This is a genomic window from Comamonas serinivorans (assembly GCF_002158865.1).
GTDB classification, from domain to species: Bacteria; Pseudomonadota; Gammaproteobacteria; order Burkholderiales; family Burkholderiaceae_C; genus Comamonas_E; species Comamonas_E serinivorans.
Window position 1 is genome coordinate 115,343 of sequence record NZ_CP021455.1, and the last position, 56,442, is coordinate 171,784.

Sequence of the window (56,442 nt, forward strand, 5' to 3'; positions counted from 1 at the left end):
GCCGCCCGGAGGCATTCCCGGAGGGCAATCAAAACAAGCAGTATGCAGTCATCAACGATGTTGATTCATCGACCATGAACCGATACTGGCTCATCGTGGTGCAAACCGGCCAACAGCCGGTGGCGCATGCAACGCCCGGGTGCGTGGCAATTCGTCACATTCCTTCGGGCAGCGCGCAGGGACGCTCGGCCACCAGCGTCCCGCGGCCAACACCGCCGACACGCTGACCTTCAGGCTGTCGGCCGCGGTCGGGCTGCCCTCAGAAGCGGAACCACACGATCACGCCCGACGTCAGCAGGCAGGCCGCGGCGTTGGCCAGGCTCACGCCGATCGCCTTGTCGATGCGGTGGCCGTTCTGCTCGTACAGCCAGGCCGCCATGGTGGCGTTGGCCCCGACCCAGATCAGCCAAGTCCACAGCGAATGCTGGTGGGAGTCGCGCGTCTGCAGGATGGCGAGGACCGTGGGCGCATAGGCGGCCAGGCGGGCGCCCGTCAGCAGCATGAAGGCCCAGGTCAGCACGCGCAGGTAGGTTTGCCGCCAGGTGGACGGGGGGGTGCTGGCGCAGGTGTCGGGCGCCAGGCTGTCGGCTTGAAGCGGTGTCATGGGAATCCGGCACGCGGGCCGCCGTCACATGCGCTGGGCTTGCAGCAGCCCCGCCAGGCTGACCGGCAGCTGGTCCAGGTTCCACCCCACGGGGCCTGGGCAGGGGCGCGCCGGCGGGGTGGCCGTGCGGCTGGATGGGCTGTCAGACCAGACGGTGCACCCAGTCTGGACGCGCGGCGCATGCCCGCTGGCAGACCGGCGCCTGGCCGGCGCCCAGCCCGCGCATCGACCGCCGTCCGGGCGGCCAGGGCCTCGACATGGGGAGCGGTGATGGGCGTGGTGTCGCATGACGGGTCCTCCTTGGGGCTGCAGAACCCGTCCGCGCCGACTGGGCGGCTTTCAGGCGGGTGCAGCGAAGGCCACACGATAGGCAAGCGCGTGGCTTTTTTCTTGGGCTGGCGCGAAGTGACCTGGGCTTGGGACGAAGCCTCCTCTACACTGTCGTGCATGGATCCAAAGGGGGCCAATGTGATCGAATCAGGCATCACTGCATCGGTTACTCCGATGTATGGCACAAAGTGGTTAAGAAGCCCGGTCATGACCAGCTTGCAGGACCTGCGGGCCTTTCAGGATGAGTTCACGCAATTCCTGTCAGGTGTTCAGGTGGAACCCCTGCACGGCGACACGCTGGAGACCGTGGGCGCCTTGACCGTCCTCGAAGGCATGGTCATCAGCACCGCGCAGACCACGCCCACACGCTGCTTTCACCTGGCGGCGGGCACCGGCTCGGACGACGCCGTGGTGTTCATGGGCGCGCCCGCCGGCAACCTGCAGCTGCAGGCCCAGGGGCAGGAATGGCGCCTGGGTGTGGGCGACGCCATCTTCACCGTGCCGGGGCGGCACCGCGTCGAAACCCATGTACCCACCCAGCTGTGTGGCGTGATGCTGAGCCGCTCGCTGCTGGGTTCCTTGGTCGGCGATGTGGACGCCGGCTTGTGGCGCCCGCTGCGCGCCCACCCGGCCACGGCCTTGCTGACGCAATACGCCTGCCTGCTGCGCGACCAGGACGCCGCCGCGCTGGCCCTGCCCGAGCTGCGCCGCGCCGCCGTGTTGCACATGCATGACCTGGCCGCGCTGCTGATCGGGGCCACGGGCGATGCCGCCCAACTGGCCCGGGGGCGCGGCGTAGCAGCCGCACGGCTGCTGGCCGTGCGCCAGGACATCGCCGCGCACCACGCCGACCCGGGCCTGTCGGTGGCCGACGTGGCGCGGCGCCAGGGTGTGACGCCGCGCCATGTGCAGGCGTTGCTGGAGGAGGCCGGCGAGACCTTCACGGCCCTGGTGCTCGCGCACCGCCTGGCGTCCGCCCACCACCTGCTGACCGACGCCCGCCTGGCTCGGCGCACAGTCAGCGCCATCGCCCTGGACGCGGGTTTTGGCGACCTCTCCTACTTCAACCGCAGCTTCCGGCGCCGCTATGGGATGACGCCCACCGAGGCGCGTGCAGCTGGACGCGACCCAGGTGGCGGCCATCCGCCGCGCCGATGACGGTGGAGGGCGCGGGTGCGGTGACCGTTGAGGCCATCCCGGTCGCGCCCTGTCGTGCGACCCGCGCGATGGGTTGCGGCCACAAACGGATCGGGCGATGCCGGCCGCATCAGCCAGGACCGGCCTTGCGCCGCCCGAGCGCGATGCATGGCTTGGACCGCAGCCGGCTCCGCGTGCTGGCGCGATTCGGCGTCGCCTTGGGCCTGCGGCCAACGCTGCTGCAGGCGACACCCGCAGGCCCAGCCCAGCTAGCGAGCCGGCCTGCCCCGGTGAAGACGCGATGGCGGCATGGCCCGGCCATGCCTATCATCGCTGCACGACCGCCCGTTACTTGCCGCTCATGCACCCTTTCGACACCGTGATCGTCGGCGCCGGCACCGCCGGCAGCCTCCTGGCCAAGCGCCTGAGCCATGAGCGCCAGCATCGCGTGCTGCTCATCGAGGCCGGCCAGCGCGACGATTACGCCTGGATCCACATCCCCGTAGGCTACCTCTACTGCATCGGCAACCCGCGCACCGACTGGCTCTACCAGACCGAGCCCAGTGCCGGCCTCAACGGGCGCCAGCTGCTGTACCCGCGCGGCAAGACCCTGGGCGGCTGTTCGTCCATCAACGGCATGATCTACATGCGCGGCCAGGCCCGCGACTACGACCACTGGGCCGAGCTCCTGGGCGACGAGGCCTGGCGCTGGGACCAGGTGCTGCCCGCCTTCATGGCCCACGAAGACCACTGGCTGGGCGACGCCGGCCAGTCGCCCGATGCCGAGTTCGCGCGCTACCACGGCCATGGCGGCGAATGGCGCGTCGAAAAGCAGCGCCTGCGCTGGGACATCCTCGACGCGTTCGCGCGTGCGGCCGAGCAGGCCGGCATCCCGGCCACGGCCGATTTCAACCGCGGCGACAACGAAGGCGTGGGCTACTTCCAGGTCAACCAGAAGGACGGCTGGCGCTGGAACACCGCCAAGGCCTTTTTGCGCCCGGCCTGCTATGGGCGCCCGAACTTCGAGATGTGGACCGGCGCGCAGGTCGCCAAGCTGCTGGTCGAGCGCGAGGCGGACGGCCGCCTGCGCTGCCACGGCGTGTGCGTGAAGGTCAACGACGAGCTGGTGGAGGTGCAGGCGGGCCAGGTGCTGCTGTGCGCGGGCGCCATCAATTCGCCCCAGCTGCTGCAGCTGTCGGGCATCGGCCCTGGGGCCCTGCTGCAGCGGCATGGCCTGCCCGTGCTGGCCGATCTGCCCGGCGTGGGCAGCAACCTGCAGGACCACCTGCAGATCCGCGCCGTCTACAAGATCAGGAACGCGCCCACGCTGAACGTGCTGGCCTCGTCCATGCTGGGCAAGGCCCGCATCGGGCTGGAGTACCTGTTCAAGCGCAGCGGCCCCATGAGCATGGCGCCCTCGCAGCTGGGCGCGTTCACACGCTCGTCGCCCGACCGGCCCTGGCCCAACATCCAGTACCACGTGCAGCCGCTCTCGCTCGATGCCTTCGGCCAGCCGCTGCACGCCTTCCCGGCGTTCACGGCCAGCGTCTGCAACCTCAACCCCACCAGCCGCGGCACCGTGCAGATCACCAGCGCGGACTGGCACCAGGCGCCCGCCATCCAGCCCAACTACCTGTCGACCGCGGAAGACCGCCAGGTCGCCGCCGACAGCCTGCGCGTGACCCGGCGCATCGCGGCGCAGCCGGCCCTCGCCCCCTACGCGCCCGAGGAATGGAAGCCCGGCGCGCAGCACGAATCGGACGCCGACCTGGTGCGCCTCGCGGGCGACATCGCCACCACCATCTTTCACCCCGTGGGCACGACCCGCATGGGGGGCGACGGCGACCCCATGGCCGTGCTGACGCCCCGTTTCGAGGTGCGCGACGGCCGCGGCGGCACCATCGCCGGCCTGCGCGTGGTCGATGCAGGCGCCATGCCCACCATCACCAGCGGCAACACCAACAGCCCCACGCTGATGATGGCCGAGCGCGCCGCCGGCTGGCTGCGGCAAGCGGCCCGCCGCTGACGTCAGCGACGGCCGCGCGAGGTGAGCAGGTGAGCAGGTGAGCAGGTGAGCAGGTGAGCAGGTGAGCAGGTGAGCAGGTGAGCAGGTGAGCAGGTGAGCAACAGTATCCACCACCTTCCGTTTTCCATGCAACGAGAGAGCAGCCATACTGCCTGCCTTCTCCATCACCCCTTTTGGACACATCGACCAGCCGTCCCGTCCCTGCGCATGGCACAGGCCAGGTGGCGCACAGCGCCTCGCTCAGCGCAGGCAGGCACCCCAGCTGAACGGTGCCAGCAGGCCACGGCCCGGCCCGACAGCGAGACCGCGCGCCACCCCACCAAACCCGGTCACGCGGTTTCAGGGCGAAGCCGACACAGGCGCGCCAGCCTGCCGGACCTGGGTGACGCCACAGGCCAGGCCAGCGCCTGCCGCGTACTCGACCTCGATCTGGAGGGCGTCGCCCGGCGACTCCGCCCCGCCATGCCATCATCGCCGGCATGTCCGCCCCTGCCTTCATGCCCCCGCCCGCCCCCCTGCCGCGCGTGCTGTTCGTGTGCACCGGCAACATCTGCCGCTCGCCCACGGCCCATGCGCTGCTGGCGCACAAGGCCCGCCAACGCGGCTGGCCCATGACCGTGGACAGCGCCGCCGTCTCGAACGAGGAAGCCGGTCGCCCCATGGACGCGCGCAGCGCCCGCGAGCTGACACGGCGCGGCTACCCGCCACTCACCCATCGCGCCCGCCAGGTGGTGGCGGCAGATTTTTCGCGCTTTGACCTCGTCATCGGCATGACCCAGGCCCATGTGCACGCCCTGCAGCGCCAGCGCGAGCGGGCCCGGCACAGCGCCCCCGGCGCCGAGCTGGCCACGGTGCGGCGCATGCTGGACGTGCTGCCCGGCCCCTTGCATGGCCAGGACGTGCCCGACCCCTGGTATGGCGGCGAGGCCGATTTCATCCACGCCTTCGACCTCATCGACCAGGCCGTGGAGGCCTGGCTGGCCGACTGGGCCAGGCCGACGCCCGCCGACCTGGCGGAACGGCCGCGGGCGGACGCCTGACGCCGCCGTTACCCTCGGCCCAGCCCGGCGCGCATGCGGGTGCCTGGTCAGCGCACGGCGAGCCCGCCGAACCAGCGGGGCATCGGTCGACGTCGCCTCGGGGGTGCGCCATCCACTTCAGCGCCGGACCCGGCCGTGAACCAAAGGGTTGGATCGGGGGCGTGATCGGCCGCTGGATCAACCTGGGGATCGGCAGGCGGCCAAGGCCGCGCCAGGCCCGTGCCCAGACGACCACCGAGACTGCGAACATCCGCCCGGCACCAGGCCGGCCGGCTGCCGGCATGCGCTCAGGACGCCGCGCGCACCAGCGTGCTTTTGCCGAACAGGCTTTGCAGCAGGTCCAGCACCAGCTCGGCCGTCTGGTTGCGCACGTCCAGCACGGGGTTGAGCTCCACCAGGTCCATGGAGCCCAGGCAGCCGGTGTCGGCCAGCATCTCCATGCACAACTGGGCCTCGCGGTAGGTGGGGCCGCCGCGCGCGGTGGTGCCGGTGCCCGGCGCCAGCTCGGGGTCGAGGAAGTCGACGTCGAAACTCAGGTGGAGGTGCACATCGGGCGCGTGCACGTCGCGCAGCACGCGGCGCATCACCTCGGGCATGCCCAGCTCGTCGATGGCGCGCATGTCATAGGCCTCGATGCCGAAGCGGGCGATGCGCGCTTTTTCCGCCGCGTCCACGCTGCGCAGGCCGACCTGGCGCAAGGCCGTGGCCGGCAAGGGCGGGCGCGCCAGGGCCTGCAAGGCCTGGGGCCCATGGCCGAGCAGCACCGACACCGGCATGCCGTGGATGTTGCCGCTGGGCGAGCTGCGCGCGTCGTTGCAGTCGGCATGGGCGTCCAGCCAGACCACGCGCAGGGTTTTGCCCTGGCGCGCGCAGTGCTGCGCCACGGCCGGGATGGAGCCCATGGCCAGGTGGTGGTCGCCCCCGAGCAGCAGTGGCAGGCTGCCGCCGGCCAGGGCCTGGGCCACTGCCTCGTGCACCAGGCCGCACCAGCGCACGCACGCGTCCAGGTGGTGCAGGCCACTGCGGTCGGGGCGGGGCTGGCGGTGCACGGCGCTGGCCGGGCCCCGCAGGTTGCCGCCGTCCTGCACGGCCACGCCCTGAGCGGCAAGGGCGTCAGCCAGGCCGGCGATGCGCAAGGCATCGGGCCCCAGCCGGGCGCCGGCACGGGCGGCGCCGGCGTCGCAGGGCGCGCCGATGAGGCGCACGCGTTGTGGTTGATCGATCGGGGTATGGCCATCTTCCCATTGTGAAGAAGACGATAAATGAGGCGTACTGCTGTTCATGGTGACGTGATCCTGAGGTCGACTGGGTGGCTTGGGCCCATTCTGCGCGGCGGTTCAGGCCTGCGCCAGAGGGCCCGGTCTTGCCGGCCGGCCGCCAGCGCTGCTCGGTGAGCAAGGCCTTACGGACCCGGCATCTGGCGTGCCCGCTCACCCCAACGCCGCCTGGAGCCGGCCGGCCAGGCGCAGGGCCTCGCGCTCGTCGGCGATGTTGGCAAAACCCATCAACAGCCCCTGGCGCGGCGGCGCCGCCATGTACCAGCGCGACAGCGGGTGCACCGCCAGGCCGGCGTCGCGGGCGCGCTCGGCCAGCGCCATGTCGCTGTCGCCATCGGCCAGCCGGGCCAGCAGGTGCAGGCCACCCGGCCGCAGGTCGATGCGCACCCGCTCGCCCAGCACGCGCTGAAACGCCCGCTGCGCGACGGCGCGGCGCTCGGCGTACAGCTGGCGCATCTTCTTCAGGTGGCGCGGGAAATGCCCTTGCGCCATGAAATCCGCCACGCTGGACTGCAGCAGGTAGGGGCTGCCCGCGTTCAAGTTGGACGACACCGCCTGAAACCGCCGCACCGCGCTGAGCGGCGCCACCGCATAAGCCAGCCGCAGGCCCGGAAACATCACCTTGCTGAAGGTGCCGGCGTAGATCACGCGGTCGTTCCGGTCCAGGCTCTTGAGGGCTGGCAAGGGCCGGCCCTGGTAGCGGAATTCGCTGTCGTAATCGTCCTCGATGATCCAGCTGCCGGCCTCGCTGGCCCAGTCGAGCAGCGCCATGCGGCGCTCGAGCGACAAGGTGACGCCCAGCGGGCTCTGGTTGGACGGCGTCACCATCGCGAACCGGGCGTAAGGGCTCAGCCGCCGCCCCTCGTCGACGCGCAGACCGTGCTCGTCGACCGGCACGGGCACCACCGTGACCGCCGCGTTGTGCAGAAAGGGCCGTGCCAGGATGTAGCCGGGATCTTCGAACCAAAAGGCATCGCCGGGGCTGGACAGGCTGCGCAGGCTCAGCTCCAGCGTGGTGCGCAAGCCGGTGGTGACGAAGACCTGCTCGGGCACACAGCTCACGCCGCGCGACACGCCCAGGTAGGTGGCGATGCGCTCGCGCAGCTCTTCGAAGCCCTGCGGATCGGGGTAGCCCAGCCGCATGGGTTCGCTGCCGCGCAGGCGATGCGTGACCAGCCGGTTCCACACCTTGCGTGGAAAGGCGTCGAGCGCGGGCAGGCCCAGCTGCAGCGGTTTGGGCGCCTTGCCGTCGTGGTCCACGATGGTGGCCGGGGCCACCGGGGGCAGACTGCCCTGCGGCCGGGCCACCACCGCCTGCGGCAGGCGGGGCGAGACCACCGTGCCCGCGGCCCCGCGACCCTGGAAATAGCCTTCATCCGCCAGGATGCGGTAGGCGAGGTCCACCGTGCTCCGCGCCAGGCTCAGCTCGGCCGCCAGCGCGCGGGCGGCGGGTACGCGATCGCCGGCCCGCAGGTGGCCCAACTCGATGGCCGTTTTGAAGCGCTGGCAGATCTGCAGGTACATCGGCTGGTCCAGCGTGCGATCGATGCGCAGCTGCAGCGCCGATGGCGTTTCAGCGTTGCGGAAAGAGGGGACAGACGTGTTCATGGCCTGGTCATTTTTGCATTTCTTGGCTGTTTCGACATGGCCAAGAGGCTCGCATACTTCGCTTCAACCCAGGCCTCAGCGGCCGCGGCCCTCTCCCTCTTTCAAGGACTTGGACATGCAAACCCGACTCGATTTCTACGCCGCCCATCCCGCCATCGTGAAGGCCCTCATGGGCGTGGAACAGCAGATTGCCAAAAGCCCGCTGGACACCCTGCTCAAGGAGCTGGTGCGCCTGCGCGCCTCGCAGATCAACGGCTGCGCCTTCTGCCTGGACATGCACGTGGCCGAGGCCACCCAGGCCGGCGAGTCCCCCCGCCGCCTGGCGACCGTTGCCGCCTGGCGGGAAACGCCGTTTTTCAGCGACCGCGAGCGCGCGGCGCTGGCCTGGACGGAATCGCTGACCCTCGTGTCCGACAACCACGTGCCCGATGCCGTGTGGGAGGCCGTGCGCCCGCACTTCACCGACACCGAACTGGTGGAGCTGACAGCCTTGATCACCTCGATCAACAGCTGGAACCGCCTGGCCATTGCCTTCCGCAAGATGCCGTCGTGAACCGGAGCCTCCACATGAAAATCCTCGTCATCGGCGGCAGCGGGCTGATCGGCTCCAAGGTCGTGAACAACCTGCGTCAACTGGGGTATGAAGTCACAGCCGGCTCTCCCAAAACGGGCATCAATGCATACACCGGCGAAGGCTTGACCGAAGCCCTGCGCGACACCCAGGTGGTCATCGACGTGAGCAACTCGCCCTCGTTCGAAGACCGGGCGGTCCTGGACTTCTTCGAGACCTCGGGCCGCAAGCTGCTGGCGGCAGAAGCAGCCGCCGGCGTGCAGCACCACATTGCGCTGTCGGTCGTGGGCACGGAGCGCCTGCAGGACAGCGGCTACTTCCGCGCCAAGCTGGCGCAGGAGGCCCTGATCGAGGCCGCGGGTCTGCCCTACACCATCGTGCGCTCCACCCAGTTCTTCGAATTCCTGGGCGGCATCGCCCAGTCCAGCACGACGGGCAACGCCATCCGCCTGTCGACGGCGCCGGTGCAGCCGATCTCGTCCGACGACATCGCCGCGATCGTCGCCGACACGGCGCTGGCCCCGCCGCTGAACGGCCGCTTCGACGCCGCCGGGCCTGAACGGCTTGGGCTGGCCACGTTGATGGCGCACTACCTGCAGCGGCTGGGCGACCCGCGCACCGTGGTGCCGGATCCCCAGGCGCCGTACTACGGCGCCCAGCTGGACGCGCAATCGCTGGTGCCGGCCGGCCCGCGCGACTGGGCAGCACCCGCTTCGCGGCCTGGTTCGGCAAATCGTATGGCGCATGACCCGGCCGCCGGCGGGCCCGCCCTGGACCTGCGCCACGTGGACAACGACGCCGAGCTGCAGGCCTCGTTCGCCGTCATGCAGGCGCTGCGTCCCCACTGGCAGGACGCCGCCCGCTACCGCGAACAGTTCGCGCGGCAACGCACCCAGGGCTACCGCCTGCAGCACACGCTGCTGCATGGCCGTTCGGTGGTCGTCGACGACCGGGTCGTGACGGCATCGGCGCGCGGGCTGCGCGTGGGCGAGCGCCTGGTGCAAGCGGTGCGCCAGCAGGCGCGGCAGCTGCAGGCCCACCACCTGGTGCTGGACACCGGTCTGCACATGGCGCTGGCCCAGCGCTTTGACGTTCGCCAGGGGCTGCTCGCCCGTGGTCTGCACTTTGTCGAACCCCTGTAACCCCCATGAAACGCATCCTGCTTGTGAACAGCGGCCCGCACGGCACCGACAGCCATGGCCACCAGCTGGTCACCAACCTGCTGGCCGACGCGGCCATGCCGGCCCACCGGGTGACCGTGCGCGACCTCGTGGCCTCGCCACTGCCGCCCATCGGCCGCGACTACGCGCTGGCCATCACCGCCAACGCCGCGCCCGAGGCACCCGCATTCGCCTGGTCGGAGAAGCTCATCGTCGAACTTGAGGCAGCGAGGTGCTGCTGATCGTCACGCCCATGCACAACTTCACCGTGCCGGCGACGCTCAAGCTCTGGCTGGATCACGTCATCCGCATCCACCGCAGCTTTGCCCCGTCGCCCGAGGGCAAGCTCGGCCTGGTGAAAGACCGGCCCACCTTCGTGCTGGTCAGCTCGGGCGGCTTTCACACCGGCGAGCGCGCCCGGCAGGCGGATTTCCTGACGCCTTACCTGCGCTACGCGCTCGCCTCCATCGGCATCGCCGACGTGCGCTTCATCCTGCTGCAAGGGCTGGTGTTCGGCCCCGACGCCGTGGCCAGCGCCGTGCAAGCCGCGCGTGGCCAGCTGCGCGATGCGCTGATCCAGGCCACGGCCGCCTGAGCCCGCGCCGATCCACACAGGGCGCGCTCGACGCACGTGCCGCTCCACGCGAGGGCGGCAGCGGCGCGATTTGGCGTCGGCCTGGCGACCGCGACCACCGGTCAGCCTGGCCGGGACGCGCCGGCTGCGCGTAGACTCTGGCGCATGGCGTTCTGCTTGCAGGGTTTCCCCGTCTCGCGTGGCGTGGCCATTGGCCGCGCTGTCCGCATTGCGCCCACGCACCTGGACGTGGCGCGCTACTTCATCGAACCCGATCAGGTCGATGCGGAGTGGGAGCGCCTGCGCGCCGCACGCGACGCGGTGGCGCACGAGCTGCGCCAGCTCGCGCTCAGCCTGCAGCGCGACAAGGCGGCCGAAACCTCGTCCGAGCTGCTGGCCCTGCTCGAGGTGCACCTCATGCTGCTGCACGACGAAATGCTGGCGGCCAGCGTGCGCGACATCATCACCCAGCGCCGCTACGGCGCCGAGTGGGCGCTGGTGACGCAGCTGGAGATCACCTCCAAGCAGTTCGACGAGATGGCCGACCCCTACCTGCGCGAGCGCAAGGCCGATGTGCAGCAGGTGGTCGACCGCATGCTGCGCCACCTGAAGGGCACGCCCAGCCCCACCAGCCTGTCAGCCAGTGCCACCACCCAGCTGAACGCGGGGCAGGGCGAGGCGGCCAACACGCCGCTGGTGCTGGTCGCACACGACCTGTCGCCGGCCGACATGCTGAATTTCAAGAAGACGGTGTTCGCCGGCTTCGTGACCGACGTGGGCGGCAAAACCAGCCACACGGCCATCGTGGCACGCAGCATGGACATCCCGGCCGTGGTCGGTGCCCGCTCGGCCAGCCAGCTGGTGCGCCAGGGCGACATGGTCATCATCGACGGCGACGCGGGCGTGCTCATCGTCGAGCCCTCGCCCATCCTGCTGCAGGAATACGCCTTCAAGCAACGCCAGGGCGAGATCGAGCGCGAGCGCCTGAACCGCCTCATCCACACCCCGGCCGTCACGCTCGACGGCCAGGAGATCGAGCTGCTGGCCAACATCGAGGTGCCCAGCGACGCCACGGCGGCGCGCAACGTGGGCGCCATGGGCGTGGGCCTGTTCCGCAGCGAATTCCTCTTCATGGGCCGCGGCGGCGATTTGCCCAGCGAAGACGAGCAGTACGAGTCCTACCGCCTGGCCGTGCAGAACATGAACGGCCGCCCCGTCACCATCCGCACGGTGGACGTGGGCGCCGACAAGCCGCTGGACGGCCACAAGAGCGACCAGCTGAACCCGGCGCTGGGCCTGCGCGCGATCCGCTGGAGCCTGTCCGAGCCCAGCATGTTCCTCGCCCAGCTGCGCGCCATCTTGCGCGCCGCCGCCCATGGCCCGGTGCACCTGCTGCTGCCCATGCTGGGCAGCGTGAAAGAGGCCAAGCAGGCGCTGGGCTTCATCGAACGCGCGCGCCAGGAGCTGCAGGCCCGCGATGTCGCGCACGGCGCGGTGCAGGTTGGCGCCATGATCGAGGTGCCCGGGGCCGCGCTCATGGCGCGTGAATTCGCGCAGCTGTTCGACTTCCTGTCCATCGGCACCAACGACCTCATCCAGTACACGCTGGCCATCGACCGCGCCGACGAAGCGGTGGCCCACCTCTACGACCCGCTGCACCCTGCGGTGCTGCGGTTGGTGGAAACCACCATCCGCGAAGGCCGGGCAGCCGGCAAACCCGTGACCGTGTGCGGCGAAATGGCGGGCGACCCCAGCATGACGCGCCTGCTGCTCGGCCTGGGGTTGCGCAGCTTCTCCATGCACCCCACGCGCATCCTGCCGATCAAAAAAGAGGTGCTGCAAAGCGACACGCACAAGCTGGCGCCCTGGGCCAACGCGCTGCTGCGCAGCGACGACGTGCAAGCGGCCATGGACCACGCGCCTGGCGGATGAGCGCGGCCCTTGGCACGCAGATTTTTTGTGAATGGCAGTATGGCCTTGTTGCCGTTCATTTGAGAACGGCAACAAGGCCATACTCTTGATGCAGGCTGCCTTCGACCTTTCACCACACGCCTGACCTGCAGGTTCGGCACGCGCGGCGCGCATCGGCGCGTCGTGGATTCGTGAGACGGCCTGGGCGACGCGGTGGCACCTCATGCCGGGCGCCACTGAAGCGTCGCGTGCGGCGGCGCCGATGGCTCACCGCCTGTCGGGGCCGACTCGAGCGCGCTGCAGTCGTGGCCAACACGCGGCCAGCGCGAATCGGCCGCCAAGCGGTTCACGGCTTCGACGTCCATGACACCCCCGATCCGGCCTGCGGCTATGCTCGGCCATCCCGCCATGACCGCGCCGGTCTGTGCCGGCCCGGCCCCTCGCACCGGCCCTGCGGCCGCCCACAGCCGTCCCCCTTGTTGACCGAAAGCCCCCGTTTGCCCACGCCCACCGCCACGCCCCAGCACATCCTGCAGGATGTCTTTGGCTACCCCCAGTTCCGCGGCCAGCAGGGCGCCATCGTCGAGCGCGTGAGCGCGGGCGGCGACGCGCTGGTGCTCATGCCCACGGGCGGCGGCAAGTCGCTGTGCTACCAGGTGCCGGCCATCGCCCGCCATGCAGCGGGGCAGGGCGTGACCATCGTGGTCTCGCCCCTGATCGCGCTCATGCAGGACCAGGTGGGCGCCCTGCAGGAGCTGGGTGTGGCCGCCGCCTTCCTCAACTCCACGTTGGACTGGGCCGAGGCCCAGGAGGTGGAACATCGCCTGCTGCGCGCCGACCTCACGCTGCTGTACGCCGCGCCCGAACGCGTGCTGACGCCGCGCTTCCTCGACCTGCTGGACAAGCTGCATGCGCGCGGCAAGCTGGCCCTGTTCGCCATCGACGAAGCCCACTGCGTGAGCCAGTGGGGGCATGACTTCCGCCCCGAGTACCGGCAGCTGACCCTGCTGCACGAACGCTATGCCGGCGTGCCGCGCGTGGCGCTGACGGCCACGGCCGATGCGTTGACGCGCAGCGACATCGTCGAACGCCTGCAGCTGCAGGCGGCCGAGGTCTTCATCAGCAGCTTCGACCGGCCGAACATCCGCTACACCATCGTCGACAAGCAGCGCGATCCCACGCGCCAGCTGCTGCGCTTCATCCAGGACGAGCACGAGGGCGACACCGGCATCGTGTACGCGCTGTCGCGCAAGCGGGTGGAGGAGGTGGCCCAGGCCCTGTGCGAGTCCGGCCTGGACGCCATGCCCTACCACGCCGGCCTGCCGCAGGCCACGCGCGCGGCCAACCTCGCGCGCTTCCTGCGCGACGACGGCGTCATCATGGTGGCGACCATCGCCTTCGGCATGGGCATCGACAAACCCGACGTGCGCTTCGTCGCCCACGTCGACCTGCCCAAGAACATCGAGGCCTATTACCAGGAAACCGGCCGCGCCGGCCGCGATGGCGAACCCGCCCATGCGTGGATGGCCTACGGCCTGCAGGACGTGGTGAACCAGCGCCGCATGATCGACACGAGCGAGGCCGGCGACGATTTCAAGCAGGTGCTCACCGGCAAGCTGGATGCGCTGCTGGCCCTGGCCGAAGCCACCGACTGCCGCCGGGTGCGGCTGCTGGCCTACTTCGGCGAGAAATACCAAGGGCCCCCACGCTCCCCGGCTTCGCCTGGTCCGCTGCCCCTAAGCTGGGCGCCCCCCGAGGGGGCTGGCCTTGCTCGGGGCGGCCCTTCGCTGCGGCCGGTCTTGCCGGTCAGACACTGCGGAAATTGCGACAACTGCCTGAACCCGCCGCAAACCTGGGACGCCACCGAGGTGGCGCGCAAGCTGCTGTCCACCATCTACCGCCTGCGCCAGGCCTCGGGCTTTGCGTTCGGCGCCGGCCACGTGATGGACGTGCTGCGCGGGCGCGAAACCGACAAGGTCAAGCAATACGGGCACGAACGGCTGTCGACCTTTGGCCTGGAAGCCCGCCTGGGCGAGCCGCAGCTGCGCCAGGTGCTGCGCCAGCTCATCGCCATGGGCGCCGTGCACGTGGATGCCAGCGCCTACAACACGCTGAACCTCGCCGACGCGGCGCGCGCCATCCTGCGGGGCGAGCAGGCCCTGGCGCTGCGCCCCCTGGAGTCGGGCCGCAGCGAGCGCAAACGCGAACGCTCGGCCTTGAGCAAGACGCCCAGCCAGGCCGAGCAGAACCTGTCGTCGCGCGGCAAGGCCCGGCTGACGGCCCTGCAACACTGGCGCGCCCAGCTGGCCAAACAGACCGGCAAACCCGCCTACGTGATCTTCAGCAACGCCACGCTGCTGGCCATCGCCGAGCTGGATCCGCAGTCGCTGGACGACCTGGCCCAGGTGTCGGGCGTGGGCGCCGCCAAGCTGGCCAGCCACGGCGAGGCGGTGCTGCGGGTGCTGGGCGAGGTGTAGCGGCCCGCGCGGCCAATCGGTCCCTGCGGCCTTGCGCGAGCCGGCGATGCAGGCCTGGTTCAGCTCGGGTGCAGGCCGTTCAGGCCACCTCCACCGCCAAGGCATCGCCGTGTGGCCAGTGCGCGGGTCGCTTGCGCACGCGGCGCCTGCCGCGCAAGCCCGCGGAACGCGGCGAAAATAGCGCCATGAGCACCGCCACACCCACATCCCGCCTTCCCATCCGCCCTTTGCTGCCCGGCCAGACCGTGGACGGACGCCCCGCGACCCTGGGCGTGCTGGGCGGCGGCCAGTTGGGCCGCATGTTCGTGCAGGCCGCGCAGTCGCTGGGGTTCGATGCCGTGGTCCTGGACCCCGAGGCGACCAGCCCCGCCGGCCAGGTCAGCCACCTGACGGTGCAGGGCGCTTACGACGACCGCCAGGCGCTGGCCCGGCTGGCCGGCATCGCGCATGCGGTGACAACCGAGTTCGAGAACGTGCCGGCCGACTCCATGGCCGAGCTGGCCAGCCGCCTGCCCGTGGCGCCGCAGGCCGACGCCGTGGCCATCGCGCAGGACCGCGTGCGTGAAAAAGCCTTGTTCAAGCGCTGCGAGCCCGACAGCAACGTCGGCCCCGCGCCCTATGCCGTGATCGAGACCGCGGCCGACGTGGACGCCGCCCCCGAGGCGCTGTTCCCCGGCGTGCTGAAAACCGCGCGCCTGGGTTACGACGGCAAGGGTCAGGCCAACGTGGCCACGCGCGACGAGCTGCGCGCGGCCTGGCAGCAGCTGGGCGGCGTGGTCTGCGTGCTCGAGCAGCGGCTGTCGCTGCAGGACGAGTGCTCGGTCATCATCGCGCGCGGCGCCGACGGCACGGTGGTGCACCTGCCCATGCAGCGCAACCTGCACCGGGGCGGCATCCTGGCCATGACCGAGGTCTACGAAGGCAACGTGCCGCGCAGCCTGGCCAACCATGCCGTGCAGGCCACCCGCCACATCGCCCAGGCGCTGGATTACGTGGGCGTGCTGTGCGTGGAGTTCTTCGTGCTGAGCGATGGCCGGCTGGTGGTCAACGAAATGGCGCCGCGCCCGCACAACAGCGGCCACTACTCGGTCGATGCCTGCGACGTGTCGCAGTTCGACCTGCAGGTGCGCACGCTGGCGGGCCTGCCGCTGCTGCAGCCGCGGCTGCACAGCCCCACCGTCATGCTCAACCTGCTGGGCGACCTGTGGTTCGATGCCGCCGGCCAGCCGCGCGAGCTGCCCTGGGCCCAGTTGCTGGCCCTGCCGGGCTGTCACCTGCACCTGTATGGCAAGCGCGAGGCGCGTGCCGGTCGCAAGATGGGCCACCTGACCCTCACCGCCGCCACGATCGAGGCCGTGCGCGCCACGGCGCGCGAGGCGGCGGCCCTGCTGGGCATGGCGCCCTGGTGGGACGACGCGGCCAGCGCCGCCCAGGTGCGGGCCGCCACCGACTCGGTGCAGGATGAATGACGGGCAGGCACCGCGCGATGACGCCCCGCCGGCGCGGGCCGCAAGGCCGGGTTCCGCTCGGCGCACCGCCCGGTGGCCCGGCTTGCTGTCTGATGCGCGCAGCCCGATGAAGGCCGCACAGGGTGCCGAGCGACGCGAAGGGCTCCGGCCGGCTGCAGCCTCTTGGTGCCGCGAATCGGCACTCTGCGCCGGGCTGCAGCAGCCACACCGGGGTCCACCGCACGCCCGCCCGCCCTGTGGGTCACGCGCGATGGAAACGGCATGCAGGGCGTACCAGGCAACCCTCCGTCCCCGGTCCCTTGACATGGCAAACAGCGATCGGCCCATGACCGCTGCACCAAACCTTCATTCAACTCAGTATGACCATGTTGCCGTTTTATTTTGAACGGTGATGGACTGATACCCCGAAACCATGATTTTGAACGGCCAATCGCCCGACGCCATTGCGCAAGCCGTGCAGGCGCTGTCGGCGGGCGCGCTCATCGGCCTGCCCACCGAAACCGTCTACGGCCTGGCAGCCGATGCCCACCGCGCCAGCGCCGTGGCGCAGATTTTTTCGCGCAAGGGCCGGCCCAGCACGCACCCGCTGATCGTGCACGTGGCCGGGCCAGACGACGTGCCGCGCTTTGCCCAGGCCGTGCCGGTGTTCGCCCAGCAGCTGATCGACGCCTTCTGGCCCGGCCCGCTCACCGTCATCCTGCCGCGCCTCGCGGGCGTGGCCGAGGTCGCCGCCGGTGGCCACGCCAGCGTGGGTTTGCGCTGCCCCTCGCACCCCGTCGCGCAGGCGCTGCTGCTCGCCTGTCGCGAGGCCGGCATGGCCGGTCTGGCGGCGCCCAGCGCCAACCGCTTTGGCCAGGTCAGCCCGACCACCGCCGAGCATGTGCGCGAGGCCTTTGGCGACGAGCTGCTCGTGCTCGATGGCGGGGCCTGTGCCGTCGGCATCGAGTCGACCATCGTCGACTGCACGCGCTCGGCCCCGGTGCTGCTGCGGCCCGGTGGCATCAGCCGCACGCAGATCGAGCAGGTGACGGGCCTGGCGGTGCTGGACCGCGAAGCCCTGGCCACGCCTGATCCGCAAGCACCCGGCACCCTGCTGGCGCACTACGCGCCCAAGGCCAAGCTGCGCTTGATGGACGCCAAGGCGCTCCAGACCGCACTCGACGTGCTGGGCCCGGACGCGGCCCACATCGCCATCTGGTCGCGCAGCACACTCACCACACCGGCCAAGGGCGTGACCGTGCGCCCCATGCCGGCCCAGGCTGCCCAGGCCGCCCAGCAGCTGTTCGCCACGCTGCGCGACTTCGACCACCTGGGCGCCCGGCTGATCTGGGTGGAAACGCCCCCGCCGGACGCCGCCTGGGAGGGCGTGAGCGACCGGCTGCAGCGCGCCGCAGCCTCGGCCTGATCGCCGCGGGCATGTCACCTCGCCGCTCAGCCCTTCAAAGGCGCGCCAAGCACGGGGCATCAGGGCGCAGACCAACGACCTGACGCCAGGCGGATGGTGCGCCAAAGCAGGGCCAACCGATGGCGGTTGTGCGCAGGGTATGGCCCGCAAAAGCCCGATGGCCCATGGCGCCAGCGCATCCGATTGAATGTCGGGTCAGCGCATCAATGCTTCGTATTGCCCCGGTGTAAACCCCAAAATTTGCCGAAACATGGCGATGAACGCGCTCACGTTGCCATAGCCCAAATCCAGCGCAACCGCCTTCACCGGCCTGCCAGCAGCCAACAGTTCCAGCGCCTTCAACAGGCGCACGCGCTGGCGCCATTCGGTGAAGGTGAATCCCGTATCGGTCACGAAGCGACGGGTCAGCGTGCGCGGCGCGATGCCGGCCCATTCGGCCCATTCCACCAGCAGGCGCCCGTCATCGGGCCGATCAGACAGCGCCTGGGCAACCCTGAGCAGGCGTGCGTCCTGCGGCATGGGCAGACCCAGCGCCGCGTGCTGCGACGATCGGATCTCATCGAGGATGACGCCCGCCAGACGTGCCTGAGGCCCGTCCAGGACATCGCCCGTCCACGAGGCCGCACGCACCACGGCTTCGCGCAGCAGGCCGGGCACGGCCAGAACGCACGACTCGCCGGGTAGGTCCAGGCACGCGAATGCCGCCACGTACACGCTCCAACCCGAGAACGGCCCATGCGAACGCAAGCCATGTGGCACGTCTGGCGGTATCCAGACGGCGTGCGTGGCCGGCACGACCCACCGTCTGCTGCCGGCATCGACCGACAGCAGGCCCTGCTCCGCCCCAAGCAACTGTCCACGCGCATGACGGTGGCGGCGCGTCACGCGCACCGCGCCGGAGCGGCGGACCACGGCCCGCAAAAGCGGGCCGCGAGGGTCTGCGGCCTGCGACGGCAGGACCATTGGATCGGGCATGGTTGGCCTCAAAAGCGCATGGAAGGACTTTTATAACGTACTCAAGCCGACTCGACTCAACCTACAGTGACGGTTCGATCCCCGAGGCACGACACCCATGCGAACAACCGACATCCGCACCGCTTTGGACGACATCCTCAACCAGCAGCAACGTCCGCTGGAAGACGTTCTCGATCGCCATTTCAGTCCCGGCTACACGCAGCGCACCAACGGACACTGTGACGATCGCGAAGCGTTTGCGCAGCACGCGCGCAAACTGCGCGAGGTGGTGGCATCCGCCCGCATCGAGGTGTTGGACGAACTGCGAGACGGCCAGCGCTACGCCGACCGCCATCGCGTCCGCGTCACCAAACGCGATGGCACGCAAGTCGTGCAGGAGGTGTATCTGTTCGCGGAACTGGATGCCGAAGGGCGCTTCGCGCGCATCGAGGAAACCACGCTGATGCTCGAAGGCGCGGAGGCCGACCGTGAGATGGGCAACATGAAGTGATGCTGGTGCCGTGGGCGATGCCGTCAGCATGGGTGTTCCGCACATTCCGACCGCTGGCGGAGCGAAGTCGCGGCGGGCTTTGACTCCGGGCGTGGCGACTGCTGCACCCAGAGCAGGCGACGCGCGACAGTCCAGCGAGGTACCAGGCTGGAGTCGTCGTGAAACAAAAAAACCCGCTGCAAGCAGCGGGTTCGACGGCTTACGCCGGAGCGCTTCAGCGGATCAACAGCACAGGCACCTTGCAGGCGGCCAGCACCTTGGTGGCCACCGAGCCCATGACGAGGTTGCTGAACGAGCTTTGGCCGTGCGAGCCCATGACGACGAGGTCGAACTGGCCGTCCTGGGCGAATTTGGCAATCTCTTCACCGGCCGAGCCGATGCGGGTGGCGCGGTCGACGCTCACGCCATGTTGGCTCAGGGTCTGCACCACGGCGTTCAACACCTTGTCGAACTCCTCGGCGTAGTAGGCGTCCACGTCGGCCTTGCCAACCAGGGCGCGTGCGCGCGGCGGCAGGGGAGCCTGCACCGACAACGCGGTGTACTGGCGCGAATCCACCAACAGCTCAGGGTGGGACACCAGGTAATCCAGCATCTTCTGGGTGAATGCACTGCCATCGACAGCCAACAAGACCTTCATGCCAATCCTTTCGGGTGGAAAAACCGCAGTCTAGGTGCCGGGCACCAATCCCCATTTGACCCAGGGCAAAGGGTGCGCCGAACATCCGCTCAAGCCAAGCCGACGGCGATGGCCGCGAGCAGGAACATCATGGCGGCCCCCACCAGCGGAAGCACAACGGGAATGTGCTTGGTGATGCGCTCCACGGGGTCGTCGCTCTCGTGCTCGTGTTCGTTGTGGTTCATGTCTGTGAAACCCTTGCCTGACCAATCACGGTGTGAACCCGACCCGCGCATGGCCTGTTGCGCCGGTCGGCCGGGGATTCGTGACGGCCATCCCCGGGCATGGTGCCCATTGTGGAGCAGGATGACCGTCGGTCAAGCACACAGCGGACGGTGACCCCGCGCGGCGCCAGCGACGCGCGCCACGGCTTTGCCGGTCGCATGCCTGCACAGAGCCCTTGCATGCCCTAGGATGCGGGCCGAAAGCCCAACTTTTTGGCTGTTCGGCGGCCAGCGTCTCGGGTATGTTCCGGTCCCTGCGCATCGGGGGTTGATGCAACAGGTCTGTGCATCCGGCAAGTGCTTATTGGAAAGGGCATGGCAATGGTCAAACGATCTGCTTCCCACACAACGTGGCGCACGCCCGCGGGGGCGACCGCTTGGCTGTCGCCCGCGATGGCTTCGGCGCCCGTGCTGGACCTGATGTGCACCCACTTCGTGCTGACGCTGGTGCAACAACAGGGTGCGCGGTTCAACGTGCGGCGCGACCTGAGCAGCCTGATGGTGCTGGCCGGGCGCCACCTCGCCTGGCCCGACGCGGTGCTGCAGCGTCTGCGCGACTTTCTGCAGCGGCGCTGCGCCGACAACGAGCTGTGGCAAGACCAGGCCAGTCTGGGCCATGGTGCCTTCCTCGAAAAATACGGCACCTGGCGCGGGCCCTATGAAGAAGGCACGCTGTTTTTCTACCTGGACGAATACGCCAAGGACGCCCCCAAAGACCTGCTCGCCACGCTGGCGACGACGTCCAAGTGGCTGTCGCATGCGCTGAAAAAGCAGAGCACCCGGGTGGAAAAGAACATCAACGCCCTGGCCGGCCTGCTGCAGCTCAACCGCGCCGAGCGCGCGCTGCTGCTGTACGGCACGCTGGCGCGTTACCAGCGTGACCTGCGCAGCCTGCTGGTCGAGTTCAAGGTGAACAATGCACCCGAGGCCTATGCCTCGCTAGGCGAGGTGGCGGGCGTGCCGGCCAGCGAGGTGGCCGAAGCTTTGCGGGCCGGCTCGCGCCTGGAGCGCATCGGCCTGGTCGAAAACCTCATCTCCGAGCACAACATCACCGACCTGGCCGACCTCATGAAGGTCAGCGAAAAGCTGCCGCCGGTGCTCATGCGCGAGTACCGCGACGAGAACGAGCTGATGGCCGTGTTCACGCGTCCGGCCACCCCCACCACGCTGACACCCGACCATTTTCACTTCGTGGCTGACGAGGTCGATGTGCTGGCCACGCTGCTGCAGCGCGCCATCGCCACGCGCAGCACCGGCGTCAACGTGCTGCTGTACGGCCCGCCCGGCACGGGCAAGACCGAGCTGGCCAAGGTGCTGTCGGCCCAGGCCGGTGCCGACTTGTTCGAGGTGGAGTATGCCGACAGAGACGGCAATTCTCTAACGGGAAGAGACCGATACCGCTCACTGCAGATTGCACAGGTGTTCCTCAAGGGCGCCCACAGCGCCGCGCTGCTGTTCGACGAGGTGGAAGACGTGTTCCCGCCCATCAGTCTGGATGCCGCGGCCTTCATGGCACGCGCCGATCAGCAGATGCTGCCGTCGTCGGGCGGTAACCACTCCGTCAACGGCAAGGCCTGGGTCAACCAGATCCTGGAGAGCAACCCCGTGCCGACGATCTGGGTCACCAACCAGATCGAGCAGATCGACCCCGCCTTTAGGCGCCGCTTTGCCTACCACCTCGAGCTGAAAAGTCCGCCACCCGGCGCGCGCGAGCAACTCGTGCGCTCGGCGCTCGATGGTGCCCGCGTCAGCGATGCATTCGTCACCAAGCTGGCCGAGCGCAAAGGCCTGACGCCGGCTCAGATTCGCACCGCCGTGCGCTTTGCCACGCTCGCCCTGGCTCCCACGCCCGCATCCGCAGCACAAGCGGAATCGGCAGCTGACCACGCGGGCCTGGCCCCCGAGGACGCACCGTTCGAGGCCCTCATCGCCCGCCAGCTGGCCCATGCCGACCTGGCGCTGGGCGCGCCGCGCGAAGCCCGGGCCAGGCCGCAGGTCACCACCTACCAGCTCGACATGCTGAACGTGGACAGCCGCTACGAGATCAGCCGCATCATCGATGCGCTGAAGGCGCGAGGCCATGGCACGCTGTGCTTCTATGGCGCCCCGGGCACGGGCAAGACCGCGCTGGCTGAGCACCTGGCGCAGCAGCTGCAACGGCCGCTCATCATCAAGCGCGCCAGCGACCTGCTGTCCAAATTCATCGGCGAGACCGAGCGCAACATGGCCACCATGTTCGCCGAGGCCGAAGCCGAGAACGCCGTGCTGCTGCTGGACGAAGCCGACAGCTTTCTGCAGGACCGGCGCGGCGCCCAGCGCAACTACGAGGTGACCGAAGTGAACGAGATGCTGCAGGGCATGGAGCGCTTTGCGGGCATCTTCATCTGCACCACCAACCTGCTCGATCGCATCGACCAGGCGGCGCTGCGCCGCTTCACTTTCAAGATCACCTTCAAACCCCTGAAGCCCGAGCAGCGCGAGCGCATGTTCGTCACCGAGGCCCTAAGTGGCGACACCCAGGCCCTGAGCGCCACGCAACGCAAGCGGCTGGCGGCGCTGGACCAGCTGTGCCCCGGCGATTTCGCGGCGGTGAAACGCCAGGGCGACATCCTGGGCGAAGCGCTCTCGCCCGACGACTTCATGGATCAGCTCGAGGCCGAGCACCGCATCAAGCCCGAGGTGCGCGAGACGCGTCGCATCGGCTTTGCGTGACAAATGCAGTCGCTTCGGAACGGATCCGCCTGTTAAGGTTCCGGCCATGCCGCTGCCTCCCGATCCGCGTCTGCTGCCCGCCCTGAAACCCACCATGCATCGGCTGGGACTGGCACTGGCCCCGTTGCTGCTCGTTGCCTGCGGCTCGGCACCGACCCCACACGGTGAAGTGCAGAGCGAGGCGTTTTCCACGCGGGAACTCATCCAGTCCGACAGCAACCGCATGGCCTCACTGGCCATGCGCGACAACCTGAACAGCCTGTTCCTGCTCATGGACAAGCTGTACCGCCGCAACCCGGCCGAATGGAAAAAGACCGCCGACAGCCCCGAGGCGGCTGTCGAGTTCGTGCGCATCGCACTGCGCGAAGGCCTGGGCTGGGGCCCCTTGGGCGAGCGCCGCGACGTGGCGGCCCTGGACCTTGCGCTGAAGCCCGAGTTTCAAGGGGACCGTGTGGCGGCCTTCATCTACGCCACCGCCGACAGCATCATCACCGCCCATGGTGGCAGCACCAGCTTCAACCTGGTGCAGGGCGTGGACGCGCAACACGTCTACAACGCCGCGCGCAACATGGAAATCGCCATGTGGGTCCTGGCCAGCCGGCGCAAGGCCGACGGCACGCCCCTGTTGTTGAGCAACGAAATGTCGGCGGCGGGACGCAATCTGAGCTTTGAACGCGAAATGGGAAAGGTCATCGGCCGGCTGGATTTATTGGCTTCATTCACCACCGAAAAATACCGCCGCGCCGTCATCAGCTACGCACAAGGCGTGGTGGCCGGGCCCTTTTTGCAGTTTTTACCTGTGAAGTGATGATTGTGAGTATCGACCCACTGCCGTTTATGAAATGACGCTTGCATGTCGATACTCCTCAGTACACCGTCATGCTTGGCCTCAGTTCCCACCTCAAAGCCTGAGCGCGCACGCTGAGGTCATCCAGCCAGAATTCGGCGCCCGCCCCTCTTCTTCTCCCCTCACCTCTCGTCATCGGCCGGCAGCCGACATCAACCGTTGGCCACACTGCATCGACACAGGCTTCTGGCACACCCGACGGCAGCACGCCCTCGTCGTGGTGCCAGCTCAGGCCGACAGGACTCGCGCTGCAAAAGCCTGGCCTGTCTGATCGAGGCCAACGGTCAGCTGAACACATGCGCCGACCCGATCGCTCCGGCGGCCAAGCTCCCCATGAAGACTGCGAACCGAAGCCGTCAGGCTGCATTTTTCTCGCTCGATCGAGCGTTGATCGGTTCAAAAAAATTTTCCGGTATTCCTCAAAAGCGCTTTGTTTTTCATGCATTCATCCACGTACTGCCTCATTGATCGACCCCAAACCCGCTAACTCGACACGGCTTCCGCGATGCCCATTTCGTGGCCGATCTGTGAGCTGGATCGCAGTGTGAAGCGCCGTTCAGGAGCGGTCAAGGCACAACACTGTGGATAAAAAAACAACAAGCGGCCGGTTATCCACAAAAAAGCGGGCTCGCCTGGGCTTGTTGATATCTCGGTTTCCAGTTCTGGACAACTTATCGACGCCCAAAATTTGGGCTAAGCAATTGTTGTCAAAGTACATTTGGGCTTATCCACAGGCTAAGCCTGCCCTTACTACTACGACTATTGAATTTAAGAAGATAGAGAAGAAGACAAAGAACAACTTGATTGGCCACCCTCATGCTCGACAAACCCCTCATCCTCCTCGTCGAAGACGAAGCCGCCATCGCCGACACGCTGCGCTACATGCTGACGGCCGAAGGCTTCGAGGCTGTCTGGTGTGCCACCGGACAGGCTGCGCTCCAGGCCTTTGCCCTGCAAACCCCCTCGCTCGCCATCCTCGACGTCGGCTTGCCTGACATCAGCGGTTTTGACTTGTTCAGAAAATTGCAAGCCCTGCCGGGCGGACGCGACACGCCCATGCTGTTCCTGACGGCACGCAGCGATGAAATCGACGCGGTGGTGGGTCTGGAACTCGGCGCCGACGACTACGTGACCAAGCCGTTTTCACCACGTGAACTCATGGCCCGTGTCCGCATGATCCTGAGGCGGCATGCCAAGCCAGCCGCGGTGAACAACGCACCCGAGCTCCATCCGATCGACTTTCAGCTTGACCTCGCCAAGCGCCGCGTCACCGCCTGTGGGCAGCCGCTGGACCTGTCGCGTTACGAGTACGGCGTGCTGGCCTTGCTGTTGAAACAACCTGGTCGCGTCTTCACGCGCAACGATTTGCTGGAACAGGTGTGGGACGACCCCGGCGAATCGCTGGACCGCACCGTGGATGCACACATCAAGACCCTGCGCGCCAAACTGCGCGAGGTGCCTGAGCTGCCGGACTGCATCAAGACGCTGCGTGGCGTGGGTTACGCCCTGGACGACACGCAGGACCTGCACATCGTCATCGTCTGAACCCCGACGTGAAGCGCTTTCGCCTGTCGCTGTCGCGCCGCACGCGGATCTTTCTCGCGGTGCTCATCGTCTACACGCTGGGCACGGCCTGGCTGCTCTCGCGTGTGACCAGCGACCTGGATCCGCGTTACCGCGAATCGGCCGAGGAGTCACAGATCGACATGGCGCAATTGCTGGCCAGCCAGATCGAGCAGGATGTGGTGGCAGGCGCCATGCCCTTGGCGCGTTTGCAAGCGGTGATCGGCACCACGCTGAACCGGCGCTTTTCGGCTCAGGTCTACAACCTGCACAAAACCCGGGTCGAGCTGCGCGTGACGGTCACCGATCGCAATGGCATCGTGCAATACGACTCCACCGGGCGCGATGTCGGCGCCGATTTTTCCGGCTGGCGTGACGTGTCATTGACCCTGCAGGGCCTGTATGGCGCGCGCGCCACGCGCGACGTCGCCAGTGATTCACGGTCCACCGTGCTGTATGTCGCAGCACCCGTGCGGTGGGGCGACGACATCGTGGGCGTGGTCACGGTGGGCAAGCCGGTTCAGAGCTTTGGTCAGTTCGTGGCTGACGCGCGTGAGCGCACCATCTGGGTGGGTATCGGTTCCGCCAGTTTCCTGCTGGTGTTCGCATTCATCCTGTCCATCTGGCTGATACGTCCCTTCGGCCTCGTTCGCGACATGTGGCGCTGGCTGCGCCGCCAGAAGTCGGTGAGCCCCGGGCGCGTGTGGCGTCAGTCGCTGTTGATGCTGCGCGCAGCGAGTCACGATGTGCGCGATGCGGTCGGCGGCCGGCAGGGCATGGCCACCCAGGTCGAGATCATGAGCCACGAGCTCAAAAGCCCGCTGTCGGCCATTGCCGCTGCCGCCGAATTGATGCAGGACACCGACATGCCTGCGGCACAGCGGCAGCATTTCCTCGACAACATCACCCGCGAAACCCAGCGCATCCGCCACACGGTGGATCGGTTGATGGAGCTCTCGCGTCTGGAGACCCTGCGCGTGCTCGACCAGGTGCAGGATGTGGACGTGCAGGAGCTCTTGCACGAGGTGGTTCAGACCGCCAGCCTGACGGCGGTACCCCGTCAGATCAAAATTGATTTGATCGTGTCTGAGGGCATGGTGGTGGAAGGTGACCGGTTCCTGCTGTCGCGTGCGGTGGCCAATCTGCTGGCCAATGCCATCGATTTCTCACCCGACGGGGGAGACGTGCAGGTGCGGGCCAAGCGCGTGCGACACGATGTGGTGATCGAGGTTTCGGACAGCGGACCCGGCATGCCCGCGTATGCGGTCGAACGCGTGTTCGACAAGTTCTACTCGCTGCCGCGTCCGCACAGCCAGCGCAAGAGCACGGGTCTGGGCCTCTCGTTCGTGAACGAGATCGCCAAACTGCACGGCGGATCGGCGCAATTGCGCAATCGCGAGTTCGCCAATGGGGAGGTTCGCGGCGCCTGCGCAAGCCTGGTGTTGCCGGCACGTTTTGTACCCACTGAACCAAGTTGATCGATACTTTGTATCGATCAACAGGCCATATGAATTCAATGAATGGAGTGGATACCAGTATTTTTAAGGAGATATGTTCACGCCGTTGTTGAGTGTATGGTGAGTGAGCCGTGGATGTCGGCGCAAGGAGCGTCGGGTCCACTCGATGGCGGGTTTTTCAACCCCGAACCACGACACGACGGCCATGCAGACGGTGGCGGCCAGCGACAGGACCAGGCAGACCCCCAGTGACCAGCCTTGCGCGAGGCAAACCTGGGTCAGTGCCTGCTGAATCGGGAAGGCGTAGATGTAAACGCCGTAAGACAGGTCGGTGTGGGGGCGGCCGCGCAGCCACCCTGCACCGAGGTGCGCTGCACAGAAGGTGCAGCAGGGCACGCCCAGCCACAAGCCCAGTTGAATCAGGCTGGGGTGCGAAGTCCACGCGGCCAGCAACAAGGCCAGGACGCCGATACCCCCCATCCACCCGCTGCTGCTGACCCGGTGCTGGGCGAATGCGCTGCCGATGAAGAAGTACACACCCAGCGCGGTGATGTCCTTCACGCTCCACATGTCGCGAAGCCAGTCGGGGGCCGTGGCCAGCAGGTCCGCTCCGGGGCGTGTGGCCACGGTCAGCCAGATTAAGGCCAGTATGGCGGCGGAGATGAGGTAGATGAAACGAGAACGCCGAATGCCCCATATGGCCAGTGGCACGAGCAGGGCATACATCAGCAGTTCGTAGCGGATGGTCCAGAGCGAACCATTCACCGCCCGGGCGAACGGGTTGTGTTCAAACACACCCGGCAACACCTGAACCGTGGCGATGCCAAAGGCGTTGTTGATCAGGTTCAGCCAGGTGGTGTCGTGGCGCCAGTACGCGGCTTGCGGCAGGGTGGTCATCGCAGCACCGACGACCCCCACGGAGAACGCCGTGGCGACGATCAGACCCGGGAAGATGCGCCCCACCCGTTTGGCTGCGAAATCCAGCACGCCTTGGCTGCGCTCCCAGCTTTGGGCAATCAGGTAGCCGCTGATGAAGAAGAACACGTAAACGCCCACTGCGCCCAGGCTGTGGCCTGCGAAGGGCACCGGCAGGCTGAGCCGATACAGGAATTCGCCGTGGTTGAACAGCACGGCCACGGCGGCCAACAGGCGCAGCAGGTTGAAGTTGTTGGAGGCGGACGAACTGGGCACGGGGAAGTAAGGTTCACGGCGATGCGCGCATTGTGGGCCGCAGAACGAGGCCGGCCGGCAGGTACCGTCCCGCTTGTGCAGGGCGTGACGGTCTTTGGGTCTGCTGTTGCTCGGTACAGCTCATACCGCGTCATCTGGACATGGACCGCGTGATGGCAGGTGTGGCGCATGTGCGGATTTCATGCTCGCTTCACATCCGCTTCTTGTGAGGCTCGCGCACTTCGCACGGCCATCGAATCGGGTTTGCACAGTTGGCTCATCGGTGCAGGGTGCACCGGGTTGATGAGGGACTTCACATGCAAACCGTCTCAGAACACTGGGTGAGTCAGGACAACGAGGGCACACCCCGACCAACCAGGCCGCAAGCTTGGGCCTCTGCGCGCCGCGGCTGGCGCGAGCGTCTGCGGACGCAGCCGTGGCGCGCGGGCGCCGTGGGCTTGCTGCTGGTGCTGCAGGTTTCGGGTCCGGCCCAGGCGCAGCCGCAAGGTGAGGCGCCGGCCCGGACCGAGGCGCCGTATTTCTTTTTGCCGGGCGCAGATCCCCAGGTGGATGCTTTGCCGCTCAAGGGAACCCAGGTGGATGTCCGCATTGCGGGCGTGATTGCCGATGTGACGGTCACGCAGACGTACAAGAACGAAGGCACGCGGCCCATCGAGGCCAAGTACGTGTTTCCGGGGTCGACGCGCGCAGCGGTGCACGCCATGAACGTGCGCCTGGGCGAGCGCCTCATCACGGCGCAGATCAAGGGCAAGGAGCAGGCCAGGATCGAGTACACGCAGGCCAAGCAGGCGGGCAAGACTGCGGCGCTGCTGGAGCAGCACCGACCGAACGTGTTCCAGATGGCGGTGGCCAACATCCTGCCCGGTGACGACGTGAAGGTGGAGCTGCGCTACACTGAGCTGCTGGTGCCGGAGGGCGGCCGCTACCAATTCGTGTTCCCCACCGTGGTGGGCCCGCGCTACAACAGCCCGAGCAGCCTGGAGGCCCGCAGTGAGTGGGTCGCCCAGCCCACGCAGGCCGCCGGCCGCAAGCCCTTGTCGGCCTTCGATTTGAAGCTGCGCCTGGAGGCGCCGCTGCCGATTGCGGCCGTGGGGTCCAAAACGCATCGGCTGACGACCACGGCGCAGGGTGACCGGCAGGTGAGCCTGGCGCTGGACGATGCCGATCGCACCGCCAACAACCGCGATTTCATCCTCGACTACAGCCTGGCGGGCCAGCAGGTGGCCTCGGGTCTGATGCTGATGCAGGGCGAGCAGGAGAATTTCTTCCTGGCCATGGTGCAGCCCCCCAAGGCCGTGGCGCTCAAGGCCGTCAACCCGCGCGAGTACATCTTCGTGGTTGACATCTCGGGCTCCATGCACGGCTTTCCGCTGGACACGGCCAAGGCCATGTTGCGCGAACTCATCGGCGGTCTGAGGCCATCGGACACCTTCAACGTGATGCTGTTCTCGGGCAGCAACAGCATGCTCAACCCGCACAGCGTGCCGGCAACGCAGGCCAACATCGAGGGTGCCATCGCCACCATCGAGCGCATGCAGGGCGGCGGCTCGACCGAGCTGATGCCAGCCTTGAAGCGCGTGTACGCGCAGGCCAAGTCGCCCAGCACCTCGCGCTCGGTGGTGGTGGTGACCGATGGCTACGTGACCGTGGAGAGCGAGGCGTTCGCGCTCATCCGCAAGCACCTCGACGAGGCCAATGTGTTTGCCTTCGGCATCGGCAGCTCCGTCAATCGCCACCTCATCGAGGGCATGGCGCGTGCCGGCAGGGGCGAGCCGTTCGTCATCACCTCGGCCAACGACGCCAAGGCCCAGGCCGACCGCTTTCGCCAGCTCGTGGCGCAGCCGGTGCTGACCTCGGTTCAGGCTGATTTCGAGGGCGTGGAGGTGTACGACGTGGTGCCCGAGCAACTGCCGGATGTGCTGGCCGAGCGGCCCGTGGTGGTGTTTGGCAAATGGCGCCCGAAAGAGGGGCAGCCGTTCCCTGGACGGGTGCGCATCTCGGGCCAGACGCCGGCGGGCCCGTTCCAGCAGGTGCTGCCCCTGGCCGACGCACCGGCCGAACCTGGGCAAAACACGGCGCTGCGGCAGCTGTGGGCGCGTGAGCGCATCGCCATGCTGAGCGACCAGGAGGCGCTGGACGGTGGCAGCGCGCTGCGCGAGCAGATCATGCAGCTGGGGCTGGGCTACAGCTTGCTGACCAACTACACCAGCTTCATCGCCGTGGACGAGGTGGTGCGTGTGAAAGATGCTGCGAACACGCAAACGGTGAACCAGCCGCTGCCCATGCCGGAAGGGGTGAGCAACCTGGCCGTGGCCGCTCAGGTGCCCAGTGCGCCCGAACCACAGGTGTGGGGTGCCATGGCCGTGTGTCTGTCCATGCTGGGTATGCTGGCACGGCGTAAGCGCAAACAACGGAAAAGCCACTATACCAGCTGAGGTCAGACCATGAACCCGCGCATGCACACGGACGAGATCCGCCTGTTTCCTGGGCAGCAACCCGCGCCTGACCAGGCCGCTGGGACGGATCGCCAGAGTGGGGCACCGGCCGCGCCGAAGTCCAGCCTGCCGTCCTGGCTGCTGGCGCCCAGGCGCCTGGCTTGTGCGGTGGCGCTTGATCGGCTGGCGCCGTGCTGGCTGATGGTCAGCCTGCTGCTGGCCACCTGGCCGCAGTGGATCTGGATGGCACGCCGCATGGTCGACGGCTCGGACGATCCGCTGGGGGTGTTGGCGCTGCTGGCTTTGTTGGCGGTGGTCTGGGTGAATCGGCGTGGCCTGCGCCAGTCGCCCGACTTGAGCTGGTTGCTGGCCGCCATGGCGCTGATGGGGGCCGGGGCGTGGGCACAGGCCAACCTGCCCGATCTGGCAGCAGCGCTGCTGGCCATGCTGGGCCTGGTGTGTGGCCTGCGGGCCTTGCTGCCCCGTCGCGTGGCCAGTGCGCCGCTGCTGGTGCTGGCGGTGTTGGCCTTGCCGCTGATGGCTTCGCTGCAGTACTTCGTGGGCTACCCGCTGCGCGTGCTGGTGGCCGAAGCCACACTGGCGTTGATGCAGGCCACGCACCACGTGCAGCGCGAAGGGACGGCCCTGGTGGTCGACGGCCAGCTGGTGCTGATCGATGCCGCGTGCTCGGGCGTGCAACTGGCGTGGATGGGCTACTTCAGCGCCGCCTGCCTGGCCTTGGTGCGCGGCCTGGACACGCGGCGCTTCCTCAGCCGCCTGCCATGGGTCAGCGTGTGGGTGCTGGGCGGCAACATCGTGCGCAGCTGGCTGCTGGTGACGCTGCAGGCGAACGGCCAGCCCTTGGCCACCTGGCTGCACGAAGGCATCGGGCTGGTGTGCCTGGCGGTGGTGTGTGGCGGCATCGCCTGGCAGATGCGGCCGGCATTGATCGAGGCATTGCCGCAGCGGGCAGGCTGGATGGGGCCGGCTGCAGCCTGGCGCGTGCCCAACCAGCTGCGCTGGCGGCTGACGCTGAAGGCCGCTTGCCTGGGCATCATGCCGGTGCTGGCGGTGGCCCATGCCGTGGTGCTGGGCCAGCACCCTGAAGCGAGGCCGCAGCCCGCCAGCGTCGAATGGCCGCGCACCTGGCAAGGCAAACCGCTGCGGCCTTTGGCGCTGGGGGCTGTCGAGCAGCGTTTTGCAGCGAATTTTCCGGGTCAGCTGGCCCGCCTGACCAATGGCGAGGACCTGCTGGTGTGGCGCCATGTGTCGCGGCCCACGCGCATGCTGCACCCGGCGGCCGATTGCTACCGGGCCTTGGGGTACCAAGTGAAGGATGAGCATTTGTCATCGGCGGTGGCTGATACCCCAGATCATAGCCACGCGGCTGACGCCGCCAGTTTGCCGGCTACGCAGGGCCTGTGGCGCTGTTTCATCGCCGACAAGGACGGCCAGCGGCTGCGCGTGTGCGAACGTCTGGAGGATGCGCAGGGTCGGGTGTTCACCGACACGTCGGCCTGGTACTGGGCCGCCAGCCTGGGGCAATCCACAGGGCCCTGGCAGGCCCTGACCGTGGCCCAGGCGCAGTAGGGTGGCGGGGTGCGTGGCCCTGATGGAGGGGATGGGCCATCGGTGGAGTGACTTCGGGAGAACTGCATGCCTGTTGATCTGCAGCCTGACGCTTGCCGGGGCCCCGTTCGCTGGGGCCGGGCCAGGCGGGTGGTGCGCCGTTGTGCATGGTGGGTCGGGCTGACGCTGGGTGTTGCGGCCCTGGCCGTCGGTGTGGCTTTGACCGTGGTGTGGGCCAGCTTGCGCCCCGCGGCGGGCGAGTGGGCGGAGACGTTCTCGGTGCCGGTGCCCGGTACGGCCCGGCAGGTGCCGCTGCGGCTGGGCGTGCCGTCGTTGATCCGCCTGGCCACGCAGCCGCCGCTGGCCCGTTGGCTGGTGGCCCAGGTGCAGGCAGTGCCCATGGGGCCCAACCGGCTGCAGCTGAGCTGGCACGACGCCGACAGGCGCTTGAGCGTGACGTGTGCACCCTGCACGCTGGTACACCCCGGCCTGGGTTCGCAGCCGATCACGGTCACGCGGCTGGGCGGCGACCTGCGCCGCCATGGCGAAGCGCTGCAAGGCCAGGTGTGGCTGGGCGACGAGCCCCGGCAGATTCGCGTGGCCTGGCAGGGCGATTTGAGCCAGGCCGGCCTGCGCATCCGCAGCCAGACCCAGCACCAGTCCATGGCCGACCTGTACGCCGCCCTGGCGCCCAGCCTGCCGGAGGTCGCGCGGGCCACGGTGGAGGGCGAGTGGGGCCTGCAGCTGAGCCTGGACCTGCCGCGGGGGCGGACGGAATGGCTGCCCGACATCCGCGGCTTCTCGGTCACGGGCCTGGGCACCGAGGCGCTGCTGGACCTGCCGGGCGCCGGCCTGCCGTTGCAGCATCCGCTGGTGCGGGCCGTCATCGCGGCCGAAGACCAGCGCTTTGAGCAGCACACCGGCCTGGACCTCAGCGAGCTGCAACAGGTCCTGCAGCAGGGCGATGGCGCAGCCTCGCGGGGGGCCAGCACCTTGACGCAGCAACTGGCCAAGCTGGTCTACACCGATGGCGAGCGCAGCGTGCTGCGCAAGGCGCGTGAGCTGCTGTATGCGGCCGACATGGAGCGCAGCCTGGGCAAGGCGCGCATCCTGCAGCTCTACCTGGCGCACGCCCCTTGGGGCGAGGGCGTGGTCGGGGCTGGGGCCGCTGCCCAGCATTATTTCGGTCGCCCCGCTGCACGCCTGAGCACGGCCCAGGCGGTGTGGCTGGCCAGCATGCTCAACCAGCCCGACACCCATGCCCGGCGTTGGCGCCAGCGGGGCCAGGTCGACCTGCGACGCGCCACCTGGGTGGCGCAGCAGATGCGCCTGCCCATGCAGGGGCTGTCGCCGCGCCGGTTGAAGGCCGTGGTGGCCGAACTGCAGCAGCTGCAGTCCCAGGCCTGGCTCACGGGCTCGTCAAGGCCGGAGTGAGTGGCCATGGCTGTATGTGGGATTCAGCCCCGTGGCCGCAGCACTGCGACAGCCTACGGGGTCAGGTGTTGCACAGGCTGCCCTCGGTCCGCGCGCCTGGGACAGGTCACACCTGCGTCAGCTGAGGGTGTGAGGGCGGGGTGGGTGGCTTTAGCCCGGGCCAGCGATCGGCAACTGCGTCAGGCGTGGCCAGCGAAGCGGGAAGCCGACCGCGGCGTGCGTGTGGCCATCCATCCCGATGGCGCGGTTGCGCGGGTGAGCCCGCAACGGGCGGTTGAGCGGGCCGGCGGGGCTCAGACCAGGCGCCAGGCCACCTGGCCCAGCGGGCCGAAATCGCCTTGCATGACGTCGCCGGCGCGCACCGGCACCGGCCGAATCAAGGTGCCCGAGAGCACGATCTGGCCGGGTTCCAGCTTCTCGCCCCACTGGCTGAGCCGGTTGGCCAGCCAGGCCACGCTCTTGGCCGGGTGCGACATCACGGTGGCGGCCAGCCCCGTGTCCTCGATGGCGCCGTTCTTGTAGAGCATGGCGCCGACCCAGGGCAGGTTCAGCTCGGTGGGGCGCGTGGGATGGCCACCCAGCATGGCGCCCGCAGCCACGCTGTTGTCGGACACCAGGTCGACCAGGGTGCGCGGTGCCTTGGTCTGCGGATGGAGCTGCTGGACGCGGGCGTCCACGATCTCGAACGAGGGGACGATGCAGTCCGTGGCGGCCAGCACGTCGAACGCGGTGACGCGCGGGCCTTGCAGCGGTTTGCCGATGATGAAGGCCAGTTCCAGCTCGACGTTGGCCGCGATGAAGCGATCGGCCGGCAGGCTGCTGCCGTTGTCGAACACCATGTCGTCGTAGAGCCAGCCGATGGCGGGCTCGCTGGCGCCATACATGGCCTGCGTGGCGCGGGACGTCATGGCGATTTTGTAGCCGCGCAGGCTGCGGCCTTCGTCGTGGCGCAGCGTCCCCCAGGCGCGCGAGATGGCATACGCCTCGTCCACGGTCAGGTCGGGCCACTGGGCCGACAACTGGGCCATGGGCGTGCGCGTTTGCTGGGCGTGCTGCAGCTGGGCAGCCAGGCTGGTGATCTGTTCTTTTGGCAGCATGGTGTTGGCGAAGTGAATCAAGGGGTATGCATGTTTTTCCGTTCATCAAGAAACAGGAACAAAGGCATACTGCTGTTAAAAGTCCCGAAAACCATCCAGGACAACGGATTCACTGTAGCGCGAGTGGCGGGGTGGTCCTGCTGCCTGGGGCTCAGCCTCGCTCGGGTCTGCGGGATGAACGCCCGGCGGTGCAGGGCAACCTCGCGCACCTCGCCATGCTGAACAACCACGCCGGCATCGACACCTTGCGCGTGATGGGGCAGGGCACGCACCATGTGCCACCAGCGGTGCCGCTGGCTTCGTCGATTGGGCCTTCGCACCGCGGGCGCGTGTGGGCCGGTGCCCAGACCATGGCGCAGGCCCCATGAAAAACGCCCTGCCGAAAAGGGGGCAGGGCGTCAAGAACAGGCGTGCAGTGCACGCGCAGGCAGGCGGATCAGCTCAGCGAGGCGGCGGCAGGAGCAGGTGCGGGCGCGGCAGCGGCAGGCTTGGCGTCCTTGTCGGCCGGTTTGGCGGACTTGGCGTGGGTGTCGGAGGAGATCTCGCCCGACACCTGGCCGCCTTCTTCGATCACGAGCTTGCCGTAGCGGATCTTGCCGGTGACCTTGCCGGTGGCAAAGATCACGAGCTTGTCACGCACGGTCAGGTCGCCGTCGAATTCGCCGCGGATCTCGGCGATGTCGATGTTGGCCGAACCCTTGAACGCGCCTTGTTCCGAAATCTGGATCACGCGCGAATCCATCGTGGCTTCCACCGTGCCTTCCACGACCAGCGTGTCGCAGTCGGTGATCTCAACGCCACGCAGCTTGATGTTGGGGCCCACGGTCAGCTTGGCGCCGCTTTCTTCCTTGACGGGAGCAGCCACCGGTGCGGCCGCGTTGCTCAGCGACGAGGGGACGGCGACCGACGACACCGGCGAGCTGCCGCCAGGCGTGACGCCACCAGAGGTGGGGGTGGGACGGGGGTTGAAGGAGTCGCCTTCACGCTTGCCGCCAAATACCGAGTTCAGTGCCATGCCTGCTCCTAATTGCTCACAAATTGTGTGATCCTATCGACATGAGCACCCTGCTCATGGCGTGTTGTCTCAAAAACTTGCAAGAATCGTAACGCAATAAGTCGCTCGTATCGAAAGGCAGATGCGCAGAGGATGGGGGCAATTGTCAGCAAAAGTCCATGCATGCATGGGCGGTAAGCCGTTTTTCGCGGCCTGCGCAGGATTGCTCCCTAGAATCAGCCATCCCTGTGCCGCCTGAGCGCCCATGCCTTCTGACCCCGCCCACCTGCCCCGCGTTGACCTGTCGACCTCGTCGCAAGCGGGTGCCGTGGTGCTGGGGGAATGGACTTCGGCCCAGCTGACGGATGCCAAACGCTGGGCGGAGCTGCAGGCGCGCCTGCACGAGGTGGCCGGCCAGCTGGGCTCTGGGCGCTGGGCGCTGACGCCGCAAACCCAGCTGGACCACCTGGGCGCCCAGGCCTTGCTCGCCGTGTGGGGGGCGGTGCCCGCGACGCTGGAGGCCACGGAGGACCAGCGCGCCGTGCTGGCGCGTGTGGCCGGGTTTTCGGCGCCCCAGTTGCCGGCCAAACCCGCCGTGTCCAGTCGCTTGCTGCAGAACCTGAGCAAAGGCTGGCGTGAACGGCGCGAGATGGCGGGTGATGCGGTGGCGTTGCTGGGGCAGCTGGTGCTGGACTTGGGCAAGTTGATCCGGGCGCCGAAGTGGGGTCCGTGGTCAGACTTCTCCAGCCACCTCTACAACATCGGCGGCACCGCCTTGCCCATCACCGCCCTGGTGGGGTTCCTGATCGGCGTGGTGCTGGCCTACCTGATGTCGCAGGTGCTGCGGCAGTTCGGGGCCGAGGTGTTCATCGTCAACATCCTGGGCCTGGCCTTGATTCGCGAGCTGGGGCCCATCCTGGCGTCGGTGCTGATCGCCGGACGTTCGGGATCGTCCATCACGGCGCAGATCGGCGTGATGCGCGTGACCGAGGAGCTCGATGCCATGCGCGTCATGGGCATTCCGGTGAACTACCGGCTGGTGATGCCGCGTGTGCTGGCGCTGGCGGTGGCCATGCCGCTGGTCACGATCTGGACCACGGCAGCGGCCCTGCTGGGGGGCATGTTGGCGGCCTGGATCACGCTGGACCTGTCGCCCACGTATTTCCTCACGGCCATGCCCAGTGCCGTGAGCCTGCCCAACCTGCTGCTCGCGATCGGCAAGTCCGCGGTGTTTGGGGTGGCGATTGCGATGATCGCCTGCTTTTTTGGCCTGCGCGTGGCGCCGAACACCGAAAGCCTGGGGCGCGGCACCACGTCGTCGGTGGTCACGGCCATCACGGCGGTGATCCTGATCGATGCGGTGTTCGCCATCGCGTTCAAGAGCGTGGGGATTTGAGCATGGCAGCAGAGTCATCGCCTGAGGCGGACGTGGTCATCGACGTGCGAGGCCTGTGGAGCGTGTTTCCCACCGCCGGTGGCGGCGAGGTGGTGATCCACAAAGACCTGGACCTGGTGGTCAAGCGGGGCGAGATCCTGTCCATCGTCGGGGGCTCGGGCACGGGCAAGACGGTGCTGTTGCGACGCATTCTGGGCCTGGATGCCCCCAGCAAGGGCTCGGTGACGGTGCTGGGCCGGCCGGCGACGGAGCAGAACGACCGCGATGCCGCCACGCGCCTGGGCATGCTGTTTCAGCAAGGCGCCTTGTTTTCGGCCTTCAGCGTGCTGGACAACATCGCGCTGCCACTGCGTGAGCGCAAGGCCGTGCCCAAGGACATCGAGCGCAAGGCCGCCTTGCTGAAGCTGGAGATGGTGGGGCTGCAGGCCAAGGACGCCCCCAAGATGCCGGCCGACCTCTCGGGCGGCATGATCAAGCGCGTGGCCCTGGCGCGCGCGCTGGTCATGGACCCACCCCTGCTGCTGCTGGACGAGCCGACGGCGGGGCTGGACCCCGAGAGTTCGGATGCGTTTTGTGAGCTGCTGCTCGACCTGCACCGAGAGCTGGGCCTCACGGTGCTCATGGTCACGCACGACCTGGACACCCTGTTCGCGCTGTCGACGCGCGTGGCGGTGCTGGCCGAGCAGCGGGTGCTGGTGACGGGCACCGTGGACGAGGTGGCGGCGTACTCGCACCCGTTCATCGACGACTACTTTCATGGCGCGCGCGGGGAAAGCGCCATGCGCTTGTTCAAGGCGAAGCAGGCCGAGAAGGCCCAGGGGGCAGCCATGCCCATGGAGCAAAGCTGATGGAAAACCGATCTCATGCCGTGGCCGCAGGCGCCTTTGTGGTGGGCGTGGCCGTTCTTCTGGTGGCCATGGTGATGTGGCTGATGCGCGATACCTCGGACCGCGTGCCGGTGGACCTGTTCACCAGCGAAGCCGTGAGCGGGCTGCAGCCCCAGGCGGCGGTGCGCTACCGCGGGGTGGACGTGGGCGTGGTGAGCAACATCTCGCTGGACCCCGAAGTGAAGGGCAACGTGCTGGTGCGCGTGATGCTCGACCGCAAAGCGCCGCTGAGCAAGGACTCGTTCGCCACCCTGGGTTACCAGGGCGTGACCGGCCTGGCCTTCATCCAACTGGACGATCGCGGCCTGTCGGATGAGCCGCCGCCGCAGGGCAAGGACGAGGTGCCCCGCATTCCGCTGCGTGGCGGGCTGCTCAGCCGCCTGGCCGACCAGAGCGGTCAGATGCTGGATCAGCTGTCGGACACCATGAAACGCATCAACGACGTGCTGGGTGACCAGAACCAGGCCAACCTGACGCGGGCGCTCGGTGAAATTGGCGATGCAGCCCAGTCTGTGAGCGCCCTGGCTGCGGACACCAACCGGCTGCTGGCCGCCCAGCTGGATCCGGCCAAGACGCACGTGCCGCAGCTCGTCGACGAGGCGCGTGCGGCCATTGCGGACATGCGCATCGCAGCGGGCAACGTCAAGCAGGCGGCTGGTGACTTCAGCACCGCGGTCAACCGCTTCGATGCCCAGGGCGGGGCCCTCGACCGCGTGAGCGAAGGTGCCAACACCTTCACCGCCAGCACCTTGCCGCGTGTGCACCGGGCGGTGGAGAGCGCCGAGCGCACCATCCGCCAGCTGGACCGCACGGCCAGCACCCTCAACGAGAACCCGCAGGCCATCCTGTACGGCGGCGGCCAGATTCCGCCAGGCCCGGGCGAGCAGGGATTCGCGCAACCCATGTCATCGAGAAGCCAACCATGATTGCCACACGCCACCTCCCCTTCCGCACGACACACCGGCTTCCGGTCTTGCGCAGCCTGGCCGGTGTGACGCTGGTGGCCGCGTTGACGGGCTGTGGCGTGCCGTTGCCGGACAAGCCGGTGCGGCCCGAGTTGTACGACTTCGGTCCCCGGGTGGCCCAGGCGCAGGCGACCCCCACGGGGGTGCCGATTGCCCTGGCGCAGCTCGATGTTCCCCAGGCCCTGGACTCGACGCGCATGGTGTACCGCCTGGCGTACGCCGATGCCCAAGTGCCCAGCCCTTACGCCCATTCGCGCTGGAGCATGCCACCGGCGCAGCTGCTGCATCAGCGGCTGCGCTCGGTCTTGGGCGAGAAGCACCCGGTGGTGCTGGTGGGCGAAGGCTACGCGCGCATCGAGTTGCGCATCGAGCTCGACGAGTTTTCGCAGGTGTTCAGCAGCGCACAGGAGAGCCAAGGCCTGGTGCGCGTGCGGGCCACGGCGCTGGCCCCCAACAACCGCGGCGATCGCCTGCTGGGGCAGCGGGGGTTCGAGGTCAGCGTGCCCGCGCCCACGCCCGACGCGGTGGGCGGTGTCCGGGCCTTGACGCAGGCCAGCGATCGCCTCACGCGCGAGATCAGCGACTGGGTGGACAGCCTGCCCGTGCAGACCGTCGGCCGCTGAGCGGGCAGGCCTGATTGGTGGTGTTCAGAAGCAGATAGGCAGTATCAGGCAGTTGCCGTTGATCTGAAAACGGCAACACGGCCATACTCCATGCAAAAAGCCTTGGGCATGGCCCAAGGCTTTTGTGCTTTTGCGGGCGTCGAACCCCGCGCCCGCTTGGCCGCAGGCTTCAGCCCAGCAGGCCCTCTTGACGCATGGCGGCCTGAACGGCCGGGCGGTTGGCGATGCGGTCGCGAAAGGCGTTCAAGTGGGTCAGGCCAGCGATGTCCAGGCCCACGGGCTTGGCCCAGTTGGTGACCACGAACAGGTAGAAGTCGGCCACCGACACGGCATCGCCGTTGAGGTAGGGCCGCTGGGCCAGCTCGCTGTCCACCCAGGCCAGGCGCTTGCTGATGTAGGCCTTGGCGTTGGCTTTCACCTCGTCGGACGACTTGGGGTTGAACAGCGGGCCGAAACTCTTGTGAACTTCGGTGCCGACGAAGTTCAGCCAGCCTTGCAGGCGATACCGCTCGAAGGTGCCGTTGGCCGGGGCCAGGTGTTTCTCGGGCGCTTGATCGGCCAGGTATTGCACGATGGCCGGGCCCTCAAACAGGCGGCGGCCGTCGGCCAGCTCAAGCACGGGCACATACCCCAGTGGGTTGATCGTGTAGAAATCGGTGCCGTCATCCAGCTGGTGGGTCTTGGTCGAGGCCTTGACCAAGGTGTAGGGCAGGCCGGTTTCTTCCAGCACGATGTGCGGGGACAGCGAGCAGGCGCCGGGCGAGAAATACAGCTTCATGACATCTCCTGAGTGATGGGACAGCGATTATGAGCCGCCGATCCGCACGCCCGTCGCCGCTCCCGCATGCAGGTCGGTGCAGGGCGGCGTGGCGAGGTGCGGGGTTCAAGCGCAGCGGGCAGGGTTGGTGCTGCGCGATCAGGGGTACAGGCCGCGCATCGCACGCGCATGCAGGATGCGCGTGCAGGCCACGATGAAGGTGGCGGTCCGCAGGCTGACCTTGTGCTGCTGGCCCACGTTCCAGACCGCGGTGAAGGCGTCGGTCATGATGTTGACCAGGCGCTGGTTGATCTCGGCCTCGCTCCAGAAGAAGCTGGAGAAATCCTGCACCCATTCGAAGTAGCTGACGGTGACACCGCCGGCGTTGGCAATCACGTCGGGCAGGACCAGCACGTTGTTCGCTTGCAGGATGTCGTCGGCTTCGGGCGTGGTGGGACCGTTGGCCCCTTCGATGACCATCCTGGCCTTGACCTTCGGCGCGTTGTGGGCGGTGAGCTGACCTTCGAGTGCAGCGGGGATGAGGATGTCGCAGTCGCAGGCCCAGAACTCTTCGGGCTGGAGCACCTCGCCACCCGCAAAGCCGAGGACGCTGCCGTGCTCGGTGACATGGGTTTGCAGCGCGACCACGTCCAGGCCCTGATCGTTGTAGACGCCGCCAGCATGGTCCTGGACGGCGATGAGGCGGGCGCCGGCCTCAACGAACAGCTTGGCCGCTGTGCCGCCCACGTTGCCGAACCCCTGAACGGCAATCCGGACGCCGTCGATGCTCAAGCCGATGCGCTTGGCCGCTTCGACGCCCACGGTGAACACGCCACGGCCGGTGGCCTCCTTGCGGCCGAGCGAGCCGCCCAGGTCAATGGGTTTGCCTGTGACCACGCCCGTCGCGGTCGAGCCGCTGTTCATGGAGTAGGTGTCCATCATCCAGGCCATGATGCGTTCATTGGTGTTCACATCGGGGGCCGGGATGTCTTTGGAAGGGCCGATGATGAGGCCGATTTCGCTTGTGTAGCGACGCGTCAGGCGCTCAAGCTCGCCCATGGACAGCGTGCTGGGGTCGACCCGGATGCCGCCCTTGGCACCCCCGTAGGGCACGTTGACGGCCGCGTTCTTGATCGACATCCAGGCCGACAGCGCCATGACTTCGGACAGGGTGACGTTTTGGTGAAAGCGTACGCCGCCTTTGCCCGGGCCGCGGCTGATGTTGTGCTGAACCCGGTAGCCCTCGTAGTGCGCAATGGTGCCGTTGTCCAGCTCGATGGGCACGTCGACGATCAGCGAGCGCTTGGGGCGTTTGAGGGTTTCGACCCAGCGGGCCAAGTCCCCGAGGTAGGGTGTGACGCGATCCACCTGAGCCAGGTAAATGCCCCAGGGGCCCAGGTTGTTGGGGTCCAGGTACGACGGAATGTCATGCGAGGGTGTGGATGACGTTTTGTTCATGGTGATCCCTTTTGAAGATGTGGCGAACGGGGTCAGCTTAGGCTCAGGTGCAAGTTGTTGCCATCGTGTTTGTGCGGAGTGACACCGGCATGACCTGTTTCACGTGAAACGCATTCAACCGCCAGCCCCCGGTTTGGCGCGAAAGTGGGACAATCTAGGGTTCGCTTGCGGGTCGAGGTCCGTGACGGAGTACCACATGATCTATCCACAGGAATTTGACGTCATCGTCATTGGCGGCGGCCACGCGGGCACGGAAGCCTGCTTGGCAGCGGCGCGCATGGGCGCCAAAACCCTGCTGCTGACCCACAACATCGAAACGCTGGGCCAGATGAGTTGCAACCCCTCCATCGGGGGCATCGGCAAGGGCCATCTGGTCAAGGAGGTCGACGCCCTGGGTGGCGCGATGGCCTTGGCCACGGACGAGGGCGGCATTCAGTTTCGCGTTTTGAATTCGAGCAAAGGGCCGGCGGTCCGCGCGACGCGCGCCCAGGCTGACCGCATCCTTTACAAGGCTGCCATCCGCCGACGCCTGGAGAACCAGCCCAACCTGTGGTTGTTCCAGCAAGCCGTTGATGACTTGCTGGTCGAGTCGACCGGGCAGGGCGAACGCGTGGTCGGGGCCGTGACGCAGATCGGGTTGCGTTTCAAAGCCAGGGCGGTGGTGTTGACTGCGGGCACGTTCCTTGACGGCAAGGTGCATGTGGGCCTGGACAACTACGCTGCTGGCCGAGCCGGCGATCCGCCCGCGGTGTCGCTGTCGGCCCGGCTCAAGGAGCTCAAGCTGCCGCAGGGCCGACTGAAAACCGGCACGCCGCCGCGCCTGGATGGCCGGACCATCGACTGGGACCGCTGTACGCCGCAGCCCGGCGATGGCATGGGAGACGGCACGCCCATGCCGGTGTTCAGCTTCATGGGGCGGGCTGACCTGCACCCGCAGCAGGTGCCGTGTTTCATCACGCACACCAACAGCCGCACCCACGACATCATTCGCGCCGGCTTTGACCGCAGCCCCATGTTCACCGGCAAGATCGAAGGCGTGGGTCCCCGCTATTGCCCCAGCGTCGAGGACAAGATCAACCGCTTTGCCGGCAAGGACAGCCACCAGATCTTCCTCGAACCTGAAGGGCTGACCACGCACGAGGTTTACCCCAACGGGATCTCGACCAGTCTGCCGTTTGACGTGCAGTACGACTTGGTCCGATCAATTGAAGGCCTGGAGCAAGCCCACATCCTGCGCCCCGGCTACGCGATCGAGTACGACTACTTCGACCCGCGCAGTCTGCGCAGCAGTTTCGAGACCAAGCAGATCAACGGCTTGTTTTTTGCCGGTCAGATCAACGGCACCACGGGCTACGAAGAGGCGGCTGCCCAAGGGTTGTTTGCGGGCTTGAATGCGGCCCTGCAGGTGCGCGGCGAGGCACCCTGGCTGCCCGCGCGCGATGAAGCCTACCTGGGCGTGCTGGTCGACGACTTGATCACCAAGGGCGTGACCGAGCCCTATCGCATGTTCACGAGCAGGGCGGAGTTCCGGCTGCAGCTTCGGGAAGACAACGCCGACATGCGTTTGACCGAAACAGGCCGCCGGCTCGGTTTGGTCGACGACGCACGCTGGGATGCATTCAACCGCAAACGGGATGCTGTTTCACGTGAAACAGAGCGCCTCAAGTCGACATGGGTCACGCCACAAAGCTTGCCAACTACCGAGGCGGAGCGCGTTCTCGGCAAGGCGATCGAGCACGAATACAACCTGTTCGACCTGCTGCGTCGCCCCGGGGTGAGCTACGAAGCCCTCATGGGGCTGAATGACGGACGCTTGCGGAGCCCGGCCATCAGCGACGAGGCATTGGGTACATTGCACACCGTGGTGCGCGAACAGATCGAGATTGCAGCCAAATACGCCGGCTACATCGATCGGCAAAAGGACGAAGTGCAGCGCGCGGCCCATTACGAACAGCTCCGCTTGCCTGACGATTTGGATTACATGCAGATTGATTCGCTGTCGATTGAAGCGCGTCAGCGCTTGCACAAGCATCGGCCGGAAACCCTGGGTCAGGCGTCCCGGCTGTCTGGCATCACGCCTGCAACGGTGTCCCTGCTGCTCGTGTACCTGAAGAAAAGTGGGTTGAAGACGGCCATCGGCAAACCGGCTGTTTCGGCTGCGGCAGCGCACCAGGAATCCGCATGACAGCCCAGGGTGCAGAAGAACGCCAGGTGTTGATCGACGGAGCGGATGCCCTGGGGGTGGCCTTGACGTCCTCGCAGGTCGATGCCTTGATCCGTTACCTCGATCTGCTGTCGCGGTGGGGCAAAGTCTACAACCTCACGGCGGTGCTGCACCGTCCAGAGATGATGACCACGCACATCCTCGATTGTCTGGCCGTCATCCCGCCGTTGCGAAAGCGTTGTCTGGACCCAGCTGCAGCAACCCCTGTTCAGTTGCTCGACGTGGGTTCGGGCGCTGGCTTGCCGGGCGTGGTGTTGGCCATCGTGGTGCCTGAGTTGCAGGTGACGTGCATCGACACCGTGGCGAAGAAGGCGGCCTACATTCAGCATGCGGGTCTGCAATTGGGCCTCAAAAATCTCAAGGCCGTGCATGGCCGGATCGAACAGCACGCGGTTCACTACGACGTGGTCTGTTCGCGGGCGTTTGCGTCCTTGATCGACTTCACGCGCTGGTCTCGCAATTGCCTGAAGCCTCAAGGAGTGTGGATGGCGATGAAGGGCAAGCAGCTCGCGGAGGAGTTCGAGGCATTGGCGCGCGACCAGGTGGATGTGTTTCACGTGGAACCTTTGACGGTGCCAGGCCTGCAGGCAGAACGGTGCATCGTCTGGATGCGGCCTCAGGTCCAGCCGTGAAAGCCCTTGTCGTCCGAATTCGGTCACGCAGAAGTACTGGGCCAGCCGCTAGACTAAGCCCTTTCCGGTTCTGCGCTCTGGCAACGGCGATGGCCTTCATCCATGTCTGGCATCAGTGATTATTGGGCCTTCGTTGGCGCCATCGTCGTGTTTCTGTTGATCCCCGGGCCGGGCAACCTGGCCCTGGTGTCCAGCACCGGCAGAGGAGGGGTACGCGCTGGCATTGCCTGCACCTTGGGTGTGATGCTCGCCGATCAGGTGTTGATGTGGGCCGCCGTGGCCGGGCTGGCCGCCATGTTGGCAGCCATGCCTGCGGTGTTTGCCGGGGTGCAGTGGTTGGGCGCCGCCTACCTGGTCTGGCTGGGCTGGCGCATGGTGCGCAGCGCCCCGGGCGAGCGCGTGCAGCTTGCGGTGCGCTCACGGCATCACCTGATGCAGGGCATCCTGGTGACCTTGCTCAACCCCAAGGCCATCGTGTTCTACATGGCATTTTTCCCCTTGTTCCTCAAAGACAAGGACCATGCCTCGGTGGCCACCTTTGCCGCCATGGCTGCGACGGTGGCCGTGTTGACCCTGGCCTATGGCGTCATCGCGGCCAGCATCACGCAGGCCATGGCGGGCCGGCTGCGTGCCAATCCTGTGGTGGGGCGGATCCTTGAAAAACTGGCTGGCCTGGCGCTGATCGGTTTTGGGGTTCGGTTGGCGCTGCGTTGAATTCCTAGAAAGAAGGCACATGGCTGAGATTTTCTGCATTGCGAATCAGAAGGGCGGAGTGGGCAAAACCACCACCACGGTCAACTTGGCGGCCGGGTTGGCCAAGCTTGGCCAGCGTGTGCTGCTCGTGGATCTGGACCCGCAAGGCAATGCCACCATGGGCTCGGGCATCGACAAGCGGGAACTGGTGGCCTCGGTGTACGACGTGCTGCTCGAAAACGAGGGCGTGGCCGATGCGGCCGTGCACTCGCCCAAAGCGGGCTACCACGTGCTGGGCGCCAACCGCGAGCTGGCCGGCGCCGAGGTCGAGCTGGTGGAGGTCGAGCGCCGCGAGCGTCGGCTGGCTGCAGCCCTGGCCGAGGTCAAGGACAACTACGACTTTGTCCTCATCGATTGCCCACCGGCCCTGTCCATGCTCACGCTCAATGGCTTGTGCTCGGCCCACGGGGTGATCGTGCCCATGCAGTGCGAGTATTTTGCGCTGGAGGGGCTCACCGACCTCGTCAACACCATCAAGCAGGTGCACGGCAACCTCAACCGATCGCTCAAACTCATTGGCCTGTTGCGCGTCATGTACGACCCTCGGATCACACTGCAGCAGCAGGTCAGCGAGCAGCTCAAGGCCCATTTCGGCGACAAGGTGTTCGATTCCGTCATCCCGCGCAACGTGCGCCTGGCCGAGGCCCCCAGCTATGGCTTGCCCGGTGTGGTGTTCGACCCGTCGGCCAAGGGCAGCAAGGCCTTCGTGGCCTTTGCGCAGGAAATGGTCGATCGTGTCCAGCGTGGGCAGGTTTGATGGCTGCGGAGTCTGCACAGGTGTTCACCTTGCCGGGTTGGCAGGGTTCGGGCCCGACGCATTGGCAAACGCGCTGGGAAGCCCTGCACGACTTTCAACGCGTCGAGCAACACGATTGGCAGCGTCCGCTGCGGGGTGACTGGTCGGCGCGACTCGATGAGGTGGTGGGCGATGCGGCAGGGCCGGTGGTGCTGGTGGCCCACAGCCTGGGCTGTGTCCTGACGGCCTGGTGGGCGGCCCATTCACGCCATGCCCATCGCGTGAAGGCGGCGCTGCTGGTGGCCCCGCCGGATGTGGCGCAGCCACCGTTGAACCACATCCTGCGCGGCTGGGCGCCTGTGGCCCGTCAGCCGTTGCTGTTTTCAGCTGCGGTGCTGGCCAGCAGCAACGACCCCTATTGCAGCCTGGCGCAGGCCCGCGCGTTGGCGCGGAGCTGGGGTGCGGGTTTTGAGGATTTGGGGCCGCTGGGCCACGTCAATGCCGAGTCGGGTCTGGGGGACTGGCCCGAGGGCCATGCGGCGCTGCGGCGACTCATGGCACAGGCAGGGTGCTGACCATGGGCGTGGGGTGATTGCCCCTGGCCGTTGACCCACGAGGAGTGTGCAGCCCGCTGCTGAGACTCTGGGCCGCTCTGCGGCGGATCATCGCCTGAATTCACCGTCCTGGGCGGCGGCTCCAAGCATGCAGAGCAGGTACACGCCCAAACCCGTTCATGCTTGAACGGGGACTGGCCGTTACTCCGTTCGGTCAAACCTGGGCGCTGGCCCGTTCGGCTACGCGGTCGCGCCAGGCCTGCAGGTGCGTGAAACCTTCTTCCCCGGCGCGGAACTTCAGCAAGCCGCGGGCGAACTCGATGGAGGTGAAGGCCGTGATGTCGGCGATGGTGAAGCGCTCGCCGGCCCAATAGGGCTGTTTGGCCAGCATGCCGTCGAAACGCTTGGCGCTGTCGCGCACCCGCTGGGCCTGGACCTTGCCGTGCTCGGGAAACTGAGGCACCTCCAGCGGCGCCAGCCCCGGGTGGGTGTGGCGGATGGCCTGGGCAATGAGGGCCATCCAGTACCACTCGGCCTGGCGGTCGGCCATTTCGATGAAGGCCCGTTCGGTGTGGTCCCGCCCCATGAGGTTGGGTTCGGGGTGCAGGCCCTCCAGGTAGCTGCAGATGGCGCGCGTTTCGCTCAGGCCCCGTCCATCATCCAGTTGCAGCACCGGCACGCGTGCGTGCGGGCTCAGGCGGCGGAATTCGTCCGTGCGGTGCGCACCGCCGTTCAGGTCCACCGGCACCTCTTCGATGTCGGGAATGCCTTTTTCGGCGATGAACATCTGCACGCGACGGGGGTTGGGCGCGCGGGGCGCGATGAACAGTTTCATGGGGTCTCCTGAAGGGTTGGCGGTGGAAAAAGGGAGGGGCGTCGCGAGCAAACGGGCGAGGCTTGGCGCCAGACCGCGACATCGGCTCGTGCCGCCGCTGAGGGTCAGCCTGGCGAGGGCTTGGCATCGCCCCGCATGACCATGAGGCGCGCGCGTTCCTCGAAGGCCTTGACCTCGTCGGGGGTGTTGCGCCTCAGCTCGGTCTTGGGCGGCGGGTTGTTGAGGCCGCGCTGCACGGCAGGGCGTTCGGCGATGGCGTCGCGCCAGCGTTTGAGGTGGGGCATGTCGCTCACGTCCACCCCTGACCAGCGGTGCGTGCGCACCCAGGCAAAGTTCGCGATGTCGGCGATCGAGTAGTCGCCGGCCAGCCACTCGTGCTCGGCCAGGTGGGCGTCGAGTACACCGCAGAGGCGGCGCGATTCACCCTGGTAGCGCGCGATGGCCAGCGGGATCTTTTCGGGCAGGTAGCGGAAGAACACATTGGCCTGGCCCATCATGGGGCCGATGCCAGCCATCTGGAACATCAGCCACTGCAGGACGCGCGAGCGGCCCTTCACATCGCTGGGCATGAGCAGCCCCGTCTTCTCGGCCAGGTAGACCATGATGGCCCCGGATTCGAACACGGCGAAATCGTCTTGCTCGCGGTCGATGATGGCCGGGATGCGGCCGTTGGGGTTGATGGCGAGGAAGGCCGGCTCCTTCTGCACGCGTGTGGACAGGTCCAGTTCGTGCACGGTGTAGGCCAGGCCCATTTCCTCCAGCGTGATGGAGGCTTTGAAACCATTGGGCGTCGCGGCGGTGTACAGGTCGATCATGCGGGGCTTCTCGGCAGTCAAATGCGGCCCGACTGTATCGGGCGGCCCGAGCAGCTTGGGTACTGCGCTTGACAGCCCTGCCGACACGCCCGAGGCGCAGTGCATGCGGCCGGCTGTCCAATCGTTCGCGGGGCAGTTGCCCCAGCCGCCACGGCGGCTAAGGGACCTGGGCTTGGCGTACAGTGGCGGTGCGGGCATGTGCGGTGCATGCCCTTCACCCCTTTGCTTCATGGCCATGACACCCGTTTTGCCCGATCTGCCCTGCTACCTCCAGGGCGAGTACGCCACCATCGACCAGGCCAAGGTCAGCGTGATGGACCGCGGGTTCATCCTCGGGGACGGCGTCTACGAGGTGGTGCCCATCTACGGCTCGCATCCGTTCTGTCTGCCGCAGCACCTGGCCCGTCTCGGGCGCTCTCTGGCCACCGTGCAGATCCCGGCGCCGCTGGGCGAAGCCGAGTGGCAGGGCATCATCGGCGAACTGGTGGCGCGCTACCGGGCGCGCCCGGGCTGCAGCGAGGCCGAGGTGCCCACCGCATCGGTCTACCTGCAGGTGACGCGCGGCGTGGCCTTGCGCGAGCACACCATTCCGGCCCAGGTCACCCCCACGGTGTTTGCCTTTGCCAACGCCATGGCCACGCCCAGTACCGCCCAGCGTGAGCAGGGCGTGGCCTGCGTCTCGGCCGACGAGTTCCGGTGGGAAAAGGCCCACATCAAGAGCACCAGCCTGCTGGGCGCCGTGCTTGCGCGCGCCATCAGCCAGGAAGCCGGCGCCGCCGAAACCATCCTGTTCCGCAAAGGCCGGGACGCCGACGGCCGTCAGGCCGATCAGGGCTTCCTGAGCGAAGCGTCTGCCTGCAACGTCTGGGTGGTGAAGGATGGCGCCGTGTATGGCCCGCCCAAGGACAACCTGGTGCTGGAAGGCATCCGCTTTTCGGTGCTCGAAGCCTTGTGCGCCAAGCTGAACATTCCGCTCACGCTGCGCCGCATCGCGCAGGACGAGGTCTTCGCCGCCGACGAGCTGCTGCTGAGCTCGGCGTCGAAGGAAGTCCTGCCCGTCACCCGCCTGGACGGGCAAGCCATTGGAAACGGTGTGCCCGGCCCCATCTACCAAAGCCTCTACGCCGCCTACCAGGACATGAAGCGCGCGGCCGCCCAAGGCCAGACGCCGTGACCGACCGCGGTTCACGAAAGCCCTTCGCATGACCACATCCAGCCCGACCCCCGCCACGACAGCAGATGCCAACGCCGTTTCCAACCCCCGTGAAGAGATCCTGACCTTTCCGCAGGACTTCCCGATCAAGGTCATGGGCGCCGATGTCGACGGCTTTGTGCACGCCGTGACCACGGTGGCTCGCGAGTTCGACCCCACCTTCGACGCCAGCACCATCGAGCTGCGCCCCAGCAGCGGCGGCAAATACCTGGGCGTCACCGTGACCGTGCGCGCCACCAGCCGCGAACAGCTCGACAACCTCTACCGCGCCCTGACCAGCCACCCCATGGTCAAGGTCGTGCTCTGATGGTTGATGAAAAGGGGTATGTCCCATTTCTCGTTGAATCAAAAATGGAAATGGCAGCATACCCATGACACATTGAGATCCCATGCACATCCGTGATCTGGGGCGCGTGGCTTATGCACCCACCTTCAGCGCCATGAAGGCCCAGGTGCAGGCCCAGCCGTTCGACGAGGCCCTCTGGTTGTGCGAGCACGACCCGGTGTTCACCCTGGGCATTGCTGCCCGGGCCGAGCACGTGCTCGCGCCCGGCGACATCCCCGTGGTGCAGACCGACCGCGGTGGCCAGGTGACCTACCACGGGCCTGGCCAGGTCGTCGCCTACCCCTTGATCGACCTGCGCGCGCGGCGCTACTTCGTCAAGGAATACGTGTTCCGCCTGGAAGAGGCGCTGATCCGCACCCTGGCCGAGCTGGGCGTCACCGGCCATCGCGTGGCCGGCGCCCCCGGCATCTACGTGCGCCTGGACGACCCCTTCTCGCACGCGCCGCTGCCCCAGCGGCCCCAGCGCCAGCCGGCCCATCCCGCCCCCGCCCAAAGCGGCGAGGGCCCCCTCGGGGGGCAGCGACCCGCGTCAGCGGTGGAGCGTGGGGGCCCCGGACTCGCCAGCGCAGGGCCGCTCCCAAGCGGCGAGGGCCCCCTCGGGGGGCAGCGACCCGCGTCAGCGGTGGAGCGTGGGGGCCCCGGACTCGCCAGCGCAGGGCCGCTCCCAAGCGGCGAGGGCCCCCTCGGGGGGCAGCGACCCGCGTCAGCGGTGGAGCGTGGGGGCCCCGATTTCACCGGCCTGGGCAAGATCGCCGCGCTCGGCATCAAGGTCAGCCAGCACCACACCTACCATGGCGTGTCGCTCAACGTGGCCATGGACCTGAATCCCTTCCTGCGCATCAACCCTTGCGGCTATGCCGGCCTGCCCACGGTGGACCTTTCTACAATCGGGGTTTCGGCCACGGTGGCCGAGGTGGGGCAACGGCTTGGTACGCACCTCCAGGCCTTGCTCGGCGAGCCGGTCGTGGCCTGAAGCGATGCCCGCCACAGTGCCCTTCACCCAGCAGTATCGGCATGTCCGCGTTCAACAATAAACGACAACCCACGCGTACTGCCCTGCGACATGGCCACCGCAGTGCCCAGTTAACCAAGGAAGCAGCATGTCCTCTCCCGTGACACGCGAGGCCACCACGGCCGCCAACTACAACCCCTCGGCCAAGCAGAAGGCCGCCGCCAAGCTGTCGCGCATTCCCGTCAAGGTGGAATCGAACGGCCCGGCGCTGAAAAAGCCCGAGTGGATCCGCGTGCGCGCGGGCTCGCCCACCACGCGCTTTTACGAGATCAAGGACATCCTGCGCCAGAACAAGCTGCACACAGTGTGCGAGGAGGCCAGCTGCCCCAACATCGGCGAGTGCTTCGGCAAGGGCACGGCCACCTTCATGATCATGGGCGACAAGTGCACGCGCCGTTGCCCGTTCTGCGACGTGGGCCATGGCCGCCCCGATCCCCTGGATGTGGATGAGCCGCTGAACCTGGCCAAGACCATCGCCCAGCTGCGGCTGAACTATGTCGTCATCACCAGCGTGGACCGCGACGACCTGCGTGACGGCGGCTCGGGCCACTTCGTCGAGTGCATCCGCAAGACGCGCGAGCTTTCGCCGCTGACGCAGATCGAGATCCTGGTGCCCGATTTCCGCGGCCGCGACGACCGGGCGCTGGAGATCCTCAAGGCCGCACCGCCCGACGTGATGAACCACAACCTGGAAACGGTGCCGCGCCTGTACAAGCAGGCCCGCCCGGGCAGCGATTACCAGTTCAGCCTGAACCTGCTGAAGAAGTTCAAGGCCTTGCACCCCAGCGTGCCGACCAAGAGCGGCATCATGGTCGGCCTGGGCGAGACCGACGAGGAGATCCTGCAGGTCATGCGCGACATGCGCGCGCACGACATCGACATGCTGACCATCGGCCAGTACCTGGCGCCCAGCAACAGCCACCTGCCGGTGCAGCGCTACGTGCACCCGGACACCTTCAAGATGTTCGAGGAAGAGGCCTACCAGATGGGCTTCTCGCACGCCGCCGTCGGGGCCATGGTGCGCTCCAGCTACCACGCCGATCAGCAGGCGCACGCCGCCGGCGTCTTGGCCTGAGCCTCGGGTTGCGCTCGTCACCCGCCCTGGCAGGCAGGGTGTAAGAGGGCGCAGCCGCAAGCATGAGCGTGTGTGCGGCATGGGCCGGTCACACAGGTTGGCCCGCACCTGCGGTCAGTTGAGGGCGGGCAAGGTCCAATGGCCTGGGTTCAGCGCCAGGCGTCACGCTTCCCGAGTTGAGAGCCGACCGCCAAAGCAGGCGCAACTGTCGGAGAGCGCACCTGATTGGGGAGCACAAGCGTCCAACATCGACGCGTCGCAGGGACAGTGCTTGGCGTGGGTCACGTCGCTTGGCCTGGCAATGTCAGAATGCCGGCCTTCACGGTTTCCCTTTTTCTGCAGAACGCTCGACCATGACAACTGTGCTGGTGGCCAATCCCAAAGGTGGCGTGGGCAAGACCACGCTGTCGACCAACATCGCGTCGTACTGGGCCAGTCGCGGCCGTCAGGTGATGCTGGGTGATCTGGACAAGCAGGAGTCCTCGGCGCTGTGGCTGTCACTGCGCCCGGCGACGGCGGCGCCCATCCAGGCCTGGCGCCGCTCCAGCGACGGCAAGGTGCTGCGTCCGCCGCCGGGCACCACGCACGCGGTGCTTGACTCGCCCGCAGGCCTGCACGGCAAGCGCCTGCGCGAGGTGCTGGAACAGGTGCAGAAGGTGGTGGTGCCCATCCAGCCCAGCATCTTCGACATCTACGCCACGCGCGACTTCCTCCACGAACTCGTGGGCGAGCTGGGCAAGCGCAAGGCCATCGTGCGCCTGGTGGGCATGCGGGTGGACAGCCGCACCGTGGCCGCGGAGCGCCTGCAGGAGTTCATCGCCATGCTGGACCTGAACTGGGTCACCAACCTGCGCGACACGCAGCTGTATGTGCAGCTTGCGGCCCAGGGCCTGGGCCTGTTCGACGTGCAGGGGGAGCGCTACGAGCGCGACCGGGCCCAGTGGGCGCCGCTCGCCGCCTGGCTGGATGCCTGAGGTCTGATGAGTCAAGGGGGTATAGGCCAGTTGCCGTTGTTCATTAAACGGAAATCGACCCATACTCCCCAATTTTCAATGGGAAGGAACGAGGAACTTGAGGGTTCAGCGGTTCGCCGTCCAATCCAGGCGGCCGCTCAGCGCCAGAGCTGCTGCAGCTTGGTCAGGTCCTGGTCAAAGCGCGCGTTGATGCGCGTGGCTTCGGCCTTCTGGTTGGCGATGGACAGGCGCTGGGCCTCCAGGGCGCTGTCGTTGATGTCGAACTTGCGCCGCAACTCGGCGGGCGCCCGGCTGGGGTCCTTGACGTAGAACTCCATCTCCTGGTCGAGCTTCTTGCGGTCTGCCATCAGGCCGGCGATGCGCTGCTCGGCGGCCTGGACGGCGTCGGTCGGCAGCTTCAGGGCTTCAACGCGGGCGGCATCGAACGTGGGGCGGTTGGGGTAGCGCGAGAGCAGGGCGCGTTCGGCCGCCCGTTCGCGCTGGGCTGCACGCACCTTCTCCAGCTCGACGCGGCGTGTTTCTTCTTGCGCCTGCAGCTCTTTGGCCGTGGCCCGGGGCGGAATGATGCGCACCGTGCCCGTGGCCGAAATCTCTCGCTGCTCGCGGTCCATGCAGGCGGCGATGAGGCGGTCCGAGGTGAGCTTGCGGCCCGACGCGTCGATGCAGGTGTAGGCATTGCTCGACGTCGTCGGCTGGCCCGGGGGCGCTGCCTCGACCCAGCTGGCACACGCCAGCAAGCCGCCCAGCACGGTCAGCCTGCTGCCCCCCATCATGCGTGAACCCCATGCGCTCATCATGCCTCGCTCGTCATCCGGTTGCGCCGTAGCGGCTGCGGTAGGCCTCGACCCGGCCCAGGTGTTGCAGCGCATCCGGCATGGCGCCATCTTGCAGGTAGCGGATGACGTCGTCCAGTTGGGAAATCGTGACCACCTCCAGCCCCAGCTGCTGGCGGACATACTGCACGGCGCTGTGGTCCACATCGCGGCCATTTTCGGTGGCTTTTTCCTGGCGGTCGATGGCCACGGCGACGGCGTGGGGCGTGGCGCCGGCTTCCTGAATCAGGGCAATCGATTCACGCACGGCCGTGCCGGCCGACATCACGTCGTCCACGATCAGGACCTTGCCGCGCAGAGGCGCGCCCACCAGGCGGCCACCTTCGCCGTGGTCCTTGGCTTCTTTGCGGTTGTAGGCAAACGGCACGCTGCGGCCCAGGCGCGCCAGCTCGATGGCCACGGCCGAAGCCAGCACGATGCCCTTGTAGGCCGGGCCGAACAGCATGTCGAATTCGACGCCGCTGTGCACGATGGCGTGTGCATAGAATTGCGCCAGGCGGCCCAGCTTGCCGCCGTCGTCAAACAGACCCGCATTGAAGAAATAGGGGCTTTGCCGGCCCGCCTTGGTGGTGAATTCACCAAAACGCAACACACCGGAATCCAGCGCGAAGGTCACGAACTCGCGCGCAAGCTCGGCACGCGTGGTGTCGGGCAGTAGGGTGCTCATGGAAAAATCCTTGTTCAAACTCACCAGCCTGAATCTCAACGGCATTCGCTCGGCGACCACCAAAGGCCTGGAGCCCTGGCTGACCAAACTGGCGCCCGATTGTATTTGTGTGCAGGAAATGAAGGCCCAGCACGACCAGGTCGTCGGCAAGTTCGACGAACTGGCGGGTATGCGCGGGTATTTCCAGTTTGCCCAGAAGAAGGGCTATTCCGGCGTGGGCATTTACACCCGCCACGAACCCTCCGACGTGGTGATCGGCTACGGCTCGACCGAGTTCGACGCCGAGGGGCGCTACATCGAACTGCGGTTCGACACGCCCACGCGCAAGCTCTCCATCGTCAGCGCCTACTTCCCCAGCGGCTCGTCGGGCCCCGAACGGCAAGAGGCCAAATACCGGTTCCTGGCCGAAATCCTGCCCAGCCTCACGGCCTTGATCGGCGCCGGCCGCGAGTTCATCTTGTGCGGCGACCTGAACATCGCGCATCAGAAGGCCGACCTGAAGAACTGGCGCGGCAACCAGAAGAACAGCGGTTTCCTGCCCGAAGAGCGCGCCTGGCTGACCCAGCTGCTGGCCGATCTCGATCTGGTGGACGTCTACCGCCGCCTGCAGCCCGACACCACGGACGCCTGCTACACGTGGTGGAGCAACCGCGGCCAGGCCTGGGCCAACAACGTGGGCTGGCGCCTCGACTACCACCTGGCCACCCCCGCGCTCGCCGCGCTCGCGCGCACCGAGGCCATCTACAAGGACGAACGCTTTTCCGACCACGCGCCCATCACCATCGGTTACGACATGGCGTGGGCCTGAGTCCGCGGTGTTGCACCACCGCAACGCGTTAAGCGGCGACGCCTGGCTGCCGGGTCGGGCGCCACATGCACAAGATTGCGCATTCGCAGGCTTTGTCGTTTCAAACGCAGTTGCTATGAACTTGAGAGTAAACCTGGGTGCGTCTCACAATGAGAATGATGCGCAACAGGTAAAGCCTGGGATGCAGGCCGGGAATAAGAACGATCCGCACTAGCATTTCAATTCCCTGATGGCGTGGGGCTTTTCGAGTCCACGCCCGGGCCTTGTGTGCCGCGAGATCTTCATGAAACCTTCCTTTTTGCTTTCCCACCAGCGCGCCCTGTCGCCCGTCGCGCTGGCCGTCATGGCCCTGAGCACCACGGGCCTGGCCCATGCCCAGGACACCGCCGCCAACGGGGGCACCCTGCCTCAGGTTGAAGTCAAGGCCGAGGCCGGCTCGCCCGTCAAGGTCGAGCAGTCGGCCAACCCCAAGTTCACCGCGCCCTTGCTCGACACGCCCAAGTCCGTGTCGGTGATTCCCGAGCAGGTGATCCAGCAGACCGGCTCGACCACCCTGCAAGATGCGCTGCGCCTGACGCCGGGCGTCACGTTCGGCGCCGGTGAGGGCGGCAACTCGGCCGGCGACCGGCCGTTCATCCGCGGCTTCGACTCGCAGTCCGACATGTACCTGGACGGCATCCGCGACGTCGGTTCGCAAACCCGCGAGGTTTTCAACATCGAGCAGGTCGAGGTCATCAAAGGGCCCAGCTCGGCCTTCGGGGGCCGCGGTTCGGCGGGGGGCTCGGTCAACATCGTGTCCAAGACGCCCAAGGCCGAGAACTTCGTCACCGGCAGCGCAGGCCTGGGCAACGCCAAGTACAAGCGCGCCACGCTGGACGTGAACCACGTCTTCACGCCCGAGGTGGCCGGCCGCCTGAACCTGATGGTCAACGACCAGAACGTCGCCGGCCGCGATGCCGTGCAGTACAAGCGCTGGGGCATCGCGCCCAGCCTCACGCTGGGCCTGAACTCGCCCACCAAGCTGACCCTGAGCTACTACCACCTGCAGACGGACGACATGCCCGATGCCGGCGGCTTCCCCTACAGCAACCCGTTCGCGGCCACCAACGCCAATGCCTCCCTCAATGGCAACGGCAGCCCCATGGTGCCCAACCGCAGGAACTACTACGGCCTGGTCGACCGCGACTTCCAGAAGACCAAGGCCAACATCGGCACCATCGACCTGTCACACGACTTCGGCAACGACCTGGTCGCGCGCAACACGCTGCGCCTGGGCCGCACCACCAACAACTACCTGTGGACGCAGCCCGACGACAGCAAGGGCAACCCGCTGCTCTACGGCACGCTGTGGCGCCGCACCAACTCGCGTGCGGCCACCACCGACACCGTCATCAACGTCACCAGCCTGACCGGCAAAGCCAAGACCGGCAGCGTGGAGCACAGCTTCAACGTCGGCCTGGAGCTGAGCCAGGAAAAGACCAAGCGGGGCAGCTACACGCTGTCGCCCAACACCAACAACCCGCTGACCGGCAGCACGTCCTGCCCCACCACGGGTGCGGAGACGGGCTACAACTGCACCTCGTTCGAGAACCCCAACCCGTACGACCCCTGGTCGGCCACGCACAC

At 67.3% G+C, this 56,442-nt stretch carries 49 protein-coding genes and 2 pseudogenes (1 of these 51 running past the window's edge); 36 read left to right on the plus strand and 15 right to left on the minus strand.

Going from position 1 to position 56,442, the window contains the following annotated elements; genetic code table 11:
- Positions 1-259: 259 nt before the first annotated feature.
- Positions 260-604 carry a hypothetical protein gene (locus CCO03_RS19355; protein WP_157667420.1) on the minus strand — a complete coding sequence of 115 codons (345 nt, stop codon included), beginning with the start codon at positions 602-604 and terminating at the stop codon, positions 260-262.
- A gap of 537 nt (positions 605-1,141) precedes the next feature.
- Here CCO03_RS19355 and CCO03_RS19360 point away from each other — a divergent pair.
- The 3 genes from CCO03_RS19360 (at position 1,142) to CCO03_RS00455 (ending at position 5,137) form a co-directional block, all read left to right on the plus strand.
- Complete coding sequence (locus CCO03_RS19360) at positions 1,142-2,092, plus strand: helix-turn-helix transcriptional regulator (protein ID WP_157667421.1); 951 nt, start codon at positions 1,142-1,144, stop codon at positions 2,090-2,092.
- A gap of 340 nt (positions 2,093-2,432) precedes the next feature.
- Positions 2,433-4,097: a GMC family oxidoreductase gene (locus CCO03_RS00450; protein WP_087275785.1), complete on the plus strand. Its 1,665-nt coding sequence runs from the start codon at positions 2,433-2,435 to the stop codon at positions 4,095-4,097.
- A gap of 479 nt (positions 4,098-4,576) precedes the next feature.
- On the plus strand, positions 4,577-5,137 hold the full coding sequence (locus CCO03_RS00455) for a low molecular weight protein-tyrosine-phosphatase (RefSeq protein WP_236903961.1): 561 nt from the start codon (positions 4,577-4,579) through the stop codon (positions 5,135-5,137).
- 287 nt (positions 5,138-5,424) lie between these two features.
- On the opposite strand, the gene rocF is transcribed toward CCO03_RS00455, so the two are convergent.
- Together rocF and pdxR are read right to left on the minus strand one after the other, a co-directional pair.
- Entirely contained in the window at positions 5,425-6,420 is a 996-nt protein-coding gene (gene rocF / locus CCO03_RS00460; RefSeq protein ID WP_087275788.1) for an arginase, read from the minus strand.
- 147 nt (positions 6,421-6,567) lie between these two features.
- Positions 6,568-8,022 carry a MocR-like pyridoxine biosynthesis transcription factor PdxR gene (pdxR, locus tag CCO03_RS00465; protein WP_087275791.1) on the minus strand — a complete coding sequence of 485 codons (1,455 nt, stop codon included), beginning with the start codon at positions 8,020-8,022 and terminating at the stop codon, positions 6,568-6,570.
- A gap of 115 nt (positions 8,023-8,137) precedes the next feature.
- Here pdxR and CCO03_RS00470 point away from each other — a divergent pair, with 115 nt between their 5' ends.
- From CCO03_RS00470 to CCO03_RS00505, 8 genes and pseudogenes are all read left to right on the plus strand, one after another.
- A complete protein-coding gene (locus tag CCO03_RS00470; protein WP_087283847.1) occupies positions 8,138-8,575 on the plus strand; it encodes a carboxymuconolactone decarboxylase family protein in 438 nt (145 codons plus the stop codon).
- Between the two features lie 14 nt (positions 8,576-8,589).
- Positions 8,590-9,341: pseudogene (locus CCO03_RS00475) on the plus strand (SDR family oxidoreductase).
- Positions 9,331-9,735 (plus strand): hypothetical protein, encoded by a 405-nt coding sequence (locus tag CCO03_RS00480; protein ID WP_087275794.1) that lies wholly within the window; start codon positions 9,331-9,333, stop codon positions 9,733-9,735. Before CCO03_RS00475 ends, CCO03_RS00480 begins: the two are co-directional and overlap by 11 nt.
- A gap of 5 nt (positions 9,736-9,740) precedes the next feature.
- Positions 9,741-10,348, plus strand: a pseudogene (locus tag CCO03_RS00485) (FMN-dependent NADH-azoreductase).
- A gap of 144 nt (positions 10,349-10,492) precedes the next feature.
- Positions 10,493-12,259, plus strand: a complete 1,767-nt coding sequence (gene ptsP / locus CCO03_RS00490) for a phosphoenolpyruvate--protein phosphotransferase (protein WP_087275797.1) — start codon at positions 10,493-10,495, stop codon at positions 12,257-12,259.
- A 455-nt stretch (positions 12,260-12,714) separates the two neighbouring features.
- Positions 12,715-14,715 carry a RecQ family ATP-dependent DNA helicase gene (locus CCO03_RS00495; RefSeq protein ID WP_236903965.1) on the plus strand — a complete coding sequence of 667 codons (2,001 nt, stop codon included), beginning with the start codon at positions 12,715-12,717 and terminating at the stop codon, positions 14,713-14,715.
- A gap of 185 nt (positions 14,716-14,900) precedes the next feature.
- Positions 14,901-16,184, plus strand: a complete 1,284-nt coding sequence (locus CCO03_RS00500; protein WP_087283854.1) for a 5-(carboxyamino)imidazole ribonucleotide synthase — start codon at positions 14,901-14,903, stop codon at positions 16,182-16,184.
- Positions 16,185-16,596: 412 nt separating this feature from the next.
- Positions 16,597-17,589 carry an L-threonylcarbamoyladenylate synthase gene (locus tag CCO03_RS00505; protein WP_087275800.1) on the plus strand — a complete coding sequence of 331 codons (993 nt, stop codon included), beginning with the start codon at positions 16,597-16,599 and terminating at the stop codon, positions 17,587-17,589.
- Positions 17,590-17,784: 195 nt separating this feature from the next.
- Here CCO03_RS00505 and CCO03_RS00510 read toward each other — a convergent pair whose 3' ends face one another.
- Positions 17,785-18,564 carry an AraC family transcriptional regulator gene (locus CCO03_RS00510; RefSeq protein WP_087275803.1) on the minus strand — a complete coding sequence of 260 codons (780 nt, stop codon included), beginning with the start codon at positions 18,562-18,564 and terminating at the stop codon, positions 17,785-17,787.
- Between the two features lie 97 nt (positions 18,565-18,661).
- Between CCO03_RS00510 and CCO03_RS00515 the strand changes: the two genes are divergently transcribed.
- Positions 18,662-19,054 (plus strand): hypothetical protein, encoded by a 393-nt coding sequence (locus CCO03_RS00515; protein WP_087275806.1) that lies wholly within the window; start codon positions 18,662-18,664, stop codon positions 19,052-19,054.
- A gap of 214 nt (positions 19,055-19,268) precedes the next feature.
- Here the strand turns inward: CCO03_RS00515 and CCO03_RS00520 are convergent, their stop codons facing one another.
- Both CCO03_RS00520 and CCO03_RS20570 read right to left on the minus strand, forming a co-directional pair.
- Positions 19,269-19,691 carry a universal stress protein gene (locus CCO03_RS00520; RefSeq protein WP_087275808.1) on the minus strand — a complete coding sequence of 141 codons (423 nt, stop codon included), beginning with the start codon at positions 19,689-19,691 and terminating at the stop codon, positions 19,269-19,271.
- 89 nt (positions 19,692-19,780) lie between these two features.
- Positions 19,781-19,915 carry a hypothetical protein gene (locus CCO03_RS20570; RefSeq protein ID WP_257789722.1) on the minus strand — a complete coding sequence of 45 codons (135 nt, stop codon included), beginning with the start codon at positions 19,913-19,915 and terminating at the stop codon, positions 19,781-19,783.
- Positions 19,916-20,275: 360 nt separating this feature from the next.
- Here CCO03_RS20570 and CCO03_RS00525 point away from each other — a divergent pair, with 360 nt between their 5' ends.
- The 4 genes from CCO03_RS00525 (at position 20,276) to creC (ending at position 26,554) form a co-directional block, all read left to right on the plus strand.
- Positions 20,276-22,666, plus strand: coding sequence for an ATP-binding protein (locus CCO03_RS00525; protein WP_087275811.1), 2,391 nt, complete (start codon positions 20,276-20,278; stop codon positions 22,664-22,666).
- Between the two features lie 94 nt (positions 22,667-22,760).
- Positions 22,761-23,474, plus strand: coding sequence for a hypothetical protein (locus CCO03_RS00530; protein WP_087283858.1), 714 nt, complete (start codon positions 22,761-22,763; stop codon positions 23,472-23,474).
- Between the two features lie 855 nt (positions 23,475-24,329).
- A complete protein-coding gene (creB, locus tag CCO03_RS00535; RefSeq protein WP_087275813.1) occupies positions 24,330-25,058 on the plus strand; it encodes a two-component system response regulator CreB in 729 nt (242 codons plus the stop codon).
- Between the two features lie 59 nt (positions 25,059-25,117).
- Positions 25,118-26,554: a two-component system sensor histidine kinase CreC gene (gene creC, locus CCO03_RS00540; protein ID WP_236904172.1), complete on the plus strand. Its 1,437-nt coding sequence runs from the start codon at positions 25,118-25,120 to the stop codon at positions 26,552-26,554.
- 63 nt (positions 26,555-26,617) lie between these two features.
- On the opposite strand, the gene CCO03_RS00545 is transcribed toward creC, so the two are convergent.
- Entirely contained in the window at positions 26,618-27,724 is a 1,107-nt protein-coding gene (locus CCO03_RS00545; protein WP_157667422.1) for an acyltransferase family protein, read from the minus strand.
- Positions 27,725-28,020: 296 nt separating this feature from the next.
- Between CCO03_RS00545 and CCO03_RS00550 the strand changes: the two genes are divergently transcribed.
- The 3 genes from CCO03_RS00550 (at position 28,021) to CCO03_RS00565 (ending at position 33,162) form a co-directional block, all read left to right on the plus strand.
- Positions 28,021-30,159 (plus strand): VIT and vWA domain-containing protein, encoded by a 2,139-nt coding sequence (locus CCO03_RS00550; protein WP_087275817.1) that lies wholly within the window; start codon positions 28,021-28,023, stop codon positions 30,157-30,159.
- Between the two features lie 9 nt (positions 30,160-30,168).
- Positions 30,169-31,749, plus strand: a complete 1,581-nt coding sequence (gene xrtQ, locus CCO03_RS20220) for an exosortase Q (protein WP_236903969.1) — start codon at positions 30,169-30,171, stop codon at positions 31,747-31,749.
- Between the two features lie 192 nt (positions 31,750-31,941).
- The gene (locus CCO03_RS00565; RefSeq protein WP_157667423.1) at positions 31,942-33,162 is read left to right on the plus strand and encodes a biosynthetic peptidoglycan transglycosylase; all 1,221 of its coding nucleotides are present in this window, start codon (positions 31,942-31,944) and stop codon (positions 33,160-33,162) included.
- A gap of 293 nt (positions 33,163-33,455) precedes the next feature.
- On the opposite strand, the gene CCO03_RS00570 is transcribed toward CCO03_RS00565, so the two are convergent.
- Entirely contained in the window at positions 33,456-34,259 is an 804-nt protein-coding gene (locus tag CCO03_RS00570; RefSeq protein ID WP_087283869.1) for a fumarylacetoacetate hydrolase family protein, read from the minus strand.
- Between the two features lie 215 nt (positions 34,260-34,474).
- Between CCO03_RS00570 and CCO03_RS00575 the strand changes: the two genes are divergently transcribed.
- Positions 34,475-34,627: a hypothetical protein gene (locus CCO03_RS00575; protein ID WP_157667424.1), complete on the plus strand. Its 153-nt coding sequence runs from the start codon at positions 34,475-34,477 to the stop codon at positions 34,625-34,627.
- 68 nt (positions 34,628-34,695) lie between these two features.
- Here CCO03_RS00575 and CCO03_RS00580 read toward each other — a convergent pair whose 3' ends face one another.
- Positions 34,696-35,274: a bactofilin family protein gene (locus CCO03_RS00580; RefSeq protein WP_087275823.1), complete on the minus strand. Its 579-nt coding sequence runs from the start codon at positions 35,272-35,274 to the stop codon at positions 34,696-34,698.
- A 244-nt stretch (positions 35,275-35,518) separates the two neighbouring features.
- Between CCO03_RS00580 and CCO03_RS00585 the strand changes: the two genes are divergently transcribed.
- Genes CCO03_RS00585 through CCO03_RS00600 form a run of 4 tightly spaced genes read left to right on the plus strand, consistent with a single transcriptional unit; the run spans position 35,519 to position 39,124 of the window.
- Positions 35,519-36,649 (plus strand): MlaE family ABC transporter permease, encoded by a 1,131-nt coding sequence (locus CCO03_RS00585; RefSeq protein WP_087275825.1) that lies wholly within the window; start codon positions 35,519-35,521, stop codon positions 36,647-36,649.
- A 2-nt stretch (positions 36,650-36,651) separates the two neighbouring features.
- Positions 36,652-37,497: an ABC transporter ATP-binding protein gene (locus CCO03_RS00590; RefSeq protein WP_205690340.1), complete on the plus strand. Its 846-nt coding sequence runs from the start codon at positions 36,652-36,654 to the stop codon at positions 37,495-37,497.
- Positions 37,497-38,462, plus strand: coding sequence for an MlaD family protein (locus CCO03_RS00595; protein ID WP_087275831.1), 966 nt, complete (start codon positions 37,497-37,499; stop codon positions 38,460-38,462). Before CCO03_RS00590 ends, CCO03_RS00595 begins: the two co-directional genes overlap by 1 nt.
- A complete protein-coding gene (locus tag CCO03_RS00600) occupies positions 38,459-39,124 on the plus strand; it encodes an ABC-type transport auxiliary lipoprotein family protein (protein WP_087275834.1) in 666 nt (221 codons plus the stop codon). The genes CCO03_RS00595 and CCO03_RS00600 overlap by 4 nt, the downstream gene beginning before the upstream one ends.
- Before the next feature lie 169 nt (positions 39,125-39,293).
- On the opposite strand, the gene gstA is transcribed toward CCO03_RS00600, so the two are convergent.
- Together gstA and CCO03_RS00610 are read right to left on the minus strand one after the other, a co-directional pair.
- The gene (gene gstA, locus CCO03_RS00605; RefSeq protein ID WP_087275838.1) at positions 39,294-39,902 is read right to left on the minus strand and encodes a glutathione transferase GstA; all 609 of its coding nucleotides are present in this window, start codon (positions 39,900-39,902) and stop codon (positions 39,294-39,296) included.
- A 138-nt stretch (positions 39,903-40,040) separates the two neighbouring features.
- A complete protein-coding gene (locus tag CCO03_RS00610) occupies positions 40,041-41,339 on the minus strand; it encodes a Glu/Leu/Phe/Val family dehydrogenase (protein WP_087275841.1) in 1,299 nt (432 codons plus the stop codon).
- Positions 41,340-41,535: 196 nt separating this feature from the next.
- On the opposite strand from CCO03_RS00610, the gene mnmG reads away from it, so the two are divergent.
- The 5 genes from mnmG to CCO03_RS00635 all read left to right on the plus strand — a co-directional run bounded on the left by mnmG (position 41,536) and on the right by CCO03_RS00635 (position 46,259).
- Entirely contained in the window at positions 41,536-43,524 is a 1,989-nt protein-coding gene (gene mnmG, locus CCO03_RS00615) for a tRNA uridine-5-carboxymethylaminomethyl(34) synthesis enzyme MnmG (RefSeq protein ID WP_087275845.1), read from the plus strand.
- On the plus strand, positions 43,521-44,195 hold the full coding sequence (gene rsmG / locus CCO03_RS00620; protein WP_087275848.1) for a 16S rRNA (guanine(527)-N(7))-methyltransferase RsmG: 675 nt from the start codon (positions 43,521-43,523) through the stop codon (positions 44,193-44,195). The genes mnmG and rsmG overlap by 4 nt, the downstream gene beginning before the upstream one ends.
- 102 nt (positions 44,196-44,297) lie before the next feature.
- The gene (locus CCO03_RS00625; RefSeq protein WP_087275851.1) at positions 44,298-44,909 is read left to right on the plus strand and encodes a LysE family translocator; all 612 of its coding nucleotides are present in this window, start codon (positions 44,298-44,300) and stop codon (positions 44,907-44,909) included.
- A 19-nt stretch (positions 44,910-44,928) separates the two neighbouring features.
- The gene (locus CCO03_RS00630) at positions 44,929-45,705 is read left to right on the plus strand and encodes a ParA family protein (RefSeq protein WP_087275854.1); all 777 of its coding nucleotides are present in this window, start codon (positions 44,929-44,931) and stop codon (positions 45,703-45,705) included.
- Entirely contained in the window at positions 45,705-46,259 is a 555-nt protein-coding gene (locus CCO03_RS00635) for an RBBP9/YdeN family alpha/beta hydrolase (protein ID WP_087275857.1), read from the plus strand. Before CCO03_RS00630 ends, CCO03_RS00635 begins: the two co-directional genes overlap by 1 nt.
- Before the next feature lie 193 nt (positions 46,260-46,452).
- Here the strand turns inward: CCO03_RS00635 and CCO03_RS00640 are convergent, their stop codons facing one another.
- Positions 46,453-47,073: a glutathione S-transferase family protein gene (locus CCO03_RS00640; RefSeq protein ID WP_087275860.1), complete on the minus strand. Its 621-nt coding sequence runs from the start codon at positions 47,071-47,073 to the stop codon at positions 46,453-46,455.
- Positions 47,074-47,177: 104 nt separating this feature from the next.
- Entirely contained in the window at positions 47,178-47,888 is a 711-nt protein-coding gene (locus CCO03_RS00645; protein WP_087275863.1) for a glutathione S-transferase family protein, read from the minus strand.
- Between the two features lie 235 nt (positions 47,889-48,123).
- Between CCO03_RS00645 and CCO03_RS00650 the strand changes: the two genes are divergently transcribed.
- The 5 genes from CCO03_RS00650 to CCO03_RS00675 all read left to right on the plus strand — a co-directional run bounded on the left by CCO03_RS00650 (position 48,124) and on the right by CCO03_RS00675 (position 52,508).
- Positions 48,124-49,062, plus strand: coding sequence for an aminotransferase class IV (locus CCO03_RS00650; RefSeq protein ID WP_087283872.1), 939 nt, complete (start codon positions 48,124-48,126; stop codon positions 49,060-49,062).
- 28 nt (positions 49,063-49,090) lie between these two features.
- Positions 49,091-49,408: a YbeD family protein gene (locus tag CCO03_RS00655; RefSeq protein ID WP_087275866.1), complete on the plus strand. Its 318-nt coding sequence runs from the start codon at positions 49,091-49,093 to the stop codon at positions 49,406-49,408.
- Between the two features lie 82 nt (positions 49,409-49,490).
- Positions 49,491-50,420 (plus strand): lipoyl(octanoyl) transferase LipB, encoded by a 930-nt coding sequence (lipB, locus tag CCO03_RS20225; RefSeq protein WP_236903971.1) that lies wholly within the window; start codon positions 49,491-49,493, stop codon positions 50,418-50,420.
- Between the two features lie 127 nt (positions 50,421-50,547).
- The gene (gene lipA / locus CCO03_RS00670) at positions 50,548-51,534 is read left to right on the plus strand and encodes a lipoyl synthase (RefSeq protein WP_087275869.1); all 987 of its coding nucleotides are present in this window, start codon (positions 50,548-50,550) and stop codon (positions 51,532-51,534) included.
- Between the two features lie 353 nt (positions 51,535-51,887).
- Entirely contained in the window at positions 51,888-52,508 is a 621-nt protein-coding gene (locus tag CCO03_RS00675; protein WP_087275872.1) for a ParA family protein, read from the plus strand.
- Between the two features lie 137 nt (positions 52,509-52,645).
- Here the strand turns inward: CCO03_RS00675 and CCO03_RS00680 are convergent, their stop codons facing one another.
- A complete protein-coding gene (locus tag CCO03_RS00680) occupies positions 52,646-53,305 on the minus strand; it encodes a DUF4124 domain-containing protein (RefSeq protein ID WP_157667425.1) in 660 nt (219 codons plus the stop codon).
- Positions 53,306-53,315: 10 nt separating this feature from the next.
- On the minus strand, positions 53,316-54,008 hold the full coding sequence (pyrE, locus tag CCO03_RS00685; RefSeq protein ID WP_087283876.1) for an orotate phosphoribosyltransferase: 693 nt from the start codon (positions 54,006-54,008) through the stop codon (positions 53,316-53,318).
- 10 nt (positions 54,009-54,018) lie between these two features.
- Here pyrE and CCO03_RS00690 point away from each other — a divergent pair, with 10 nt between their 5' ends.
- Positions 54,019-54,816 (plus strand): exodeoxyribonuclease III, encoded by a 798-nt coding sequence (locus CCO03_RS00690; protein WP_087275878.1) that lies wholly within the window; start codon positions 54,019-54,021, stop codon positions 54,814-54,816.
- Between the two features lie 283 nt (positions 54,817-55,099).
- Positions 55,100-56,442, plus strand: partial view of a TonB-dependent receptor gene (locus tag CCO03_RS00695; protein WP_205690341.1) — the 5' portion only. 937 nt of this gene lie beyond the right edge of the window; 1,343 of the gene's 2,280 nt are visible here — the first part of the coding sequence; the start codon lies at positions 55,100-55,102; its stop codon lies beyond the right edge, outside the window.

What these genes read in the sequence shown, in the direction of transcription:
- CCO03_RS19355 (WP_157667420.1), bottom strand. Translation starts at nt 604, where the DNA reads ATGACACCGCTTCAAGCCGACAGCCTGGCGCCCGACACCTGCGCCAGC.
- CCO03_RS19360 (WP_157667421.1), top strand. Translation starts at nt 1,142, where the DNA reads ATGACCAGCTTGCAGGACCTGCGGGCCTTTCAGGATGAGTTCACGCAA.
- CCO03_RS00450 (WP_087275785.1), top strand. Translation starts at nt 2,433, where the DNA reads ATGCACCCTTTCGACACCGTGATCGTCGGCGCCGGCACCGCCGGCAGC.
- CCO03_RS00455 (WP_236903961.1), top strand. Translation starts at nt 4,577, where the DNA reads ATGTCCGCCCCTGCCTTCATGCCCCCGCCCGCCCCCCTGCCGCGCGTG.
- rocF (WP_087275788.1), bottom strand. Translation starts at nt 6,420, where the DNA reads ATGAACAGCAGTACGCCTCATTTATCGTCTTCTTCACAATGGGAAGAT.
- pdxR (WP_087275791.1), bottom strand. Translation starts at nt 8,022, where the DNA reads ATGAACACGTCTGTCCCCTCTTTCCGCAACGCTGAAACGCCATCGGCG.
- CCO03_RS00470 (WP_087283847.1), top strand. Translation starts at nt 8,138, where the DNA reads ATGCAAACCCGACTCGATTTCTACGCCGCCCATCCCGCCATCGTGAAG.
- CCO03_RS00480 (WP_087275794.1), top strand. Translation starts at nt 9,331, where the DNA reads ATGGCGCATGACCCGGCCGCCGGCGGGCCCGCCCTGGACCTGCGCCAC.
- ptsP (WP_087275797.1), top strand. Translation starts at nt 10,493, where the DNA reads ATGGCGTTCTGCTTGCAGGGTTTCCCCGTCTCGCGTGGCGTGGCCATT.
- CCO03_RS00500 (WP_087283854.1), top strand. Translation starts at nt 14,901, where the DNA reads ATGAGCACCGCCACACCCACATCCCGCCTTCCCATCCGCCCTTTGCTG.
- CCO03_RS00505 (WP_087275800.1), top strand. Translation starts at nt 16,597, where the DNA reads ATGATTTTGAACGGCCAATCGCCCGACGCCATTGCGCAAGCCGTGCAG.
- CCO03_RS00510 (WP_087275803.1), bottom strand. Translation starts at nt 18,564, where the DNA reads ATGCCCGATCCAATGGTCCTGCCGTCGCAGGCCGCAGACCCTCGCGGC.
- CCO03_RS00515 (WP_087275806.1), top strand. Translation starts at nt 18,662, where the DNA reads ATGCGAACAACCGACATCCGCACCGCTTTGGACGACATCCTCAACCAG.
- CCO03_RS00520 (WP_087275808.1), bottom strand. Translation starts at nt 19,691, where the DNA reads ATGAAGGTCTTGTTGGCTGTCGATGGCAGTGCATTCACCCAGAAGATG.
- CCO03_RS20570 (WP_257789722.1), bottom strand. Translation starts at nt 19,915, where the DNA reads ATGAACCACAACGAACACGAGCACGAGAGCGACGACCCCGTGGAGCGC.
- CCO03_RS00525 (WP_087275811.1), top strand. Translation starts at nt 20,276, where the DNA reads ATGGTCAAACGATCTGCTTCCCACACAACGTGGCGCACGCCCGCGGGG.
- CCO03_RS00530 (WP_087283858.1), top strand. Translation starts at nt 22,761, where the DNA reads ATGCATCGGCTGGGACTGGCACTGGCCCCGTTGCTGCTCGTTGCCTGC.
- creB (WP_087275813.1), top strand. Translation starts at nt 24,330, where the DNA reads ATGCTCGACAAACCCCTCATCCTCCTCGTCGAAGACGAAGCCGCCATC.
- CCO03_RS00550 (WP_087275817.1), top strand. Translation starts at nt 28,021, where the DNA reads ATGCAAACCGTCTCAGAACACTGGGTGAGTCAGGACAACGAGGGCACA.
- xrtQ (WP_236903969.1), top strand. Translation starts at nt 30,169, where the DNA reads ATGAACCCGCGCATGCACACGGACGAGATCCGCCTGTTTCCTGGGCAG.
- CCO03_RS00570 (WP_087283869.1), bottom strand. Translation starts at nt 34,259, where the DNA reads ATGCTGCCAAAAGAACAGATCACCAGCCTGGCTGCCCAGCTGCAGCAC.
- CCO03_RS00575 (WP_157667424.1), top strand. Translation starts at nt 34,475, where the DNA reads ATGCTGAACAACCACGCCGGCATCGACACCTTGCGCGTGATGGGGCAG.
- CCO03_RS00580 (WP_087275823.1), bottom strand. Translation starts at nt 35,274, where the DNA reads ATGGCACTGAACTCGGTATTTGGCGGCAAGCGTGAAGGCGACTCCTTC.
- CCO03_RS00585 (WP_087275825.1), top strand. Translation starts at nt 35,519, where the DNA reads ATGCCTTCTGACCCCGCCCACCTGCCCCGCGTTGACCTGTCGACCTCG.
- CCO03_RS00590 (WP_205690340.1), top strand. Translation starts at nt 36,652, where the DNA reads ATGGCAGCAGAGTCATCGCCTGAGGCGGACGTGGTCATCGACGTGCGA.
- CCO03_RS00595 (WP_087275831.1), top strand. Translation starts at nt 37,497, where the DNA reads ATGGAAAACCGATCTCATGCCGTGGCCGCAGGCGCCTTTGTGGTGGGC.
- CCO03_RS00600 (WP_087275834.1), top strand. Translation starts at nt 38,459, where the DNA reads ATGATTGCCACACGCCACCTCCCCTTCCGCACGACACACCGGCTTCCG.
- gstA (WP_087275838.1), bottom strand. Translation starts at nt 39,902, where the DNA reads ATGAAGCTGTATTTCTCGCCCGGCGCCTGCTCGCTGTCCCCGCACATC.
- CCO03_RS00610 (WP_087275841.1), bottom strand. Translation starts at nt 41,339, where the DNA reads ATGAACAAAACGTCATCCACACCCTCGCATGACATTCCGTCGTACCTG.
- mnmG (WP_087275845.1), top strand. Translation starts at nt 41,536, where the DNA reads ATGATCTATCCACAGGAATTTGACGTCATCGTCATTGGCGGCGGCCAC.
- rsmG (WP_087275848.1), top strand. Translation starts at nt 43,521, where the DNA reads ATGACAGCCCAGGGTGCAGAAGAACGCCAGGTGTTGATCGACGGAGCG.
- CCO03_RS00625 (WP_087275851.1), top strand. Translation starts at nt 44,298, where the DNA reads ATGTCTGGCATCAGTGATTATTGGGCCTTCGTTGGCGCCATCGTCGTG.
- CCO03_RS00630 (WP_087275854.1), top strand. Translation starts at nt 44,929, where the DNA reads ATGGCTGAGATTTTCTGCATTGCGAATCAGAAGGGCGGAGTGGGCAAA.
- CCO03_RS00635 (WP_087275857.1), top strand. Translation starts at nt 45,705, where the DNA reads ATGGCTGCGGAGTCTGCACAGGTGTTCACCTTGCCGGGTTGGCAGGGT.
- CCO03_RS00640 (WP_087275860.1), bottom strand. Translation starts at nt 47,073, where the DNA reads ATGAAACTGTTCATCGCGCCCCGCGCGCCCAACCCCCGTCGCGTGCAG.
- CCO03_RS00645 (WP_087275863.1), bottom strand. Translation starts at nt 47,888, where the DNA reads ATGATCGACCTGTACACCGCCGCGACGCCCAATGGTTTCAAAGCCTCC.
- CCO03_RS00650 (WP_087283872.1), top strand. Translation starts at nt 48,124, where the DNA reads ATGACACCCGTTTTGCCCGATCTGCCCTGCTACCTCCAGGGCGAGTAC.
- CCO03_RS00655 (WP_087275866.1), top strand. Translation starts at nt 49,091, where the DNA reads ATGACCACATCCAGCCCGACCCCCGCCACGACAGCAGATGCCAACGCC.
- lipB (WP_236903971.1), top strand. Translation starts at nt 49,491, where the DNA reads ATGCACATCCGTGATCTGGGGCGCGTGGCTTATGCACCCACCTTCAGC.
- lipA (WP_087275869.1), top strand. Translation starts at nt 50,548, where the DNA reads ATGTCCTCTCCCGTGACACGCGAGGCCACCACGGCCGCCAACTACAAC.
- CCO03_RS00675 (WP_087275872.1), top strand. Translation starts at nt 51,888, where the DNA reads ATGACAACTGTGCTGGTGGCCAATCCCAAAGGTGGCGTGGGCAAGACC.
- CCO03_RS00680 (WP_157667425.1), bottom strand. Translation starts at nt 53,305, where the DNA reads ATGATGAGCGCATGGGGTTCACGCATGATGGGGGGCAGCAGGCTGACC.
- pyrE (WP_087283876.1), bottom strand. Translation starts at nt 54,008, where the DNA reads ATGAGCACCCTACTGCCCGACACCACGCGTGCCGAGCTTGCGCGCGAG.